The 56,360-nt window shown below is 64.9% G+C and carries 49 protein-coding genes, 1 tRNA gene and 6 pseudogenes (2 of these 56 cut by a window edge); 22 read left to right on the top strand and 34 right to left on the bottom strand.

What is annotated here, in order from left to right; translation table 11 throughout:
- Positions 1–66, top strand: the 3' end of a protein-coding gene (locus tag ACCQ13_RS10625; RefSeq protein WP_104603228.1) for an isoprenoid biosynthesis enzyme family protein. Its footprint begins 624 nt before the window's first position; only the last 66 of its 690 coding nucleotides appear in the window; its start codon lies off the left edge, out of view; it ends in the stop codon at positions 64–66.
- 40 nt (positions 67–106) lie between these two features.
- On the opposite strand, the gene ACCQ13_RS10630 is transcribed toward ACCQ13_RS10625, so the two are convergent.
- A complete protein-coding gene (locus ACCQ13_RS10630; RefSeq protein WP_104603229.1) occupies positions 107–1,777 on the bottom strand; it encodes a glycoside hydrolase family 28 protein in 1,671 nt (556 codons plus the stop codon).
- 297 nt (positions 1,778–2,074) lie between these two features.
- Here ACCQ13_RS10630 and ACCQ13_RS10635 point away from each other — a divergent pair, with 297 nt between their 5' ends.
- Positions 2,075–2,563 (top strand): pyridoxamine 5'-phosphate oxidase family protein, encoded by a 489-nt coding sequence (locus ACCQ13_RS10635; RefSeq protein WP_104603230.1) that lies wholly within the window; start codon positions 2,075–2,077, stop codon positions 2,561–2,563.
- An 86-nt stretch (positions 2,564–2,649) separates the two neighbouring features.
- On the opposite strand, the gene ACCQ13_RS10640 is transcribed toward ACCQ13_RS10635, so the two are convergent.
- The 3 genes from ACCQ13_RS10640 to yidD are packed head-to-tail and all read right to left on the bottom strand — an operon-like array spanning position 2,650 to position 5,128.
- Entirely contained in the window at positions 2,650–3,489 is an 840-nt protein-coding gene (locus tag ACCQ13_RS10640; RefSeq protein ID WP_167526893.1) for a M23 family metallopeptidase, read from the bottom strand.
- Complete coding sequence (locus ACCQ13_RS10645) at positions 3,489–4,838, bottom strand: dihydroorotase (protein ID WP_159407162.1); 1,350 nt, start codon at positions 4,836–4,838, stop codon at positions 3,489–3,491. Before ACCQ13_RS10645 ends, ACCQ13_RS10640 begins: the two co-directional genes overlap by 1 nt.
- On the bottom strand, positions 4,835–5,128 hold the full coding sequence (gene yidD / locus ACCQ13_RS10650) for a membrane protein insertion efficiency factor YidD (RefSeq protein WP_372372027.1): 294 nt from the start codon (positions 5,126–5,128) through the stop codon (positions 4,835–4,837). The genes ACCQ13_RS10645 and yidD overlap by 4 nt, the downstream gene beginning before the upstream one ends.
- An 84-nt stretch (positions 5,129–5,212) precedes the next feature.
- Between yidD and dksA the strand changes: the two genes are divergently transcribed.
- Positions 5,213–6,298, top strand: coding sequence for an RNA polymerase-binding protein DksA (dksA, locus tag ACCQ13_RS10655; protein WP_372372028.1), 1,086 nt, complete (start codon positions 5,213–5,215; stop codon positions 6,296–6,298).
- Between the two features lie 153 nt (positions 6,299–6,451).
- Here the strand turns inward: dksA and ACCQ13_RS10660 are convergent, their stop codons facing one another.
- From ACCQ13_RS10660 to cysS, 3 genes are all read right to left on the bottom strand, one after another.
- The gene (locus ACCQ13_RS10660) at positions 6,452–7,702 is read right to left on the bottom strand and encodes an MFS transporter (protein WP_372372030.1); all 1,251 of its coding nucleotides are present in this window, start codon (positions 7,700–7,702) and stop codon (positions 6,452–6,454) included.
- Positions 7,699–8,136 carry a SufE family protein gene (locus ACCQ13_RS10665; protein WP_372372031.1) on the bottom strand — a complete coding sequence of 146 codons (438 nt, stop codon included), beginning with the start codon at positions 8,134–8,136 and terminating at the stop codon, positions 7,699–7,701. The genes ACCQ13_RS10660 and ACCQ13_RS10665 overlap by 4 nt, the downstream gene beginning before the upstream one ends.
- Before the next feature lie 176 nt (positions 8,137–8,312).
- A complete protein-coding gene (gene cysS / locus ACCQ13_RS10670) occupies positions 8,313–9,728 on the bottom strand; it encodes a cysteine--tRNA ligase (protein WP_167526895.1) in 1,416 nt (471 codons plus the stop codon).
- 156 nt (positions 9,729–9,884) lie between these two features.
- Between cysS and ACCQ13_RS10675 the strand changes: the two genes are divergently transcribed.
- The 13 genes and pseudogenes from ACCQ13_RS10675 to ACCQ13_RS10735 all read left to right on the top strand — a co-directional run bounded on the left by ACCQ13_RS10675 (position 9,885) and on the right by ACCQ13_RS10735 (position 23,640).
- Positions 9,885–10,397: a hypothetical protein gene (locus ACCQ13_RS10675; protein ID WP_104603279.1), complete on the top strand. Its 513-nt coding sequence runs from the start codon at positions 9,885–9,887 to the stop codon at positions 10,395–10,397.
- 310 nt (positions 10,398–10,707) lie between these two features.
- On the top strand, positions 10,708–11,739 hold the full coding sequence (locus ACCQ13_RS10680; protein WP_104603237.1) for an N-acetylornithine carbamoyltransferase: 1,032 nt from the start codon (positions 10,708–10,710) through the stop codon (positions 11,737–11,739).
- 54 nt (positions 11,740–11,793) lie between these two features.
- Positions 11,794–13,029: an argininosuccinate synthase gene (locus ACCQ13_RS10685; RefSeq protein ID WP_372372033.1), complete on the top strand. Its 1,236-nt coding sequence runs from the start codon at positions 11,794–11,796 to the stop codon at positions 13,027–13,029.
- Between the two features lie 219 nt (positions 13,030–13,248).
- Positions 13,249–14,346 carry an acetylornithine deacetylase gene (locus tag ACCQ13_RS10690; RefSeq protein ID WP_159407167.1) on the top strand — a complete coding sequence of 366 codons (1,098 nt, stop codon included), beginning with the start codon at positions 13,249–13,251 and terminating at the stop codon, positions 14,344–14,346.
- 45 nt (positions 14,347–14,391) lie between these two features.
- Positions 14,392–15,735: an acetylglutamate kinase gene (locus ACCQ13_RS10695; RefSeq protein ID WP_159407168.1), complete on the top strand. Its 1,344-nt coding sequence runs from the start codon at positions 14,392–14,394 to the stop codon at positions 15,733–15,735.
- Between the two features lie 14 nt (positions 15,736–15,749).
- Positions 15,750–15,917 (top strand): annotated as a pseudogene (locus tag ACCQ13_RS10700) (GNAT family N-acetyltransferase); the annotation flags it as partial.
- On the top strand, positions 15,914–16,867 hold the full coding sequence (gene argC, locus ACCQ13_RS10705) for an N-acetyl-gamma-glutamyl-phosphate reductase (protein ID WP_159407169.1): 954 nt from the start codon (positions 15,914–15,916) through the stop codon (positions 16,865–16,867). The pseudogene ACCQ13_RS10700 and the gene argC, both read left to right, overlap by 4 nt.
- A 110-nt stretch (positions 16,868–16,977) precedes the next feature.
- Positions 16,978–18,273, top strand: coding sequence for an argininosuccinate lyase (locus ACCQ13_RS10710; RefSeq protein ID WP_159407170.1), 1,296 nt, complete (start codon positions 16,978–16,980; stop codon positions 18,271–18,273).
- The gene (locus ACCQ13_RS10715; RefSeq protein ID WP_104603243.1) at positions 18,273–18,632 is read left to right on the top strand and encodes a cupin domain-containing protein; all 360 of its coding nucleotides are present in this window, start codon (positions 18,273–18,275) and stop codon (positions 18,630–18,632) included. Before ACCQ13_RS10710 ends, ACCQ13_RS10715 begins: the two co-directional genes overlap by 1 nt.
- Positions 18,629–18,889 carry a YciI family protein gene (locus ACCQ13_RS10720; RefSeq protein WP_104603244.1) on the top strand — a complete coding sequence of 87 codons (261 nt, stop codon included), beginning with the start codon at positions 18,629–18,631 and terminating at the stop codon, positions 18,887–18,889. The genes ACCQ13_RS10715 and ACCQ13_RS10720 overlap by 4 nt, the downstream gene beginning before the upstream one ends.
- Positions 18,890–18,899: 10 nt before the next feature.
- Positions 18,900–20,060 (top strand): glutamate 5-kinase, encoded by a 1,161-nt coding sequence (proB, locus tag ACCQ13_RS10725; protein ID WP_104603245.1) that lies wholly within the window; start codon positions 18,900–18,902, stop codon positions 20,058–20,060.
- A gap of 152 nt (positions 20,061–20,212) precedes the next feature.
- Positions 20,213–21,457: a glutamate-5-semialdehyde dehydrogenase gene (locus tag ACCQ13_RS10730; protein ID WP_104603246.1), complete on the top strand. Its 1,245-nt coding sequence runs from the start codon at positions 20,213–20,215 to the stop codon at positions 21,455–21,457.
- Between the two features lie 269 nt (positions 21,458–21,726).
- The gene (locus ACCQ13_RS10735; RefSeq protein ID WP_104603247.1) at positions 21,727–23,640 is read left to right on the top strand and encodes a CocE/NonD family hydrolase; all 1,914 of its coding nucleotides are present in this window, start codon (positions 21,727–21,729) and stop codon (positions 23,638–23,640) included.
- On the opposite strand, the gene ACCQ13_RS10740 is transcribed toward ACCQ13_RS10735, so the two are convergent.
- The 5 genes from ACCQ13_RS10740 to ACCQ13_RS10760 form a co-directional block, all read right to left on the bottom strand.
- The gene (locus ACCQ13_RS10740; protein ID WP_104603248.1) at positions 23,621–24,886 is read right to left on the bottom strand and encodes a CynX/NimT family MFS transporter; all 1,266 of its coding nucleotides are present in this window, start codon (positions 24,884–24,886) and stop codon (positions 23,621–23,623) included. The two genes, ACCQ13_RS10735 and ACCQ13_RS10740, sit on opposite strands and share 20 nt — an antisense overlap.
- Before the next feature lie 85 nt (positions 24,887–24,971).
- Positions 24,972–25,048 (bottom strand) — tRNA-Pro (locus ACCQ13_RS10745).
- 58 nt (positions 25,049–25,106) lie between these two features.
- Complete coding sequence (cydX, locus tag ACCQ13_RS10750) at positions 25,107–25,217, bottom strand: cytochrome bd-I oxidase subunit CydX (RefSeq protein WP_104603249.1); 111 nt, start codon at positions 25,215–25,217, stop codon at positions 25,107–25,109.
- A gap of 76 nt (positions 25,218–25,293) precedes the next feature.
- Positions 25,294–26,445: a cytochrome d ubiquinol oxidase subunit II gene (gene cydB, locus ACCQ13_RS10755; RefSeq protein WP_104603250.1), complete on the bottom strand. Its 1,152-nt coding sequence runs from the start codon at positions 26,443–26,445 to the stop codon at positions 25,294–25,296.
- A 16-nt stretch (positions 26,446–26,461) separates the two neighbouring features.
- On the bottom strand, positions 26,462–28,060 hold the full coding sequence (locus tag ACCQ13_RS10760) for a cytochrome ubiquinol oxidase subunit I (protein WP_159407171.1): 1,599 nt from the start codon (positions 28,058–28,060) through the stop codon (positions 26,462–26,464).
- Between the two features lie 109 nt (positions 28,061–28,169).
- Between ACCQ13_RS10760 and cydD the strand changes: the two genes are divergently transcribed.
- Both cydD and cydC read left to right on the top strand, forming a co-directional pair.
- A complete protein-coding gene (gene cydD, locus ACCQ13_RS10765) occupies positions 28,170–29,942 on the top strand; it encodes a thiol reductant ABC exporter subunit CydD (RefSeq protein WP_104603252.1) in 1,773 nt (590 codons plus the stop codon).
- Complete coding sequence (gene cydC, locus ACCQ13_RS10770) at positions 29,939–31,615, top strand: thiol reductant ABC exporter subunit CydC (protein WP_159407172.1); 1,677 nt, start codon at positions 29,939–29,941, stop codon at positions 31,613–31,615. The genes cydD and cydC overlap by 4 nt, the downstream gene beginning before the upstream one ends.
- A gap of 53 nt (positions 31,616–31,668) precedes the next feature.
- On the opposite strand, the gene ACCQ13_RS10775 is transcribed toward cydC, so the two are convergent.
- The 11 genes from ACCQ13_RS10775 to ccmA form a co-directional block, all read right to left on the bottom strand.
- The gene (locus ACCQ13_RS10775) at positions 31,669–31,968 is read right to left on the bottom strand and encodes a DUF1294 domain-containing protein (RefSeq protein ID WP_159407173.1); all 300 of its coding nucleotides are present in this window, start codon (positions 31,966–31,968) and stop codon (positions 31,669–31,671) included.
- A gap of 89 nt (positions 31,969–32,057) precedes the next feature.
- Positions 32,058–33,260 (bottom strand): homoserine O-acetyltransferase MetX, encoded by a 1,203-nt coding sequence (metX, locus tag ACCQ13_RS10780; protein ID WP_159407174.1) that lies wholly within the window; start codon positions 33,258–33,260, stop codon positions 32,058–32,060.
- 130 nt (positions 33,261–33,390) lie between these two features.
- Entirely contained in the window at positions 33,391–34,404 is a 1,014-nt protein-coding gene (locus tag ACCQ13_RS10785) for a tetratricopeptide repeat protein (protein ID WP_167526896.1), read from the bottom strand.
- Complete coding sequence (locus ACCQ13_RS10790) at positions 34,404–34,838, bottom strand: cytochrome c-type biogenesis protein (protein WP_167526897.1); 435 nt, start codon at positions 34,836–34,838, stop codon at positions 34,404–34,406. The genes ACCQ13_RS10785 and ACCQ13_RS10790 overlap by 1 nt, the downstream gene beginning before the upstream one ends.
- Complete coding sequence (locus tag ACCQ13_RS10795; protein ID WP_104603257.1) at positions 34,835–35,437, bottom strand: DsbE family thiol:disulfide interchange protein; 603 nt, start codon at positions 35,435–35,437, stop codon at positions 34,835–34,837. The genes ACCQ13_RS10790 and ACCQ13_RS10795 overlap by 4 nt, the downstream gene beginning before the upstream one ends.
- Positions 35,430–37,367 (bottom strand): heme lyase CcmF/NrfE family subunit, encoded by a 1,938-nt coding sequence (locus ACCQ13_RS10800; RefSeq protein WP_159407176.1) that lies wholly within the window; start codon positions 37,365–37,367, stop codon positions 35,430–35,432. The genes ACCQ13_RS10795 and ACCQ13_RS10800 overlap by 8 nt, the downstream gene beginning before the upstream one ends.
- Before the next feature lie 147 nt (positions 37,368–37,514).
- On the bottom strand, positions 37,515–37,964 hold the full coding sequence (gene ccmE / locus ACCQ13_RS10805; RefSeq protein WP_104603259.1) for a cytochrome c maturation protein CcmE: 450 nt from the start codon (positions 37,962–37,964) through the stop codon (positions 37,515–37,517).
- Positions 37,961–38,131, bottom strand: coding sequence for a heme exporter protein CcmD (locus ACCQ13_RS10810; RefSeq protein ID WP_104603260.1), 171 nt, complete (start codon positions 38,129–38,131; stop codon positions 37,961–37,963). Before ACCQ13_RS10810 ends, ccmE begins: the two co-directional genes overlap by 4 nt.
- Entirely contained in the window at positions 38,128–38,880 is a 753-nt protein-coding gene (locus ACCQ13_RS10815) for a heme ABC transporter permease (RefSeq protein ID WP_104603261.1), read from the bottom strand. The genes ACCQ13_RS10810 and ACCQ13_RS10815 overlap by 4 nt, the downstream gene beginning before the upstream one ends.
- Before the next feature lie 94 nt (positions 38,881–38,974).
- The gene (gene ccmB / locus ACCQ13_RS10820) at positions 38,975–39,667 is read right to left on the bottom strand and encodes a heme exporter protein CcmB (RefSeq protein ID WP_104603262.1); all 693 of its coding nucleotides are present in this window, start codon (positions 39,665–39,667) and stop codon (positions 38,975–38,977) included.
- Positions 39,664–40,308, bottom strand: coding sequence for a heme ABC exporter ATP-binding protein CcmA (gene ccmA, locus ACCQ13_RS10825; protein WP_104603263.1), 645 nt, complete (start codon positions 40,306–40,308; stop codon positions 39,664–39,666). Before ccmA ends, ccmB begins: the two co-directional genes overlap by 4 nt.
- Positions 40,309–40,555: 247 nt before the next feature.
- Between ccmA and ACCQ13_RS10830 the strand changes: the two genes are divergently transcribed.
- The gene (locus ACCQ13_RS10830; RefSeq protein WP_104603264.1) at positions 40,556–41,704 is read left to right on the top strand and encodes a pyridoxal phosphate-dependent aminotransferase; all 1,149 of its coding nucleotides are present in this window, start codon (positions 40,556–40,558) and stop codon (positions 41,702–41,704) included.
- Between the two features lie 191 nt (positions 41,705–41,895).
- On the top strand, positions 41,896–42,696 hold the full coding sequence (locus ACCQ13_RS10835) for an amidohydrolase (protein ID WP_274397168.1): 801 nt from the start codon (positions 41,896–41,898) through the stop codon (positions 42,694–42,696).
- 256 nt (positions 42,697–42,952) lie between these two features.
- Here the strand turns inward: ACCQ13_RS10835 and ACCQ13_RS10840 are convergent, their stop codons facing one another.
- Complete coding sequence (locus ACCQ13_RS10840) at positions 42,953–43,720, bottom strand: glutaminyl-peptide cyclotransferase (protein ID WP_274397279.1); 768 nt, start codon at positions 43,718–43,720, stop codon at positions 42,953–42,955.
- A gap of 164 nt (positions 43,721–43,884) precedes the next feature.
- Here ACCQ13_RS10840 and ACCQ13_RS10845 point away from each other — a divergent pair, with 164 nt between their 5' ends.
- Complete coding sequence (locus ACCQ13_RS10845) at positions 43,885–44,322, top strand: hypothetical protein (RefSeq protein WP_104603268.1); 438 nt, start codon at positions 43,885–43,887, stop codon at positions 44,320–44,322.
- A 128-nt stretch (positions 44,323–44,450) separates the two neighbouring features.
- Here ACCQ13_RS10845 and ACCQ13_RS10850 read toward each other — a convergent pair.
- From ACCQ13_RS10850 to ACCQ13_RS10870, 5 genes and pseudogenes are all read right to left on the bottom strand, one after another.
- Positions 44,451–44,800 (bottom strand): annotated as a pseudogene (locus ACCQ13_RS10850) (integrase core domain-containing protein); the annotation flags it as partial.
- Positions 44,783–45,007: pseudogene (locus ACCQ13_RS10855) on the bottom strand (transposase); the annotation flags it as partial. The pseudogenes ACCQ13_RS10850 and ACCQ13_RS10855, both read right to left, overlap by 18 nt.
- Positions 45,008–45,070: 63 nt before the next feature.
- Positions 45,071–45,827: pseudogene (locus ACCQ13_RS10860) on the bottom strand (transposase); the annotation flags it as partial.
- 176 nt (positions 45,828–46,003) lie between these two features.
- Positions 46,004–47,248 (bottom strand): HlyD family secretion protein, encoded by a 1,245-nt coding sequence (locus ACCQ13_RS10865; protein ID WP_159407177.1) that lies wholly within the window; start codon positions 47,246–47,248, stop codon positions 46,004–46,006.
- A pseudogene (locus ACCQ13_RS10870) lies at positions 47,245–48,546 on the bottom strand (peptidase domain-containing ABC transporter); the annotation flags it as partial. The gene ACCQ13_RS10865 and the pseudogene ACCQ13_RS10870, both read right to left, overlap by 4 nt.
- Before the next feature lie 54 nt (positions 48,547–48,600).
- Here ACCQ13_RS10870 and ACCQ13_RS10875 point away from each other — a divergent pair.
- Positions 48,601–50,150 (top strand): IS3 family transposase gene (locus tag ACCQ13_RS10875; RefSeq protein WP_372372042.1). Its coding sequence is split into 2 segments (ribosomal slippage): positions 48,601–49,054 and positions 49,054–50,150, totalling 1,551 coding nucleotides; the frame shifts between segments, so codons are not numbered across the junction.
- Between the two features lie 10 nt (positions 50,151–50,160).
- Here ACCQ13_RS10875 and ACCQ13_RS10880 read toward each other — a convergent pair.
- The 5 genes and pseudogenes from ACCQ13_RS10880 to ACCQ13_RS10900 all read right to left on the bottom strand — a co-directional run.
- A pseudogene (locus ACCQ13_RS10880) lies at positions 50,161–51,000 on the bottom strand (cysteine peptidase family C39 domain-containing protein); the annotation flags it as partial.
- A gap of 195 nt (positions 51,001–51,195) precedes the next feature.
- On the bottom strand, positions 51,196–51,369 hold the full coding sequence (locus ACCQ13_RS10885; RefSeq protein ID WP_158251469.1) for a hypothetical protein: 174 nt from the start codon (positions 51,367–51,369) through the stop codon (positions 51,196–51,198).
- A gap of 138 nt (positions 51,370–51,507) precedes the next feature.
- Positions 51,508–53,091, bottom strand: coding sequence for a murein biosynthesis integral membrane protein MurJ (gene murJ, locus ACCQ13_RS10890; protein ID WP_208800355.1), 1,584 nt, complete (start codon positions 53,089–53,091; stop codon positions 51,508–51,510).
- A 341-nt stretch (positions 53,092–53,432) separates the two neighbouring features.
- Positions 53,433–54,551 (bottom strand): ISL3 family transposase, encoded by a 1,119-nt coding sequence (locus tag ACCQ13_RS10895; protein WP_274393890.1) that lies wholly within the window; start codon positions 54,549–54,551, stop codon positions 53,433–53,435.
- A 281-nt stretch (positions 54,552–54,832) separates the two neighbouring features.
- On the bottom strand, positions 54,833–56,360 hold the 3' portion of the coding sequence (locus ACCQ13_RS10900) for a pseudouridine synthase (protein ID WP_104604510.1). The gene runs 113 nt beyond the window's last position; the window shows 1,528 of its 1,641 coding nt (coding positions 114–1,641); the start codon falls outside the window, past its right edge; the stop codon is at positions 54,833–54,835.

Raw genomic sequence — 56,360 nt, forward strand, 5'->3', positions numbered from 1 at the left:
CCGGCCTACGCGCCACCGGTGCAGCAGTTGTGGCACAGCTGGCGGGCCGCCAGCGGCGCCGACTGAGTACGGCCGGTTTGCCGGTGCGCACGGCAGTGCGCGCCGATCAGATCGGCGAATCCGGCAGCACCGAGCGGAAGGCAATGAAGGCGTCATCGCATTGCAGCGGCGTGCCTGGCCCGGGTGTGCCGTGTAGCTGGACATCGTTGGGTAGCGAGGTTGCCAGCTGATTGTAGAAGCTCACCGGCCCGCCGTTGAACGTGAAATGGACCGCCCCCGGATTGCTGGCGGGCCCACCGAAATGCGGTTGTGCGAACGTGACGTTGCCGCCCTCCAGCACCACATTGTCCAATGCGATGGCAATCGGCCGGGTGCCAGTGGCATCGCGGTACCCGTAGAAGCTCAGTTCGCCGCCGCCAAATTGCGTGGAACCGAGCGAATGCACATTGCTCAGCGAGATGCCGGTGAACTGCGGGATCTTGTCGCGCGTGGCCGGGTTGGCGTAGCTGGCATCCAATACCAACGGACGGGCAACGCCGCGCATGCAGACATTCTCGAAGCGAATATCGTCCACCTGGCCGCCGCGCGAGGCATCGGATTTGATGCGCAATCCATTGGCTGAGTAGGGGTCGCTGACGGCATCGTGCGCATTGAAGCCGTCGATGCTCAAACCGCGCACGGCGATATGGCGCATGCCTGAATCGGTTTCGCTGCCAAGCGAAAACCCATGCGTGTAGTAGAACTGGTTGTAGGCGAACAGCATGTTCTCGGACGCAATGCTGCGCTTGCTGCTTGCATGCGCCTTGATCGCCACGCCGTCGTCGCCGGTGCCGATGTACGAGTACGCCAGCAGCACGTTTTTCGACTGCCCCGGGTCGAAACCATCAGTGTTCTTGGCAGTTTCCGGGGTGAAGCAGGTTGCGTGCGGATTGACATCGGGCGTGCTGCCCGCCGGGCAGTGATAGCCCGGCCGCGAATAGACCAGGCTGGGCGCCAGGATCTTGATACCCCATGCGGTCAGCCCCACCACGTTATCGGTGATGACGTGGAAGTTGGGCGAGTTCTCCAGGGTGATGGCGTATAGCGTTACATCGGTGCTGTTGTCGATCTGCACCAGGCGCGGCACATGCTGGCTCAAACCCTTGGTGACGTTGAGATACGCCAGATCCCACCAGCTGGCCTTGCCGGCATTGGGCCCGGCGGTGAGCGTGCTGCCACCACGGCCGTCGATCTTGCCGGCGCCGACGATGGCGCTGTTGGCGGTGTCGGAAAAATGGATCAGCGGGTTGCACGACTTGGCCTTGTCGCTGGTGGCGGTGCCGCAAGTGCCCAGGCCGTTGTCGTAGTCCTGCGGATTACGCGACGCGAATAGGGTGACGCCGCGGTCGATCCACAGTGTGACACCGCTTTTGATGGTGAGCGGTGCGGTCAGTAGCCCCGATTCGCCCGCATCGCCGGGGACCAGATGCACCGCGCTGCCCGCAGGGCAATCGTCGATGGCGGCCTGCAGGCGCGCGGTATCGCGCTTGGAGCGTGCTGCATCCTGATCGAGCGAATCCAGCGACCCATCAACCGGCACCAGGGCCGCCTTGAGCGTGCTGCAGATCTGCGTTGGCAGCGTCGGTTGCTCGATCACGCCCCAGCGGGTGGAGATGCTGTGCGCGCTATCGGCTTCATCCTGTGCAGACGGTTGCGCGGCGCTGGCCGGGACGGTGATGAGGGCAATCAACGCCAACGTCAGTGGGGCGAGGGTAGGCAAGGTGGATCTGGGTTGCATAGGGAGTGCTCCGGGGGGGCAGGACGGCAGTTGCCCGATCTGCGCACGGCATCGACACGCGTGCATGACAGCGTGCCGGTGCATGCGCCAGCATCGATGTCTTGGTGCTGATCGGTCATGTGGTCGTAAGCGTTGCGCTTTCAGCTGCTGCCCGGTCTTGAATGGGCGAACTCAGCACCGTCTCCCCGAAGACAGTGTCTACATCTGCACGGCAAAGCGGCATGCCCTCACATGCCGTGGGCACGCCCCCTTACAGACTCAGCGGCCCGCGTGCAGACGCGTACGTCAGGAATCGAAATGGCAGACCCCAAAGAGCTACAGGACAAATTCTGGAAGGCCTTGAAGTCCGACCGCACCGTGATGCTGGGCCTGGATGGTGTCGAAGACGGCCATGCGCGGCCGATGACCGCGCAGATCGAAGGCGACAGTGGTGGCCCGATCTGGTTCTTCACCTCCACGGACAATGCCTTGATCTCGATGCTGGGGCAGGGCCGGCGCGTGATTGGTGCTTTCAGTAGCAAGGGACACGATCTGTTTGCCAGCATCAGTGGTTCGTTGCGCGAGGACACCGACCGTGCCGTGATCGATCGCCTGTGGAATCCCTACGTGGCCGCGTGGTACGAAGGCGGCAAGGACGATCCGAAGCTGGCGCTGCTGCGCCTGGATCCCGATCACGCGCAGATCTGGCTCAACGGGTCGAGCCTGCTGGCCGGCATCAAGGTGCTGCTCGGTATCGACCCGAAGCAGGATTACCAGGACAAGGTGGCCGACGTACCGTTGCGCTGAGCACGCAATCAGGCGCGGCGCACGGAATCGTGTGTCGCGCCCGGCTGGTCGCGCCGCTGCGCGCCATTGTCCAGCCGACCATGGCGTTACTTCCCGCGTTCGAGTACCAGCAGGGGATCGATGCGGACGTCGAACCAATTCATCCCCCAATGCAGATGCGGCCCGGTCGCACGCCCCGTAGCGCCCACTGCAGCAATCACCTGGCCTTGCTCCACACGGTCGCCGACCTTGACGTCAATCCGCGACAGATGCAGGAAATTGGAACTGATGCCGAAGCCGTGATCCAGCAGTAGGGTGCCGCCAGTCAGGTACAGGTCCGGCGCGGCGAAGGTGACTACGCCGGCAGCCGGTGCCTTGACCGGGGTGCCGGTCGGCACGGCGATGTCCATGCCGGAATGACCGGCGCCTGGCTGGCCGTTGTACACGCGCGCATTGCCGAAGCGGCCGCTGATCCGCCCCTGCACCGGCCAGATGAACGGCTGCGCAAAATCCGGGCGTGCATCGTCGCGGTCGCGGGCTGCGGTCACCTGGGCCTGTTCGCGCTTGATGCGTTCGGCGATCGCCGCTGGCGGGTTGACCGTCCTGGGCGGAACGCCATTGACGCGCTCGGTTGGCCAGTCGCGCGGTGTCACCGCCACGCTGGCCGTGCGCTGGCTGCCATCGGGCAGGGCGACCTGCACCTGCAACGGGCCAGTGGCATCGCGGCCGATACCGAACACCACGCTGCCATAGCCGCTGACCCGCAGGGTGCGGCCGGCGTACTGCACCTTGCTGCCAGCGGGCACCTTGCCGATCACCATGGCGCCCTGCGACGCGCTGGCGGGAAATACCACGCCGGCATCGTCGGCAGCCTGTGCTTGCGCGTTAGCCGTGCCCAGCAGGGCCGGCGCGAGCGCCAGCCATGCGCCAATCACCACTGCGCGCATCAGCGGTCGAAGGTCAGGCGCTGGCCGGCGGCGCTGCCGACCAACTGCTCGCCGTCCCACACCTGTTGCCCGTTGACCCAGGTCGCGGCGATGCGCGAACGGAACGTGGTGCCCTCGAACGGCGACCAGCCGCACTTGGACAACACCTGCTCGCGCTTCACGGTGAACGGGGTGTTGTCGATCATCACCAGATCGGCGAAGTAGCCTTCGCGCAGGAAGCCGCGCTGTTCCACATCGAACAGCTGCGCCGGTGCGTGCGCGAACTTCTGCACGATGCGGGTAATCGGCAGCTTGCCTTCGTGCACCAGCTCCAGTGCCGCCACCAGTGCGTACTGCACCAGCGGCAGGCCGGAGGGCGCCTGTGCATAGGGCTTCTGCTTCTCTTCCCAGGTGTGCGGGGCATGGTCGGTGGCGAGCACGTCGATCACGTCGTCGGCCAGCGCCTGGATCAGCGCCAGGCGGTCCTCGGGATCCTTGATCGCGGGATTGCACTTGATGAGGTTGCCCAGCCGCGCGTAGTCGCTGCGGTCGAAGCGCAGGAAGTGGATGCAGGTCTCGGCGGTGATGCGCTTGCGCAGCTTGCCGTCGGCATCGACCAGCGGGCCGGCCTCGAACAGCCCCAGCTCGTCGGCGGTGGAGATGTGCAGCACGTGCAGGCGGGTGTTGTGCTTGCGCGCCAACGACACCGCCAGCTGCGAGGACTTCAGGCAGGCCTGGCGCGAGCGGATGTCCGGGTGCATGTCCGGCGTCAACGCATCGCCGTATTTTTCCTTGTACTGCGCCATCGTCGCGTCGATGGTGGGGGTATCTTCGCAGTGGGTGATGATCGGGGTGGGCGCGTCGCGGAAGATGGCGTCCAGCGTCTCGGGATTGTCGACCAGCATGTTGCCGGTGGAGGCGCCCATGAACACCTTGATGCCTGGCGCGGTCTTGGGGTCCAGCGACTGGATGTGGGCCAGGTTGTCGTTGCTGGCGCCCATGTAGAAGCCGTAGTTGGCCCAGGCACGTCCGGCGGCCGCGTCGTACTTGGACTGCAGCGCGGCGGCGTCCAGGGTGGGCGGGTTGGTGTTGGGCATGTCCATGAAGCTGGTCAGGCCACCGGCCACGGCGGCGCCCGATTCGGTGGCGATGTCGCCCTTGTGGGTCAGGCCCGGCTCACGGAAGTGCACCTGGTCGTCGATCATGCCCGGCAACACCCAGCGCCCGGCCGCATCCACCACGGTATCGCCCGGAGCGGGGAGGATCTTGCTGTCGATCTTGGCGATGCGGCCGCTCTCGATCAGGAGATCGGCGTCGAACTCCTTGCTTTCATTGACCAGACGGGCGTTGACGATGAGGGTTCGGCTCATGGATGAGGTCCTTTGCAGCGGCAGGAAGAAGATGAAGTAGGGGACGTGCTCGCATCGGGCACCGGATCCAGGCCGCCCGGATGGAACGGGTGGCAGCGGCCCAGCCGGCGCGCGGCCAGCCAGCATCCACGAAGCGGGCCGAAGCGGGCGATGGCGGTCATCGCGTACTCCGAGCAGCTGGGGACGAACCGGCAGCGTGGCCCGAGCAGGGGGCTGATGAACAGCTTGTAGCCGCGCAACAGCGCGATGAGCAGGCGGGAGATCACTTGCCAATGATATGCCAGTTGCATTAATAGGTGGTTGCCGGGGGGCTGCGGCGTACGTTATAAAGGTCCGCTTTCCCGGGCCCCGGGGGAACCAAGGAAGAGCGTTTCGTGGCTGCTAAAAAACCTGCAAAAAAGGCCGTCCAGGCCGCCAAGAAGTCCGCCAACCCCGCTGCGAAGAAGGCAGTGGCGCCTCCTGCTGCAAAACCGGCCGCCAAGAAGGCGACCACGGTCACCAAGCAGCCGGTCGCCAAGAAGGTTCCTGCCAAGAAGACCGCTGCGAAGGCGCCTGCCACCAAGGCGGCTCCCAAGCCGGTGCCAGCTGCCAAGCCGGTGGCCGCCAAGCCCGCAGCGTCCAAGCCGGTCGCTTACAAGCCCGTGAATCCCGTCGCCAAGAAGACTGCTGCCAAGCCGGCGGCGGTCAAGGCAGCTCCGGCTGCCGCCAAGCCGGCCGCCAGGCCGGTGGCGTCCAAGTCCGTACCGAAGCCGGCTCCCAAGCCGGCTCCGGCCAAGTCAGTCCCGGTCAAGGCTGAGAAGCCCGCGCCCGCACCGGCCCCCAAGGCCGCCCCTGCGAAGCCGGCAAAGCCTGCGACCCCGTCACCTAAGAATCCCGTGCCCGTTTCGAAATCCTCCGCAAAAACCCCAACCAAGACCGAAGCCCCCGCCAAGCCCGCCGTGACCCGTCCGGTCGGCAAGGTGGCCGTGGCCGTGACCTCCAAGCCGTCCAGCCCGACGCCAAAGACCAAGTACAAGGTGGTCGACTACAAGACCGACGAGGCGACTGGCCGGCCGATCCTGCCGCAGGGCTACAAGCCGTCTGCGGACGAGGAGTACATGAGCAAGCTGCAGCAGGAGTACTTCCGTCAGCGCCTGCAGCACTGGCGCAACGAAATGGTGGAGGAGTCCAAGCAGACCATCGAGAACCTGCGTGAAGAAGTGCGCGATATCGGCGACGAAGCCGAACGGGCCACCCGCGAAACCGAGAATTCGCTGGAACTGCGCGCCCGCGACCGTGCACGCAAGCTGATCTCCAAGATCGACAGCACCCTCAAGCGACTGGAAGACGGCGACTACGGCTATTGCGTGGACACCGGCGAAGAAATCGGCCTGGACCGCCTGGAAGCGCGCCTGACCGCCGAGCGCACCATCGACGCCCAGGAGCGCTGGGAGCATCTGCAGAAGCAGCAGGGCGACTGATCCTGGCATGCGCTTGCCGGCATCGTCCGGCCAGATGCACCGAACCCCGGAAACTGGACGCCTGTCCAGTTTCCGGGGTTTTTTTCATGTCGGCAGGTTGGTGGGCGTCTTCGGGCGTCACGCTCGCAGCATCACTGGTTTGCCGCGTCGCGATCACTGCAGCTCGCGCAGGTCCAGCTTGCGCAGGCGCGGCGCCTTCCAGGCGGTGGTCGCCACCACGCCCAGGGTGACGCAGCCGCCGATGACCACCGCCGGCACCAGCCCGACCAGGCGCGCCATCACTCCGTCGTAGAAGGCGCCCAGTTCGTTCGACGAGCCGATGAACAGGCCGTTGATCGACGACACCCGCCCGCGCATCGCATCCGGCGTGGCCAGCTGCAGGATGGTCTGCCGCACCACCACCGAGACGCCATCGCACATGCCGTAGACCAGCAGGATCGCCGCCGACAGCCAGAAGTGGCGCGACAGGCCAAAGGCGATGGTGCAGAGCCCGAAGCCGGCGACCGACAGCAACAGTACCAGCCCGGCGTTGCGTTGCAGCGGGTGGCGCGCCAGCCAGATGCCCACCACGATCGACCCCAGCGCCGGTGCGCCGCGCAGGATGCCCAGGCCTTCCGGGCCGTAGTGCAGGATGTCCTGGATAAAGGCCGGCAGCATCGACACCGCGCCGCCCAGCAGCACCGAGAACATGTCCAGCGCCATCGCGCCCAGCATGATCTGGTTGGACAACACGAACTGCGTGCCCTCGGCGATGCTGCGGAAGATCGGCGCACGCGGGCCGTCGTTGACCGGCTCTTCCACGCGCAACAGCGCCAGCGCCATGATCGCCAACAGTGCCACGCTGGCGGCCACGCCGTAGGCCAGGCCCTTGCCGCCCCAGCCGACCAGCACCCCGCCCAGCGCCGGGCCGATCACCATGCCGGCCTGGAAGGTGACGCTGCCGATGCTGGCGCCGCGTGCGTAGGCGTGACGTGGCAACACGCGTGCGAACAAGGCGTTGTAGACCGGCGACAGGAATGCGCGCGCCGCACCGGTCAGCGCAATGGCCGCGTAGATTGGCCACACCCCTTGCGCCGGCAGCCATCCATGCGTGATCGCCAGCAACAGCAAGGCGGTGCTGACCAGGCCCAGTACCGCCGCCAGGCCGAGCCGCCGCCGTGGCAGATGATCGACCAGGTAGCCGGCAAACGGCGCAATACAGAAGAACGGCAGGATTTCCGCCAGTCCGATCAGGCCCAGCGACAGCGGGTTACGGGTGATCTCGTAGATATGCCAGCCGACGGTGACCGCCACGATCTGGTACGAGAGCATGGCGGCGACGCGATACAACAGCACCAGGCCGAACCCCGGGTACGCGAACAGCGTGCGCAGCGAATCGGCAGCAGACGGCGCTGGTGCGCTCACTGTTGCGCGCGTGCGGTGTCGCGGATGAAGGCCAGCATCGCGGCCACGCCGTTGCTGCGGGTCGGCGACAGGTGCTTGGCCAGGCCGATGCCGGCGATGTAGTCCGGCTCGGTGGCCAGGATGTCCTGCGCGCTACGCCCCGAGTACACCCGCAGCGCGAGATAGATCAGGCCAGACACGATCGCCGAATCGCTGACGGCGTGGAAATCCAGCCGCTCGGCGTTGCCCTCGGGCACGATCCACACCATCGACTGGCAACCGTGCAGGCGGTGTTCTTCGGTCTTCCAGTGTTCCGGGAAGGCGGGCAATTTGCGGCCCAGGTCGATCAGGTACTGGTAGCGCTCGGACCAGTCGCCGAAGAACGAGAATTCGTCGGCAATGGTGGCCTGCGCCTCGGTGGCGGTGGGTTCGAGCGGGAAGGGGGTGGTGGTCATCAAAAATCCAGAATCGTTCGCAAAAATTCAGACGCGTTCGGTCAAAGCCCCTCTCCCTTCGGGAGAGGGGTTGGGGTGAGGGTACGGGCGAAGCCTCGTGGATGGTGCACGTCGCTTCGCCCGTACCCTCATCCGCCCCTGCGGGGCACCTTCTCCCGGCGGGAGAAGGGAGAAGGTCAGGCACGCTTCCAGCGGACGCCTTGTGCGGTGTCTTCCAGCACGATGCCTTCGTCGGCGAGCTGCTTGCGGATGGCATCGGCACGGGCGAAATCCTTGGCCTTCTTCGCGGCGCTGCGTTCCTCGACCAGGGCAGTGATGCGGATATCGTCGCCCGCATCGGTGCCGCGCGAGAACCAGGCGGCTGGGTCCTGCTGGAGCAGCCCCAAGGCCAGGCCGGCGCCGAGCAGCTCGGCCTTGGCCTTCCTCACTGCCAGGTCACTCGTACTGTTCTGCTCGCCATCGGGGTTGCCTGGGGGGGCGACCGCATTGAGTGCTTTTCGCGCCTGGTCAGCGAATTTGGCCAACACCCTGAGGGCCAATGGAGTATTGAGGTCTTCGTTCAACGCCTGCTCGATCTCATCAGGGATCACGGCTTGAACGTCAAAGGCTTTCAAGCGATCCAGGAGTTTGTATAAGCCGTTGAGCCTGTTTGTTTCAGTCTCGATCAACGCATCCGACCAATCCAGTGGCTGTCGGTAATGCGCGCTCAGCAGCGCGCAGCGCAGCGCTTCGGGCGGGTGCCTGGCAATCAGGTCGTGCACGGTTTCGATATTGCCCAGCGACTTGCTCATCTTCGCGCCGCTGAAATTGAGCATGCCGTTGTGCAGCCAGAACCGCGCGAAGGTGGCGCCGCCATGGGCGCATTCGCTCTGTGCGATCTCGTTCTCGTGGTGCGGGAATTGCAGGTCCACGCCGCCGGCATGGATGTCGATGGTGGGGCCCAGATGGGCGGCAGCCATCGCCGAGCATTCGATATGCCAGCCGGGGCGGCCACGGCCCCAGGGTGAGTCCCAGCCAGGCAGCGCGTCGCTGGATGGTTTCCACAGCACGAAATCGCCGGGGTCGCGCTTGTACGGCGCCACGTCCACGCGGGCGCCGGCCAGCATCTCGTCCGGGTCGCGCCGCGACAGCTTGCCGTAGCCCTCGAAGCTGGCTACCGCGAACAGCACATGGCCTTCGGCGGCGTAGGCGTGGTCGCTGGCGATCAGTCGCTCGATCATCGCCACGATGTGCGGGATATGCGCGGTGGCCTCCGGTTCGATGTCCGGCGGCACCACACCGAGCGCGGCCATGTCCTGGCGATAGATCGCGGCGAAGCGGTCGGTGATGGTGGAGATCGGTACGCCCTGCGCCTGCGCGGCGGCGTTGATCTTGTCGTCCACGTCGGTGATGTTGCGCGCGTAGCGCAGCGCACCATAGCGCCGCCGTAGCAACGCGGCCAGCACGTCGAACACCACCGGGCCGCGTGCGTTGCCGATATGCGCGTAGTTGTAGACGGTGGGGCCGCACACGTACAGGGTGGGGCTGGATGGGTCGAGCGGTGCGAACGGCTCGACCCGCCGCGTCAGGTTGTTGTGCAGGCGCAGGCTCATCGGCATCTTGAAGAGGGAGAACCGGTCGATTCTAGCCGGTCGCGGCAGGACGGCGAACCGGTCGCCGGTCCGAGTCTTCGGATGGGCTGTGTTCAGCCCGGAGCGACCCAAGCTCCATACACTTACGTACTGCCTGGCGTGGCCACCTCGGTACAGATGCGACTTCTTCCGTTTCCCCTGTTGTGCGTCTTGGCCTGGCAGGCGATGTCCGTACAAGCGGCAGAGCCGGAGGTCAGGAACCGGGTTGTGGTGATCGAGAACGTCAAGCTGGACTATGCCCAGGTGTTGAACGTGGAGCCGGTGTACCAGACCTTGCGCGCCACCCGGATCGAAGAACAATGCGAAGCTGACCAGGCCGTGTCGGTGGCAGCTTCGCTTGGTGACGACGAAAGTCGCATCAACCGCATGGTGGATTCGGTCAGGGAGATGTTCTCGCGCCGCCCAGAGTCGGTTGCGCCAGCCGCAGTGCCGCCGACCAGTACGCGTCGCAACTGCAAGGTGGTGGAGGTGCCGCGCGAGTTCCGCCGGCCGATCGCCTTCGACGTGGACTACGTCTACAAGGGCACCAAGTACCGCTCGCGGCTGCCCGAAGATCCGGGCAACCGGCTGCGCATTCGCGTCTCGGTGACCCCGTACATTCCCGACGCCATCGTCGCGCCGCCACGGTGAGTGGCGTAGCGGTTGCGCCGTGACCGCATGCGTGCGAGGATTCGCGCCCTATGCAAGCAAACGCCTTTCAGCACGACACCAGCGCCGCCCGGATGGCCTCCGGCATGACCTCGCGTGCCCGCCGACCGGAATCCCACATTTTCGCTGGGTAACCGGGGCGTTTTGCTGCCTGTTTTCGAAAACCCAGCCCTCAGGCTGGGTTTTTTCGTTTTGGCGTCACAAAAGTTTCAACCGCAAGAAACGCGCATGTCGCGCACCCCGTCGCTCCCGGCGGACCACGCAGCAGAAGTACGCAGCAAAGGATCGATCGATGTCACTGAAGCACTTCTTGAACACCCAGGACTGGAGTCGCGCCGAACTGGACGCGCTGCTGACCCAGGCCGCGCTGTTCAAACGCAATAAGCTGGGAAGCGAGCTGAAGGGAAAATCGATCGCGCTGGTGTTCTTCAACCCGTCCATGCGCACCCGCACCAGCTTTGAGCTGGGTGCGTTCCAGCTCGGCGGGCATGCGGTGGTGCTGCAGCCGGGCAAGGATGCGTGGCCGATCGAGTTCAATCTGGGCACGGTGATGGATGGCGACACCGAAGAGCACATCGCCGAAGTGGCGCGCGTGCTCGGCCGCTATGTCGATCTGATCGGCGTGCGCGCGTTTCCGAAGTTCGTCGACTGGTCCAAGGACCGCGAGGACCAGGTGCTCAAGAGCTTCGCCAGGTATTCGCCGGTGCCGGTGATCAACATGGAGACCATCACCCACCCGTGCCAGGAACTGGCGCATGTGCTGGCGCTGCAGGAACACTTCGGTACGCCGGATCTGCGTGGAAAGAAGTACGTGTTGACCTGGACCTATCACCCCAAGCCGCTCAACACCGCGGTGGCCAATTCCGCGCTGACGATTGCAACGCGCATGGGCATGGACGTGACCTTGTTGTGCCCGACGCCAGACTACATCCTGGACCAGCGCTACATGGACTGGGCGGCACAGAACGTGGCCGAGAGCGGCGGCTCGCTGCAGGTGAGCCACGATATCGACAGTGCCTACGCCGGTGCCGACGTGGTGTACGCCAAGAGCTGGGGCGCGCTGCCGTTCTTCGGCAACTGGGAGCCGGAAAAGCCGATCCGCGACCAGTACCAGCACTTCATCGTCGACGAGGCCAAGATGGCGCTGACCAACAACGGCGTGTTCTCGCATTGCCTGCCACTGCGTCGCAACGTCAAGGCCACCGACGCGGTGATGGATTCGCCCAACTGCATCGCCATCAACGAGGCGGAGAACCGACTGCATGTGCAGAAGGCGATCATGGCGGCGCTTGCGTCGCAAGCGGGAATAGGGAATCGGGATTAGAGAATCGCAACAGCAACACCCTTGGCCCCCACCTTTACGTACTAAGGAACATTGATGAGCGCTGCTTCCACCAATCCCGAATCCCCACTCTCCACTCCCGGCACCAAGGACATCGTCCTGGCGTTCTCCGGTGGTCTCGATACCAGCTTCTGCATTCCGTATCTGCAGGAGCGTGGTTATGCGGTGCATACCGTGTTCGCCGATACCGGAGGGGTGGATGCCGAAGAGCGTGACTTCATCGAGAAGCGTGCCGCCGAGCTGGGCGCGGCCAGCCATGTCACTGTCGATGGTGGCCCGGCAATCTGGGAAGGCTTCGTCAAGCCGTTCGTGTGGGCGGGCGAGGGCTACCAGGGCCAGTATCCGTTGCTGGTGTCCGACCGTTACCTGATCGTCGATGCCGCGCTCAAGCGCGCCGAAGAGCTGGGCACACGCAGCATTGCCCACGGTTGCACCGGCATGGGTAACGACCAGGTGCGTTTCGACCTGGCGGTGAAGGCGTTGGGCGACTACCAGATCGTGGCGCCGATCCGCGAAATCCAGAAGGAACACACCCAGACCCGTGCCTACGAACAGAAGTATCTGGAAGCGCGCGGTTTTGGCGTGCGTGCCAAGCAGCAGGCCTACACCATCAACGAGAATCTGCTGGGCCTGACCATGTCCGGCGGCGAGATTGATCGCTGGGAAGCGCCGGGTGAGGGCGCGCGTGGCTGGTGCGCGCCGCGCAGCGAATGGCCGGCCGACGCGCTGAGCGTGACCCTGAAGTTCGTCGAAGGCGAAGCGGTGGAATTGGACGGCAAGGTGCTGCCCGGCGAGCAGATCCTGGCCCGCCTCAACAAGCTGTTCGCGCCCTACGGCGTGGGCCGTGGTGTCTACACCGGCGATACCGTGATCGGCTTGAAGGGCCGCATCGTGTTCGAAGCGCCTGGCCTGATCTCGTTGCTCACCGCGCATCGCGCGCTGGAAGATGCAGTGCTGACCAAGCAGCAGAACCGCTTCAAGCCGGACGTGGCGCGCAAGTGGGTGGAGCTGGTGTATGAGGGCTTCTATCACGACCCGCTCAAGACCGACATCGAGGCGTTCCTGAAGTCGTCGCAGTCCAAGGTCAACGGCGAGGTCACGCTGGAAACCCGTGGTGGCCGCGTCGATGCGGTGGCGGTGCGTTCGCCGCTCCTGCTCAACACCAAGGGCGCGACCTACGCGCAGTCGGCCGATTGGGGCGTGGAAGAGGCCGAAGGCTTCATCAAGCTGTTCGGGATGAGCTCGACGGTGTATGCGCAGGTGAATCGCTGAACCCGGCATGCAGGTGCCTTGATGCTGACTGCAAGTTCCTTCTCCCGCGTGCGGGAGAAGGTGGCGCGTAGCGCCGGATGAGGGCGAGGCTGTGGCACTGCCCCCATCCGCCCTTCGGGCACCTTCCCCTGCGGGCGGGGGAAGGGTTGTATGACGTAAAAAACTATTCCCCATCCGGCCACACGCCACCACGCTGCCCGACGCAACCAGACGCAATCAATGACCACACTGCTCGACAACACGCTGACCCACCTGGAGACCCTGGTGTCCTTCGACACCCGCAACCCGCCGCGCGCGATCACCACCGCCGGCATCTTCGATTACCTGCGCGCGCAGTTGCCCGGCTTCCAGGTCGAGGTGATCGACCACGGTGCCGGGGCGGTGAGCCTGTATGCGGTGCGTGGAAATCCAACGTATCTGTTCAACGTGCATCTGGACACCGTGCCGGATTCGCCGCACTGGAGTGCCGACCCACACGTGATGCGGCGCACCGAGGACCGCGTGATCGGCCTGGGTGTCTGCGACATCAAGGGTGCAGCGGCGGCGCTGGTGGCAGCGGCCAATGCCGGCGACGGCGATGCGGCGTTTCTGTTTTCCTCTGACGAAGAAGCCAACGATCCGCGCTGTATTGCGGCGTTCCTGGCGCGTGGATTGCCGTATGAAGCGGTGCTGGTGGCCGAGCCGACCATGAGTGAGGCGGTGCTGGCACATCGCGGCATCAGCTCGGTGTTGATGCGCTTTGCCGGCCGCGCCGGGCATGCCTCGGGCAGGCAGGACCCATCTGCCAGCGCGCTGCACCAGGCAATGCGCTGGGGCGGCAAGGCGCTGGAGCATGTCGATTCATTGGCACATGCACGCTTCGGCGGGCTGACCGGCCTGCGCTTCAATATCGGCCGCGTCGATGGCGGCATCAAGGCCAATATGATCGCGCCGGCGGCCGAGCTGCGCTTCGGTTTTCGACCGCTGCCATCGATGGAGGTGGATGGCCTGCTGGCGACCTTCGCCGGGTTTGCCGACCCTGCAGCGGCGCATTTCGAAGAAACCTTTCGCGGCCCGAGCCTGCCGTCCGGTGATGTTGCGCGCGCCGAAGAGCGCCGCCTGGCCGCGCGCGACGTGGCCGACGCGCTGGACCTGCCGATCGGCAACGCCGTGGACTTCTGGACCGAGGCCTCGCTGTTCTCCGCCGGCGGCTACACCGCGCTGGTCTACGGCCCGGGCGACATCGCCCAGGCGCACACCGCCGATGAGTTTGTGACGCTGGAGCAGTTGCAGCGTTATGCCGACTCGGTCCATCGCATCATCAACGGTTCCCGCTAAACCGACCCTTGCGCCTGGCGCTTCCTTCCTCTTTCGAACACGGCAATGTCCTTCCCAGCACAGCCCCACAAACAGACCCGCCAGACCATCGTGCGCCTGCTTTCGAGCATGGCCAGCGCGAAGGAAATCAGCCAGTACCTCAAGCGGTTTTCGCAGCTCGACGCCAAGCGCTTTGCGGTGGTCAAGGTGGGCGGGGCGGTATTGCGCGACGATCTGGAAGCGCTGACCTCGTCGCTGTCGTTCCTGCAGGAAGTGGGGCTGACCCCGATCGTGCTGCATGGCGCAGGTCCGCAGCTGGATGCCGAACTGTCGGCCGCCGGCATCGAAAAGCAGACCGTCAACGGCTTGCGGGTCACCTCGCCCGAAGCGCTGGCGATCGTGCGCAAGGTGTTCCAGGCCTCCAACCTCAAGCTGGTAGAAGCGCTGCAGCAAAACGGCGCGCGCGCCACTTCCATCACCGGCGGCGTGTTCGAGGCGCAGTACCTGGATCGCGAGACCTATGGCCTGGTGGGTGAGGTCAAGGCGGTCAACCTGGCACCGATCGAAGCCAGCCTGCAGGCCGGTTCGATCCCGGTGATCACCAGCCTGGGCGAAACGCCCAGCGGGCAGATCCTCAACGTCAACGCGGATTTTGCCGCCAACGAATTGGTGCAGGAGCTGCAGCCGTACAAGATCATTTTCCTCACTGGCACCGGCGGCCTGCTGGATGCCGATGGCAAGCTGATCGATTCGATCAACCTGTCCACCGAGTACGACCACCTGATGCAGCAGCCGTGGATCAACGGCGGCATGCGGGTGAAGATCGAACAGATCAAGGACCTGCTCGACCGGCTGCCGCTGGAGTCGTCGGTGTCCATCACCCGGCCGGCGGACCTGGCCAAGGAACTGTTCACCCACAAGGGCTCCGGCACGCTGGTCCGGCGCGGCGAGCGCGTGCTGCGCGCCGCCTCCTGGGACGAACTGGATCTGCCACGGCTCAAGTCGCTGATCGAATCCAGCTTCGGCCGCACCCTGGTGCCGGACTATTTTTCCAACACCACGCTATTGCGTGCCTACGTCAGCGAAAACTATCGCGCTGCGGTCATCCTCACCGACGAAGGCCAGCTCGGCGAAGGCCGGCTGACCTATCTGGACAAGTTTGCCGTGCTCGACGACGCGCAGGGCGAAGGCCTGGGCCGGGCAGTGTGGAACGTGATGCGCGAAGAAACACCGCAACTGTTCTGGCGCTCGCGCCACAACAACCAGGTCAATATCTTCTACTACGCCGAATCCGACGGCTGCATCAAGCAGGAGAAGTGGAAGGTGTTCTGGTACGGGCTGGAGACCTTCGAGCAGATCCAGCACTGCGTGGCGCATTGCGCCACCCGTCAGCCGACCTTGCTGGGCTGAGCGCGATGACCCTCTCGCGGACGGCCTTCGCACGGTTGGGCACACAGCGGGACGGGGTGTTGCGCAATCACATCCGCCACGCCGACGGAACGCCGCGCGATACCGTGGTGTTCTCCATCATCGATACGGAATGGGCCGGGGTCAAACGCCACCTGCCGTTCCGCCTGGAAGCAAACGCATGAGTGTTCAAGCAACTACCACTATCGGCATTGTCGGCGCCCGCGGGCATACCGGTTCGGAACTGATCCGGCTGGTGGCGGCGCACCCGCATCTGCAGCTGGTTTTCGTGTCCTCGCGCGAACTGGCCGGGCAGGCCGTGGCCGACCACAACGACGGCTATCGCGGCGACTTGCGGTTCGAAAGTCTGGACGCCGACGCGGTGGCCGCCAAGGCGGCCGACGTGGTGATCCCGGCACTGCCCAATGGCAAGGCCGAACCGTTCGTGGCCGCGATCAATGCGGCCAAGCCGCAGACGCTGGTGATCGATCTATCCGCCGACTATCGCTTCGATCCGGGCTGGTATTACGGCCTGCCCGAACTCACCCGTGCGGGTTATGCCGGGCAACGGCGCATCAGCAATCCGGGGTGCTACGCCACTGCCATGCAGCTGGTGATCGCGCCGCTGCTGGATCAGCTGGCCGGCCCGCCGCAGTGCTTCGGCGTGTCCGGCTATTCCGGTGCCGGCACCACGCCCTCGGACAAGAACAACCCCGAGCTGCTCGCCGACAACCTGATGCCGTATGCGCTGACCAACCACATGCACGAGCGCGAAGTCTCCGCCCAGCTCGGTGTGCCGGTGGAATTCATGCCGCATGTGGCGCCGCATTTTCGTGGCATCACCATGACCGTCAATGCCTGGCTGCAGCAGCCGCTGACGCGCGAGCAGCTGCAGGCCCGCTATGCGCAGCGCTACGCCGATGCGCCGCTGATCGAGTTGGTGGACGAGGCGCCCTGGGTCAGCCGCATCGCCGGCCGGCACGGCGTGCAGATCGGCGGCATCACCCTGGCGCCTGGCAACAAGCGGGTGGTGGTGGTGGCGACGCTGGACAACCTGCTCAAGGGCGCGGCGACGCAGGCGATGCAGAATCTCAACCTGGCGTTTGGCTGGGACGAATTGACCTCGATTCGTTGATGCGAGTCCCTCGCAAAAGCCCGCACCTCTATGATGCGAGTCCCTCGCAAGAGCCCGCACATCCATGTGCGGGGGTTTAAATCAGACGATTTATCTTGAGACGCTTTCCGATGACCAATCTGTTGTGGCAAAAACCCGGTTTGGCGGTGGACGCCAAGATCCAGGCCTTCCTGGCCGGCGGCGACGTGATCCTGGACCGCGAGTTCTTCCTGTACGACATCGCTGCCAGCACGGCGCATGCGCAAGGCCTGCAGCACATCGGCATTCTTGACGCCGACGAGCTGGCCGGTCTAAAGCGCGAGCTGGCGGTGTTGGCCGATGATTTCCGCAGCGGTGCCTTCGTGTTGGACGAGCAGTACGAGGATTGCCATTCGGCCATCGAAGCGCGCCTGACCGAGCGCCTGGGCGATGCCGGCCGCAAGATCCATACCGGGCGCAGCCGCAACGACCAGATCTTGGTAGCCACACGTATGTGGTTGAAGGACAAGTTGCAGCGCGTGGCCGAACTCAGTCGCGAGATCGCCAAGGTGGCGCTGGACCGCGCCCAGGTCGAGGCGGCGTTGCCGGTGCCTGGTTACACGCATATCCAGCGGGCGGTGGTGTCTTCGGCGGGCATGTGGTGGGCCGGCTGGGCCGAGGCCTTCATCGACAACGCGGTGCGCGCCAACGCCACCTTGCAGCTGGTGGACAGCAATCCGCTCGGTACCGCGGCCGGTTACGGCGTCAATCTGCCGTTGGATCGTGCGCACACCACCGCCGCGCTGGGATTCGCGCGGCTGCAGGTCTCGCCGATCTATGCGCAGCTTTCGCGCGGCAAGTACGAGCTGGCCGCGCTCGAGGCGCTGGGCAGCGCAACGCTGGATCTGCGGCGTATCGCCTGGGACCTGTCGCTGTTCACCAGCGGCGAGTTCGCGTTTGTCGCGTTGCCGGCGCAGTACACCACCGGCAGCTCGATCATGCCCAACAAGCGCAACCCCGATGTCATCGAATTGATGCGCGCCACCCACGCCAGCGTGGCGGCGGCGCGTACCGAGATCGAACAGCTGCTGTCGCTGCCGTCCGGTTACCACCGCGATCTGCAGAGCAGCAAGGGCGCCATCGTGCACGGTTTCGGCCGCGGCCTGGCCGCGCTGGAATTGCTGCCGGCGCTGTTGGCCAACCTGGAATGGCGTCCGGACAAGCTGCAGGCGGCGATCGATTCGGGCATGTATGCCACCGATGTGGCGGTGGAAGCCGCGGTGGCCGGGGTGCCGTTCCGCGATGCCTACAAGGCCGCCGCCGAAGCCTCGGACACTGCAGGGCAGGGGCGCACGCCGGAAGGCAGCCTGGCTGCACGCGTCTCGCCCGGTGCGGCGGCAGACCTGCAGCTGGATGTGTTGCGGGCACGCTGGCAGGCGCTGGTCTGATGAGCGTCGTCAATCGTGCCTCGGCCCCGCATTACCACTGGGGTGGAACCTGCGATGGCTGGCATTTGCTGGATGTGCCGGACTTGAGCGTCATCGAGGAGCGCATGCCGCCCGGTGCCAGCGAAACCTGCCACCGGCACCTGCGCGCGCGGCAGTTCTTCCGCGTCCTCGACGGCGAGGCGGTGCTGGAACTGGACGGCACCGCGCATGTGTTGCGCGCTGGCGATGGTCTGCATGTGCCGCCCGGCGCGGCTCACCAGATGCGCAACGCATCGATGGCCGATGTGCGCTTCCTGGTGGTGTCTTCGCCGCATAGCCATGGCGATCGCTATGCGGCCACTGAGGAATTTCCGCAATGACAACGCTCTATCTGGTCCTGGCCATGCGCCTGCCCAGTTTCAACGATGCCGCCATCCAGCCGCATCGCGACTTCTTGGAGGCGCTGCGGGCACAGGGCAAGCTGCATCTCACCGGCGGGTTCACCGACGGCAGCGGCGGTGCCTATGTGCTGTGCAATGTGGACACCTTGGCGCAGGCGCAGGCCATCGTTGCCAGCGATCCATTGGCGACCCTGCAGGCCTCCGAGCTGAGCGTGCACGAATGGACCATCCGCTGAGGCCGCGCCCATGACGACCTCACCGGCTGCGGATGCCGTGTCCCCGTTTATCGAGCAAGTGCTGCCGCCATGGCGACGCGCGGTCCTCAAGGTTGGCAGCAGCCTGCTCGCCGCCGATGGCGGCGGCCTGTCGCCGCGTTTTGCGCTGGGGCTGGCACAGTTCGTCTCGGCCAATCTGGCAGCCGGGCGCGAACTGGTGATCGTGTCCTCCGGCGCGGTGGCTGCCGGCCGCGCAATCCTGCCGAAGGCCGCCGAGATCGGTGCGCCGATCGCCGCGCGCCAGGCGCTGGCCGCGCTCGGGCAGGCGCAACTGATCGCACTGTGGCAGCGCTTCTTCGAACGCCCGGTGGCGCAGGTGCTACTCACCCACGACGACCTGCGCAACCGCCGCCGCTACCTCAATGCGCGCGCCACCCTGGGCGAACTGCTGCGGTTGGGTGCGCTGCCGGTGATCAACGAGAACGACACCGTGTCGGTGGACGAGCTCAAGCTGGGCGATAACGACAACCTGGCCGCGATCGTCGCTGCGCTGGTCGATGCCGATGCCTTGTTCATCGCGACCGACATCGACGGGCTGTACAGCGCCGACCCGCGCAGCAACCCGATGGCGCGCGCGCTCGACGAGGTGCCCGACCTCACGCCCGAGGTATTGGCGATGGCCGGCGGCAGCGGCAGCAGCGTGGGCACCGGCGGCATGCGCACCAAGCTAGAGGCTGCCGCCAAGGCCGGCGCAGCCGGTATCGAAACCTATCTGTTCAATGGACGCAGTGGCGAGGTGGTGCGTGGGTTGGCGCAGGACCGCCTGCGCGGCACCCGCATCCACGCCGCGCGCACGCGCATTGCCGCACGCAAGTACTGGCTGCGGCATGCCCCGGTGGAAGCCGGCGCGATCCTGATCGATGCGGGCGCGGCCACCGCGCTGAGCGAGAAGGGCGCCTCGCTGTTGCCCGGCGGCGTGGCCGGTGCGCAAGGCGATTTCCGTCGCGGCGACATGGTGGAGATCCGCCTGCGCGACGCCGACGGCGAGCGCTGTCTGGCGCGCGGGGTCAGCCAGTATTCGGCGCTGGATATCCGCCGCATCGCCGGCCGCCATTCGCGCGAGATCGACAACGTGCTTGGGTATAGCTACGGCGAGAACGTGGTGCACCGCGACGACCTGGTGCTTTTGTAGCCGGGAATCGGGAATCGGGAATCGGGAATCGGGAATCGGGAATCGGGAATCGCAACAGCGTTTCCAGCTGACTTTCCCGCTGCCGATTTCGTTGCCGTAAAGTGGTGGCGCCCGCTTTTACCATTCCCGATTCCCCACTCCCGATTCCCCCAATGACCATCAAATCCCTCGCCCTGCAATGTCGTGATGCCGCGCAGGTGCTTTCGCAGCTTTCCGCGCAGGCCAAGCAGGATCTGCTCGAGGCGATGGCTGCCGCGTTGGAAGCCGACACAGCCTCGATCCTTGCCGCCAATGCGCGCGATCTCGATGCTGCGCGCGCCAAGGGCACCGGCACCGCCATGCTCGATCGGCTGGCGCTGGACGACAAGCGCCTGGCTGGCATCGCTGCCGCATTGCGCGAGGTGGCGCAGCTGCCCGATCCGGTCGGCCAGGTCACCCGCGATGACACCCGTCCCAACGGCATCCGGGTGCAGAAGGTGCGCGTGCCGCTGGGCGTGATCGCGATGATCTACGAAGCGCGTCCCAACGTGACCGCCGATGCGGCGGCGCTGTGCATCAAGGCCGGCAACGGCGTGATCCTGCGCGGCGGTTCGGAAGCGATCCATTCCAACACCGCGATCGCGCAGGCCTTGCAGCGTGCCTTGCGCGCGGCAGAAGTGCCGGAGGCAGCCCTGACGCTGGTGCAGGACCTGCGCCGCGAGACCATGCTGGAGTTGTTGCAGCTGACCGACATCGTCGACCTGGCGATCCCGCGCGGCGGCGAGGGCCTGATCCGCTTCGTCGCCGAACACGCGCGGGTGCCGGTCATCAAGCACTACAAAGGCGTCTGCCATCTGTTCGTGGACGCCTCGGCCGACCTGGAGCTGGCGGTGCGCCTGTTGGTCGATGGCAAGGCAAGCCGCCCCTCGGCCTGCAACGCGCTGGAAACCCTGCTGGTGCACGCCGATGTGGCAGACCGCTTTCTGCCGCTGGCTGCCCACGCCCTGCAGGCGCGCAAGGTGCAGTTGCGTGGCGATGCAGCCACGCGTGCGCTGCTGCCGGACATTGCCCCTGCCAGCGAGGCAGACTACGCCGCCGAGTTTCTCGACCTGATCCTGGCGATCCGGGTGGTGCCGGATCTGGACGCCGCGCTGGCGCATATCCACACCTACGGCTCGGACCACACCGAAGTGATCGCCACCGGCGATGCGGCCAATGCCGAACGTTTTGTGCAGGCATTGCGCGCGGCGGTGGTGATGGTCAATGCCTCGTCGCGGTTCTCCGACGGCGGCGAGCTCGGTCTGGGTGCGGAGATCGGCATCTCCACCACGCGCCTGCATGCCTATGGCCCGATGGGGCTGGAGGCTTTGACGGTGGAGCGCTTCGTGGTGCGCGGCGAAGGTCAGGTCCGGCACTGAGCGCTGGCTGGCGCGCAGCAGAAGGCGCTGCACTCCGGCGCTGATCGACAGTACGCGCGCGCAAGGCATCAACGCGCGCCGCAGGCGTGGTCAGGCGGCGCGTCACCCTCCGCTCCCCTGACCTTGGTCGGTCAGGCCAGCCTACCCGCATGCCGCCTCTCCTGGCGCTGGCGCCAATCCACCAACCACGACCTTTGACACTCCCCCGGCAGGCGCGGGCTTGCCTACAGTCGGCAATTGCCCCCCAACCATGCTATCCGGAGTCGTCGATGCGCCGTCTTGCCGCCTGCCTGCTCGCCACCGCCATTGCCGCCGCCACCGGCAGCGCCTTCGCCCAGACTGCGGCGATGACGCCGGACATCACCGGCAAGCCCTTCGTCGCGAGCGATGCCGCCAACGACTACATCAAGCGCGAGGTGATGATCCCGATGCGCGACGGGGTCAAGCTGCACACCGTGATCGTGCTGCCCAAGGGCGCGCACAAGGCGCCGATGGTGCTGACGCGCACGCCATACGACGCCAGCGGGCGGACCGAGCGCATGGCCTCGCCGCACATGAAGGACCTGCTTGCGCAGGGCGATGATGTCTTCGTCGAAGGCGGCTACATCCGGGTGTTCCAGGACGTGCGCGGCAAGTACGGCTCGGAGGGCGACTACGTGATGACCCGGCCGCTGCGCGGCCCGCTCAATTCCAGCGAGGTGGACCATGCCACCGACGCCTGGGACACCATCGACTGGCTGGTCAAGAACGTCGCCGAATCCAACGGCAAGGTTGGCATGATCGGGTCCTCGTACGAGGGCTTTACCGTGGTGATGGCGCTGACCAACCCGCATCCGGCGCTCAAGGTGGCAGTGCCGGAAAGCCCGATGATCGACGGCTGGATGGGCGATGACTGGTTCAACTACGGCGCGTTCCGCCAGGTGAACTTCGACTACTTCACCGGCCAGCTTGCCCAGCGCGGCAAGGGCACCGGCATCGCGCGGCAGGGGCATGACGACTACAGCAACTTCCTGCGTGCCGGCTCGGCCGGCGACTTCGCCAAGGCGGCCGGTCTGGAGCAGTTGCCGTGGTGGCACAAGCTCACCGAACACGCCGCCTACGATGCGTTCTGGCAGGAGCAGGCGCTGGACAAGGTGATGGCGCGCACGCCGCTGAAGGTGCCCACGATGTGGCTGCAGGGGCTGTGGGACCAGGAAGACATGTGGGGCGCGATCCACAGCTACGCGGCGATGGAACCGCGCGATAAAGGCAATACGCTCAACTATCTGGTGATGGGCCCGTGGCGGCACAGCCAGGTGAACTACGACGGCAGCTCGCTGGGCGCGCTGAACTTCAACGGCGATACCGCGCGGCAGTTCCGTTCCGAGGTGTTGCGCCCGTTCTTCGACCAATACCTGGTCGACGGCGCGCCCAAGGCCAGCACGCCACCGGTGTTCATCTACAACACCGGCGAGAACCATTGGGACCGCCTGCAGTCCTGGCCGCGCAGTTGCGCCAAGGGCTGCGCGGCAACCAGCAAGCCGCTGTATCTGCAGGCCGGCGGCAAGCTGTCGTTCCAGGCACCGGCCGCCGGGCAGCCGGGCTTCGAAGAATACGTCTCGGATCCGGCCAAGCCGGTACCGTTCGTGCCGCGCCCGGTGGATTTCGCTGACCGCAGCATGTGGACCACCTGGCTGGTGCACGACCAGCGTTTCGTGGACGGGCGTCCGGATGTGCTGACCTTCGTCACCGAGCCGCTGACCGCGCCGCTGCAGATTGCCGGCGCGCCGCAGGTGCATCTGCAGGCCTCCACCAGCGGCAGCGACAGCGATTGGGTGGTGAAGTTGATCGACGTGTATCCGGATGAGATGGCGTCCAGCCCGAAGATGGGCGGCTATGAACTGCCGGTGTCGCTGGCGATCTTCCGCGGACGGTATCGCGAGAGTTTCAGCGCGCCCAAGCCGCTGGCGCCCAATCAGCCGCTGGCGTTCGAGTTCGGTCTGCCCACCGCCAACCACATCTTCCAGCCCGGCCACCGGGTCATGGTGCAGGTGCAGTCCAGCCTGTTTCCGCTGTACGACCGCAACCCGCAGACCTATGTGCCGAACATCTTCTTCGCCAAGCCGGGCGACTACCAAAAGGCCACCCAGCGCGTCTATGTGACGCCCGACCAGCCCAGCTACATCACTCTGCCGGTGCGCTGACCGCACGGGCGCCGCGTGCCGGCGGCGCCCAGCTGTCTTCCAGCAACTGCGGGCGGCAGGCCACCCAGCCGGCCACCAGCTGGATCAGGATACAGATCACCAGGAAGACGAACGGAAACGCCCAGCCGCCGCTGTGCGCGTGCAGCCAGCCGAACAGGAACGGTCCCAGGCAGCTCACCGTATAGCCCACGCCCTGCGCAAACCCCGACAGCGCCGCCGAGCCGGCAGCGGTGCGGCTACGCTGGTTGACCAACACGAGCGCCAACGGGAATGTGCTGGAGCCCAGCCCGAGCAGGGTCACCCACAGCACCGGCGCCGCCAGCGGTGCCCACCACAGCCCGGCGAACGCGAACAGATGGCAGCTCGCGCACCCCAGCACCATCGGGAAAGGATTGCGCATGCGCACCGCCAGCGCCGGCATGGTCAACCCGCCGACCATGCCCAACGCCGAAAACAGCGCCACCATGGTGCCGCCGAAGGCGGGCGAGCCGCCGGCTTCGCGCAGCAGCGTGGGCAGCCAGGTGAACATCGAATAGGTGACCAGCGAGGTCATGCCGAAGGTCACTGCCATGCCCCAGCCCAGGGCCGTCCGCGCAACGCGGCCTTCGGCTTCGGGGGTCGGGGTGATCGCGGCGGGGCCGGTAGCACGCAGATGCCCCGCACTGGTGTGCACCAAAGCCCAGGCGGCCAATGCCAGCAGGGCCGGCAGCACCCACACCACCATCGAACTGCGCCAGCCCAGCGCGTCGGCCACCGGGACTGCCAGCAAGGCCGGCAGCAAGGTACCCACCTGCAACACAGTGATGTAGAGCGTGCTGACCCGACCCACGCGGTCGCCGAAATAGCGCTTCACCAACGGCGGCAGTACCACGTTACCCATGCCCATGCCGGCCAGCGCCACCAGCGAGCCTGCCAGCAACCCGCCGGTGCCCGGCAGCAGCGGCCGCAGGACCAGCCCAAGCGTGGCCAGGGCCATCGACAGCATCGCCGTCTGTAGCAGGCCGACGCGGCGTAACACCGTAGGCGTGGCGACGCCCGTCAGGGCGAACGCGGCGGTGGGCAACATGCCCAGCGCGCCCATGGTCGGCGCCCCGAAGGCGTACTCATCGGCGATGCGTTCCAGCAGCGGCGTCAGCGAGGTGACCGCCGTGCGCAGGTTGAAGGCCGACAGCAGAATGGCGGCCAGCACCAGCCCGCGACCACGCAGCTGGGCGGACGGGGAGAGCGTGGCAGTAACAACAGACATGCAAGGACCATCCGCACCGTGCACATCCGTGCAGCGGCGCCTGAAAACACAAAACCGGCGCGAGGCCGGTTTTGTGTTTTGAAACTGGTCGGGGAGACAGGATTCGAACCTGCGACCTCTACGTCCCGAACGTAGCGCTCTACCAGACTGAGCTACACCCCGAAGGAGCCGCGTATGTTACATAGGCAGTGCGTAATCGGCAAGCACTTGACGCAACTTTTTACTGCGGCGGTTGACCTTGCTCCTGCTCGCGCGCTTCGAACCACATGCCGTTGAGCACGGCGGCCAGTGCAGCCAGGCCGGTGCCGAGAATCCAGGCGAAATACCACATCGGTGTGCTCCTTGAAGTGGATGAAAGTGAGAAGCCAGGTTGCAGCGACGCCTGCGCATTGCCGCACCAACGCGACTCAGTAAGCGTTGGGATTGGACGACAGTTGGTCGGCAGTGACCTTGCCGCGCAGCACGCGATAGACCCAGGCGGTGTAGGCCAGGATGATCGGCATGAACACGGTGGTGGCCAGCAGCATGATCCACAGCGTGAGCCGGCTGCTGGAGGCATCCCACAGCGTCAGGCTGGCGCTGGGTGCGGTGGAGGAGGGCAGCAGGAACGGAAACAGCGCAAACCCCACGGTGAAGATGATGCCGACAATGCCGCTGCCGGAGGCGATGAAGGCCAGGCCGCCGCGTCGCGCACGCAACAGCAGCGCGCTCATCGCCAGGCCCAGCAGTCCCACTAACGGCGCCAGCAAGGTTGCCGGCATGCTGTGGTAGTTGTGCAGCCAGCCACCGGCGGCGGTGAGCGCCGCGGTCTTGGCCAGCGGATTGGACTGCGCATCGGTCGGCAGGACCGAGGTCACCGCATAGCCGGGCAGGCCGAGCGCCACCCAGGCACCGCCTGCGGCGAACAAGGCCACCGCACACCACGCGGCAATACTGCCCAGGCGCGCGGCACGTTCGGCCACCGGGCCATCGGTCTTGAGCACCAGCATGGCCGCACCATGGGCGAGCAACATTGCCACGCTGAGCAGGCCGGCCAGCAACGCGAACGGCGACAGCAGCCCAAGCAGATTGCCGGTGTAGAACGTACGCATGCTGTCGTCGAAGTGGAACGGTACGCCCAGCAGCACGTTGCCCACCGCCACGCCCAGGATCAGCGCAGGAATGAAGCCGCCGACGAACAAGGCCCAGTCCCAGGTGTCGCGCCAGCGTTGATCGGGAAGCTTGCCGCGGAACTTGAAGCCCACCGGGCGCAGGATCAACGCGAACAGGATCACGAACATCGCCAGGTAGAACCCGGAAAAACTCACTGCATACAATGGCGGGAACGCAGCGAAGATCGCGCCGCCGCCCAGGATCAGCCAGACTTGGCTGCCCTCCCAGACCGGGCCGATGGTGTTGATCACCAGCCGGCGCTGTACATCGTCGCTGGCAACGAACGGCAGCAGCGCGCTCACGCCCAGGTCGAAGCCGCCCATCACCGCATAGCCGGACAGCAGCACGCCCAGCAACAGCCACCAGATCACGCGCAAGGTGGCGTAGTCGAGCAAAACGAAATCCATGAGGTCTCTCCTTCGATTACGGGGCGCTGCCGGCCACGGCGCCGTGGCTGGGCGGAGCATTGCGTGCGGGTGCGTCGTTCGCCGGGGCTGGCGGGAACAACACGTCCGATCCCTTGCGAATGGTCTTCAGCGACAACTTGATCGCGATCACCAGCAGCGTGGTGTACAGCGCGGTGAAGCCCACCAGGGTCAGCACGATCTCGTACAGGTCCAGCCCGGAGGCCGCGTAGAACGTCGGCAGCACGCCTTCCACCGCCCATGGCTGGCGGCCGTATTCGGCAACGAACCAACCGCATTCGATCGCAATCCACGGCAGCGGCAAGGTCCATACCGCCAGCGTGAGGAACCAGCGTTTTTCCTGGAAGTTGTGCTTGCAGGCGAGCCAGAACGCTGCCGCGAAGAAGGCGATCAGATAGATGCCGATGGCCGCCATGATGCGGAAGGTCCAGAACAGCGGCAGCACCCGCGGCACGGTGTCCATCGCCGCCTGCGCGATCTGTTCGGGGGAGGCATTGCCGATATCGTCGCGGTAGCGCTTGAGCAACAGGCCGTGGCCCAGGTCCTGCCAATGCGCATCGAAGACCTTGCGTGCTTCGGCATCGTTCTTGTCGGCACGAATGCGTTGCAGTGCGCCGTAGGCGATCTGGCCGCCGCGGATGCGGTGTTCGGTGCGTTCCACCAGTTCCATGATGCCGGGGATGGGCGTATCCAGCGATCTGGTGGCGATCAGGCCCATCAGGTAGGGAATCTTGATCGCGTAATCGTTGCGATGGGTCTGCTGGTTGGGGATGCCGAAGGCGGTGAAGTCGGCTGGTGCGGCTTCGGTCTCCCACATCGCTTCGATCGCGGCCAGCTTCATTTTTTGGTGTTCGTTGGCCGCATAGCCGCTTTCATCGCCCAGTACCACCACCGACAGCGACGACAGCAGGCCGAACGCTGCGGCCACCGCGAAGGAGCGACGCGCCATCTCCAAATGCTTGCCGCGCAGCAGGTAGAACGCGCTGATCGACATCACGAACACCGCGCCCAGCACGTAGCCGGCACTGACGGTGTGCACGAACTTGGCCTGCGCCACCGGGTTGAACAGCACCGCGACGAAATCCACCACCTCCATGCGCATGGTGTCCGGGTTGAACACCGCGCCGACGGGGTTCTGCATCCAGCCGTTGGCGATCAGGATCCACAGCGCCGAGAAATTGCTGCCCAGCGCCACCAGCCAGGTGACGACCAGGTGCTGCACCTTGCTCAGCCGGTCCCAGCCCAGGAAGAACAGGCCCAGGAAGGTCGCTTCCAGGAAGAACGCCATCAGCCCTTCGATCGCCAGCGGCGCACCGAAGATGTCGCCCACGTAGTGGCTGTAGTACGACCAGTTCATGCCGAACTCGAACTCCATCACGATGCCGGTACCGACACCCATGGCGAAGTTGATGCCGAACAGCACGCCCCAGAACATGGTCATGCGCCGCCAGATCTGCTTGCCGGTCATGACGTAGACGCTTTCCATGATGCCGAGCAGGAACGACAAGCCCATGGTGAGTGGCGGGAAGATGAAGTGGTACATCGCGGTGATTGCGAACTGCAGCCGCGACAGTTCAACAACGGTCGAGTCGATCATGGCGGGCGGGCCTGGTTGGGTGTCGATGAAGGAGTTGCATCAATCATCTGCGCTTGCCGCGCCCTGCGCGTTGATCCAGATCAATGCGGCTGGGAGACAGTGCGGCAAAATGCCCGTCCCGACCGGGGGAGGAGACCATTACAATGGCACTATCGAGCAGTTTTCGGAACGCGATGTGAGCCAACCCGGCGCAGGAGCCAGCGACACGCCCGCCCAGCGCCGACAGCGCGGCCAACGGCTGGACGCGCTCGCCGTCTCGGCCACCCGTCAGCGCCGGCTGGCCGGCGTGGCAATAGCGTTGTCGGGTGTGCTGCTGCTGGCACAGGCGGGGACCATTGCCTGGTTGCTGCAGGCGGTACTGGTGCAGCATCTGGCACTGTCGCAGCTGCGCGAGGCGGGTGCTGGCCTGCTGCTGGCGGTGTTCGGCCGTGCGCTGCTGACGGCCTGGGCGCAGTCGCTGACCGGCGAGGTGGCCGATGTCGCCAAGCGGGAACTGCGCGCCCGCATCGCTCGCCGCCTGGTGCAGCACGGGCCGGTGTGGTTGCGCCGGCAACGCAGCGGCGAGCTGGGCGAGCTGAGCCTGGCGCACACCGATGCGCTGGAAGGCTATTTTGTCGGCTACCAGCTGGCGCGGACCGAAATGCGGCTGGTGCCGCCGCTGATCCTGATCGCGGTGTTCTCCATCGATTGGGTGGTGGGCCTGGTATTGCTGCTGACCGCACCGCTGATTCCGTTCTTCATGATGCTGGTGGGCTGGGGCGCCGAAGCGGCCGGCCGCGAGCAATTGCGCGAGATGGCCCGCATGGGCGGGCACTTCGCTGACCGGCTCAAGGGTCTGGGCCTGCTGCGCGTGTATGGCCGCGGGCAGGCCGAATTGAGCGGCATTGGCGCCGCGGCCGAGGGCGTGCGCGAGCGTTCGCTGAAAGTGCTGCGCATCGCGTTTCTGTCCTCCACCGTGCTGGAGTTCTTTGCCTCGGTGAGCGTGGCGATCGTGGCCTTGTACTTCGGCCTGAGCTATCTGGGCATGCTCGATCTGCACGGCCTGCCCACGCTGGGCGCCGGCATGTTCTGCCTGTTGCTGGCGCCGGAATTCTTCGCGCCACTGCGGCGGCTGGCCGCCCATTACCACGACCGCGCCAATGCGCTGGCCGCCGTGGCCGAGGCTGAGCGCTTGCTGGAAGGCTTTGCAGACGACGCTGCAACCCGCGTGGCGATGCCGCTGCTTGCTGCCGCAGCGCCGGCGCAGATGCCCTTGCTGCAGGCGAGCGAATTGGCGTTGCGTCCTCCCGGCGCGCCGCAGGTGGTGGTCGAGCGGTTTTCGCTGGTGCTGGAACCCGGGCAACGGGTGGCGCTGATCGGCGCCAGCGGCAGCGGCAAGAGCACGCTGCTGGAAGGCCTGGCCGGCTGGCTCACCCCGGAAGCGGGCAGCCTGGTGCTGCGCCCCGGCACGCGGGTGGGCTATGCCACGCAACGGCCATACCTGTTCCACGGCAGCATTGCCGACAATCTGCGCCTGGCCGACCCGCAGGCCAGCGACGCGCGGCTGCATGCCGTGGCCGAGGCTGCGCAGGTGATGCGTTTTGCCGCGCAGCTGCCGGAGGGCCTGGACACGGTGATCGGTGAACGTGGTTTCGGGCTCTCCGGTGGTGAAGCGCGTCGCGTTGCGTTGGCGCGGCTGCTGCTGCGCGAGCCGGCGGTGTTGCTGCTGGACGAACCCACCGCCTTCCTCGACCCGGAGACCGAAGCAGAGTTGCTGCGCTCGCTGGGCGTGTTCGCACGCGGCCGTGCGCTGGTGCTGGCCACGCATAGCGCGGCGGTGATGGCATGGGCCGATACGGTGATCGACCTGCGCGGGGCGAGTGTGGGAGCGCAGCTGTCATGAGCGCTGCACGCCACGACCGTCTGCGCGACGTCTTCGCCCGGCATGCCTGGCGGCTGGGTCTATCGGCACTGTTGGTGCTGGTCACCCTGCTGGCCGGGGTAGGCCTGCTGGCCTTGTCTGGCGGCTTCCTGACTGCTGCCGCCCTGGCCGGCGTGGTCGGCATGGGCGCCGGCTTCAATTTCTTTTCGCCCTCGGCCGGCATCCGCGCCCTGACGTTCGCGCGCATCGTGTCGCGCTATGGCGAAAAACTGATCGGCCACGATGCCACCTTGCGTATCGCCCGCGATCTGCGCGTGTGGTTCTTCCGCCGCGCCCTGCCGCTGGCACCGGGGCGCCTGTCGGCCACGCGGACCGGCGATCTGCTGGCGCGGCTGATGTCCGACATCGGCGAGGTCGATGGCGTGAGCGTGCGCGCGCTGGCGCCGCTGGCGGCATTGCTGGGCATCTGGGTGGCTGGCATGGTGGCTGCCGCCTTGATCCATCCGCCTGCGGCGCTATTGCTGCTGACCTTGGGTGTGGCGATCGGCGGGCTGCTGCCATGGCAAGTGGCACGCGGCGGCGCGCAGCGCGAGCAACTGCGCGCAGGCCAGCGCACGCAGCTGCGGACGCGGGTATTCGAGGGCCTGGAAGGCGCAGCGGATCTGGCTGCGGTCAACGCCCAGGATGCCTGGCTGCAGCAGGTCGATGCGGACTCTGCGGCGCTGGGCGACGGCGATCGCCTGCAGCGCCGGCGGTTGATCGGCGGCAACCTGCTGCATGCGATCTGCGGCGGCATCGGGTTGGCCGGCATGCTGTGGCTGGCACTGCGCGCCGCCGAGCAGGGCGCGATCACTGCCGAGATGGCGGCCGCGCTGGTGTTTCTCACCATGGCGTTGCTGGACGTGTGGGCCGGCGCCGGGCTGGCCCTGCAGGCGCTGCAGAGCGCGTGCGTGGCGGCCGGGCGGTTGCAGGCCATTGTCGATCAGGCACCCTCGGTCAGCGACCCGGCCCAGCCCGCCGAGGTGCCGTGCACGGGCACGCTGCAGTTGCAACAGGTGTGCTTCGCCTGGCCCGGTAGCGTGCGTCCGGTGCTGCGCGGAGTCGACCTGTGCCTGGCAGCCGGCGAGCGCATCGCCATCAGCGGCGACAGCGGCAGCGGCAAGAGTACCTTGTCGGCGCTGCTGCTGCGGCTGTGGGATCCGCAGGCCGGGCAGGTCAGCTACGCGGGCATCGATCTGCAGCGGTGTGCGCAGGCGCACTGGCATCAGCGCATTGCCTGGTTGCCGCAGCATGCGCCGGTGTTTGCCGGCAGCGTGCGCGAGAACCTGTTGATCGGCGACGCCGCCGCCAGCGACGCTTCATTGTGGGCCGTACTCGACCAGGTGCGTCTACGCGACTGGGCCAGCGCGCAGAACGGGCTGGAGACCTGGGTTGGCGAGAATGGCGCCACGCTGTCTGCCGGCCAGGCACGCCGCCTGGCGTTGGCGCGCGCCTTGCTGCGCGATGCACCCATCCTGCTGCTGGACGAACCCACCGACGGGCTCGATGTGGATACCGCCCACGCCTTGCTGCTGGATCTGGCCGCCGCGCTCGGCGAGCGCAGCCTGGTGATGATTACCCACGACAGCGTGCCCGCCGGTGTCGTGCACCGGCATTACCGCATGCGCGGCGGAGTGCTGCAGCCGCCGGATTGAGCGGCATCGTAATGGATGCGCCGCTGCGCGCGCGACGCAGGGGGCGATGCCCCTCACCTTGTCAGATACACCGCCCAGGCCAGTGCCGCAGCGTTGGCGAGCGCGCTGGCCCAGAACGCGATCTGGAACGAGATCTTGGCGGTCTTGTGCCGGAACAGCGATTGCGCCAGCACTGCGCCGGGCCAACCGCCGAGCAGTGCGATGGCATGCAGTGCCGCTTCCGGGGTGCGGCGCTGGCCGCGCATGGCGGCGGTCTTGTCCAGCCGATAGGCGATCAGCGCGGCAATGCAGGTTGCCGCGTACCAGAGTGCGATCGCAGCCGGCAGCCGATCGGCCAGCACCAGGCCAAGCATCCCCACAGCGAACAGGCCGGCCAGGAGCCGCCGCGGCAGCGCACTGCTGGCGGTTTGTGGTGGCCGTGGTCTGGACCTGGACCTGGCAATCAGCAGGCGTCCAGAAAGTCGCGGACCGCCGGGCCGAAGCGGGCGAAATCCACCAGGAAGGCGTCGTGGCCCTGTGGCGAATCCAGGCCGATGAAGCGGGCATCGGCGCCGCCGGCGCGCAGGCCATCGGCGATCTGTTCCTGTTGCTGCACCGGGAACAGGATGTCGGTGTTGGCACCAATCGACAACGCGCGCGCGATGCGGATGCGCGACAGGCCGGCCAGCACCTCGCCATCGCTGGAGCCCTGGCTTGCCGACGCGTTGCCGAGGGGGTGGCTGGTGTTGCGGGCGGCAGCCAATGGCACCTGTGTGCCCACTGCGGGTTCGGCGTAATCGGCCAGGTCGAACCAGTCCATCGAGCGGCTCAGGTACAGATAGCAGTTGGGATCGAAGAAGCGCACGAAGCGGCGTGCGTGGCCTTCCAGATAGCTTTCCACCTGGAATTCCAGCCCGAACGGATCGTCGTCGGCCTGCTCGGAATCCAGCCGCACGCGGCCAAAGCGCCCATCCCATTCCAGCGCCGAACGATAGGTGATGACGCCGAGTTTGCGTGCCATGCGCATGCCCGATTCCGGGTAGTGGGTATCGTCGTAATGGCCCCCGTTCCAGTTGGGGTCCAGCCGGATCGCCTCGCGCTGCAGCGAGCGGATGGCGATAGAGAATGGCAAGGCCTGCGCGCTGCCGGAGATGTTGATATGGCTGCGCGCGATGCCGGGGTGGCGCAGCAGCAGCGCCAGCGCGGTCATGCCGCCCATCGAGTTGCCGATCAGGCAGGCCAGTTGCGCGATGCCCAGCCCACGCACCACATCGGCGGCGGCATCGGCCACGTCTTCGATCGACAGATCCGGAAACCCCAGCCGATAGCGCTCGCCGGTGGCCGGATCGATCGAGGCCGGTCCAGTGGAACCCTTGCAGCTGCCCAGCGAATTGACGCAGACCACGAACCAGCGTGTGGTGTCGATCGGTTTGCCCGGCCCCAGCATTGCTTCCCACCAACCCGGTTCCGGGTTGGCCTGGTTGGCGGCGGCATGCGCGTTGGGCGACAGCCCGGTGACGATCAAGATCGCGTTGCTGCGATCGGCGGCCAACGTGCCCCAGGTCTCGTAGGCGATGTGCGCCTGATGCAGCACGCCGCCGCGCTTCATTGCAAACGGCGAGGGCAGGGCGTGGAGCAACGTGCCGGTGGGGATGAATTCGGTCATGGGGGTGGGAATTGGGAATCGGGAATCGGGAATCGAGAGGAGCGACTGGCTGTGCTCTGGCAATGCCAGTGAGGGCACTTTGAGCAACCTTGAATTCCGTGACGGTCGAGGGACGCAATATCGATTGCGATCAGCGTCCGATCACCAGCTCTACTGGGCCGTTGGCGGGCAGTTGCACGCTGATCGGCGTGCTTTCCACATCGTCGGCCTGGCGCATTGCGTTGCCAGTGCGCGACAGCCGTGCCAGCACCTGCACGCTGTCCAGCGACGACAGCTTGCGGGTGGGCATCGGGCTGTCGCCGTCGTCCAGGGTGATGGTCAGCGGCAGTTCGCTGAGGGCGTGTTTTTCCACCGCCACCGGCATCGGGGTGTCGGTGGCGCGGGCGATCACGAACACGCTGGTGTCGCCGGGCAGCGCGGCGCGTTTGGCAAATTCCGCATCCAGCGCGATGCGCACATTGATGCGCTTGCCGGCTGCCGCATCGGCGCCGCTGTCGGGCGCTGTCGGCAGGGCTGCAAGCCCGGCTTCCCGGCGTGCAGCGTTGATCTGCTCAAGCAGGCCAGGGCGGGTGCTGGCGTCGACCACCTGCAGCAATGGCTTCCAGGTGGCGCTGGCCTTGGCCGGCTGGCCGGCCTGGCGCTGCACCACGCCCAGAAACCAGCGCGCGCGCTGGTGGTCCGGCTGCACGCTGAGCGCATGCTCGAGCAGGCGCATCGCCTGCGGATCCGGGCGGCCGCTGCCGTCGGCGAGCATGCGCGCCTGCGCGGCCGCCACCAGCACGTCCGGTTCATCCGGCCGCAGCGCCACCGCGCGCGCAAAGGCATCGCGGGCGTCGGCGAATTTCTGCTGGCTGGACAGCGAACGTCCCAACAGCACCCAGCCTTCGGCCTGGTCGGGATTGCGCGCCAGGGCGGCGCGCAGCTGCACGATGGCCTCCTCCAGCGTGCGTGGCGTGTCCGGGCGGTTGGCGGCCAGCGCGATCGCGCCCGGCGTGCCCACCAACCAGTACAGCGCTGCACTGGCGGCCAGCAGCAGCGCCGCCACGCTGGCGGCCAGCCCGCGCGTCTGCCGCCACAGCGGCCGCAACGCCACGCCAAAGGCCAGCAGCGCAACGACCACCACCGCCATCACGAAATCGACCATCACCACTCCTGCTCGTCGGGCGGCAGCGCGGGCGCGGCGGCGCTGCGGCGGCGTACCACCATGACCACCGCCGTGCCGCCCAGCAGCAACACCAGCAACGGGCCGAACCACAGCAACCAGGTACGCGATTCCACCTGCGGCCGGTACAGCACGAATTGCCCGTAGCGCGCGACCAGGAACTGCCGGATCTGCGCATCGCTGCGGCCCTGCTGCATCAGCGCCAGCACTTCGCGGCGCAGATCCTGCGCAATCTGCGCGTTGGAATCGGCCAGCGACTGGTTCTGGCATTGCACGCAGCGCAGCTCGGCGGTCAGCGCGTGGAAGCGCGCCTCCTCGGCGGCGGAACGGTAATGCGGCGGCGCGTGATCGCCCACCGGCTGGGCCACGGCCAGCCAGGGGAGCAACAGCAGCGTCAGCAGCCAGGCGCGGCTCATGGCTTGGCGTGCAGGTCCGGGGCGGCGGTGGGCGAGCGTTCGATCCGGCTCAATGCCGGAATCAGCTGGGTGTCGATGATGGACTGGGTGAGCATGCCGCTGTATTTCCAGCGCACCACGCCGCGCCCGTCGACCAGAAAGGTTTCCGGCGCCGCCGCAATGCCGAAGTCGATGGCGGTGCGCCCGTCCACGTCGGCGACCACCAGCAGGTACGGGTTGCCCAATTGCTCGAGCCAGCGCAGGGCATCGGCGCGCTCGTCCTTCCAGTTGTAGCCAATCACGCGCACCCGCTTGGTCAGCGCAAACTTGCTCAGCACCGGGTGTTCTTCGCGGCAGGCCGGGCACCAGCTGCCCCACACATTGATGATGTAGGGCGCGCCGCGCAGCTCACGCGCGTGCACCACGATGCTGGGGTCGTGCAGCAACGGCAGCGCGAACTCCGGCGCCGGCTTGCCGATCAGCGCCGAGGGCAGGGCATCGCGATCGCCCTGTCCGGAGCGCACCACCGCATAGACCAAGAGTGCCGCCAGGGCGAGCAGCAGCACGATGGCGCCCACGAGAACCGCAGTGGGCAGGCGGGGCGAACGTGACTCAGACATCTTGGATCTCCACAGGACGACGAAAACGCCGGTCGGCTGCGGTGACCAGGCCGCCGAGCGCCATCAGCAGCGCTCCCAGCCAGATCCAGCGCACGAACGGTTTGAGGTGGACGCGCACCGCCCAGGCCTGGTTGCCCAGCGGTTCGCCAAGGGCGACATACAGGTCGCCAAACGGGCCAGGGCGGATCGCCGCCTCGGTCAGGGTCTGCCAGCCGCTGGCGTAGCGGCGTTTTTCGGCATGCAGCATGCCAACCGGCACATCGTCCTTGAACACCTGCAGGTTGGCGCGGTCGGACAGGTAATTCGGCCCGCGCAGTTCCTCCAGATTCTCGAAGTGCAGCGCGTACCCCCCGATCTCGATCTGCTGGCCGGGTGCCAACGCGACCTCGCGCTGCAAGCTCAGCGATTCCACCAGCAGCGCGCCGGCCAGGAAGACCGCCACGCCCAGGTGCGCCAGCGCCATGCCCAGCATCTCGGCAGTGAATCGCCGGCCCTTGGCGGCACGCCGCGTCCACAGGAAGCGCAGCGTGCCGAACAGCACCCACGCCGCGCCAGTGACGCCGATGGCTGCCTTCAGCTGCCCCTGCGGTGCCATGCACCAGGCCAGCACGCCGGCGGCCAGCGCCAGGCCGGCCCAGGGCGCCAGCAGGGCCAGCGGGCGCGAGGCCTGTTCGCGCTGCCAGCGCGTGAGCGGGCCAAAGGGCAGCAACGCCACCAGTGGCGCCATCAACACCACGAACAAGGTGCCGAAGTAGGGTGGGCCCACCGACAGCTTGCCCAGCCCCAACGCATCGGCCAGCAGCGGGTACAGCGTGCCCAGCAACACCATCGCGCAGGCGCAGGTCAGCAGCAGGTTGTTGAGCAGCAGCAGCGTCTCGCGTGAGCTGCCGGCAAACGCGCGGCGCGGGTCGTTACCGGGCGCCAGGCGCGGCGCGCGGATCGCGTACAGCAGCAACGCGCCACCCACTACCGCCAGCAGGAACACCAGGATGAACACGCCGCGCGACGGATCGGCGGCGAACGAATGCACGCTGGTCAGCACGCCCGAGCGCACCAGGAAGGTGCCCAGCAATGACAACGCGAAGGCGGCGATCGCCAGCAACAGCGTCCAGCTGGCGAAGCTGCCGCGCTTTTCGGTGACTGCCTGGGAATGCAGCAGGGCAGTGCCGACCAGCCATGGCATGAAGCTGGCGTTTTCCACCGGGTCCCAGAACCACCAGCCGCCCCAGCCCAGCTCGTAGTACGCCCACCAACTGCCCAGCGCAATGCCCACGGTGAGCATGGCCCAGGCCACGTTGGTCCAGGGCCGGGTCCAGCGCAGCCAGCGCGCGTCCATCCGCCCCTCCAGCAGCGCGGCGATGGCGAAGGCAAACGGCACCGCAAAGCCGACATAGCCGCAGTACAACATTGGCGGGTGGATGATCAGGCCCGGGTCCTGCAGCAGGGGATTGAGATCGGCGCCTTCGGGCGGCACCGGGAGCAGGCGCGCGAACGGATTGGAGGTGAACAGCAGGAACGCCAGGAAACCCACGCTGATGAGCGCCATCACCCCGAGCACCCGCGCCACCACCTGCGCCGGCAATTGCCGCGACCACAGCGCCACCGCGCCGGTCCACAGCGCCAGCACCAGCGTCCACAGCAGCAGCGAGCCCTCGTGCGCGCCCCACACCGCCGAATAGCGATAGATCAACGGCAGCAGGCTGTTGGAGTTTTCGGCCACATAGCGCACCGAAAAGTCCTGCACCAGGAAGGCATGCGTCAGCAACGCGAAGGCCGTGGCGATCAGGCCCAGCTGCACCAGCGCCGCCGGCCGCGCCACCGCCATCCAGCTGGCATGCCCGCGTTGTGCGCCGGCCAGCGGCAAGGCGGCCTGCACCAGCGCGACCAGCAAGACCAGGACCAGCAGGAAGGTGCCGAGCTCAGGAAGCATGGGAGAGCCAGGACAGGGGACCGGGGACCGGGGAGCCCGGAAATACACGATTCCTGGCGCGGCTGGGATGCGTGCAAGGGTCAACCGCTGCGAGGCGCTTTTCCCGGGTGCCCGGTCCCCGGTCCCCGGTCCCGACAGGCCTCCCCCTCATTGCTTCTCCTCCACCCGATGCTTGCGATGCGCACTGCCCATCTTGTCGGCGACTTCCTTGGGCATATAGGTTTCGTCGTGCTTGGCCAGCACATCTTCGGCCACGAACACGCCCTGCTGCATACGCCCGGTGGCCACCACTGCCTGACCTTCGCGGAACAGATCCGGCAGGATACGGTCGTAGCGCACCGGCAGCTGCGCATCGCCATCGGTGACGCGGAACTGCGCTTCCAGCGAGCCGGAAGCGCGCTGGAACGAGCCTTTTTCCACCATGCCGCCCAGTCGGAAACGCGCGTGTTCGCCAGCATCGCCGCGCAGCACTTCCGACGGCGTGTACAGATAGGCCACGTTGCGCTGCAGGGCCATCGCCACCAGCGTGGTGGCCAGCCCACCGGCCAACACCAACGCGAGTACCAGCCACAGGCGGCGGCGCCGTTGCGGGTTCATCGGTCCAGCTCCGCGTCGCTGGGCAGGGTGCGCTTGCGCTCACGCAGGCGGCGTGCCTGCGTGGTCTTCAATGCGCGGCGTACCTGCCAGTGGCCGGCGATCAGGTCCCACAGCAGCACCAGCACGAACACGGCGTAGGCGGCGATGACATAGGGCAGGTAGCTCATGCGGCCGCATCCTGCGGCTCGCGCACGATCCAGGCCTTGCCGGCTTCGCGGCGCAGGTTGTCGGCGCGTGCGCGGGTGAGCAGGGAACCGGCGAACCAGAACTTGGTGCCGATCACCATCAGCCACAGCGGTAGCAACATGCTGGCATCGATGGTCGATGGACCGAACAGGCGGATGCTCTGGCCCTGGTGCAGCGAATTCCACCACACCACCGAATAGCGGATCACCGGCAACAGCACCACGCCCACGATCGCCAGCAAACCGGCCGCGCGCGCCGCCTGGCGGCGGTCGTCGATGGCGTGGTACAGGCCGATCACGCCCAGGTACAGGAACAGCAGGATCAGTTCGGTGGTCAGGCGCGGGTCCCAGTCCCACCAGGTTCCCCACATCGGCTTGCCCCAGATGCTGCCGGTGAGCAGGGTGATGACGGTGAACGCCGCACCGATCGGTGCGCACGCCATCGCCAGGATCTCGCACACCTTGATGCGCCAGATCAGCGCAATGGCCGCGTACAGCGCCATCAACCCGAACACGAACAGGCTCATCCACGCGCTGGGAACATGGATGTACAGAATACGGAAGCTGTCGCCCTGCTGGTAATCGGCCGGCACGGCGAACAGGGCCTGCCAGATCCCCGCGCCCAGCAACAGCGCGGCCAGCACGTAGCACCAGGGTGCCCAGCGCGCGGTGAAACGGTCGAAGATCGGGGGGGAGGCGAGTTGGTGAAACCAGCGGACGACGAAGTTCATGCGATGGCGATGGCTCTTGGCATGGAGGCAGCTTCCGGTACGACACCACCGTACACCCTACGGGGTCCTATCGATGGCGCATCTGCAACGGCGATCAGCTGAGCGAGATCCGGATCGCCGCCGCCGCCGCCAGCGGTGCCAGCACGATGCCGATCACCAACCCTGCGCCCAGCAGCAACAACGCACCCACCGCATCCTGCCCTTGTCCGCTGGCCGCCACGCTGCCGGCACCGAACACCAGCACCGGCACGTACAGCGGCAACGCCAGCAACGCCACCAGAATACCAGAGCGTTTCATGGTGACCGTCAGTGCCGCGACCACCGCACCAAGCAGACTCAGAAGCGGTGTCCCCAACGCCAACGATGCCAGTAGCACCGGCAACTGGTCATGTGGCAGGTGCAGCAATTCGCCCAGCAACGGCGTCACCGCGATCAACGGCAGCGCGCTGGTGGCCCAATGCAACAGCACGCGCACCGCGATCAACCAGGCCAGCGGCACCGGCGCCAGCAACCATTGCTCCATCGAACCATCTTCCACGTCGCTGCGGAACAAGGCATCCAGCGACAGCAGGCCGGCCAGCAACACCGACAGCCACAGCACCGCCGGCGCGGCCTGTGCCAGCAGGTCCGGGCGTCCACCCAGGCCCAGCGCGAACAACACCACGATCAGCAGTGCGAACAGCGCCGGCTGCAGCGCGTCGCTGCGACGGCGCCACAGCAGTTGCAGATCGCGGCGCACCAGCGCGCGGGCCGCTTGCAGCAACGACGGTTGCGATGACGGCGTCATGCCGCGGTCTCCAGGGTGAGCATGCGCGTGCGTACCGGCGGCGCTGCATAGGCGCCGTGGGTGGTGACCAGCGCCGCGCCACCGCTGCGCAGGTGCGCGGAGATCATTCGGTTGACCAGGGTGATGCCGTCCAGGTCCAGGTTGGCGTAGGGCTCGTCCAGCAGCCACAGCGGAGCGGGCGAGAGCCACAGTCGCGCCAGTCCCAGCCGCTTGCGTTGGCCGGCGGAAAGCTGCCGCACCAGCGCATCCTCGTAGCCGGCCAGGCCGACGATGGCCAGCGCGCTGCCGGGCATCTGCTTGGCCCGGCGGCCATGCAGGCCGCACAGGAAATGCAGGTTCTCCAGCGTGCTGAGGTCGGCCTTCAGGCCCGGCAGGTGGCCCAGGTAGGCCATGAAGCGGCTGCGGTCGCCACGCCGGGCGGTCTTGCCGTCGATCTGGATCTGCCCGCGCTCCACCTGCAGCAGCCCGGCCAGTACCCGTAGCAGCGTGGTCTTGCCGGCGCCGTTATCGCCCTGCACCAGCAGGGCTTCGCCGGCATCCACGTGGAAATCCAGCGGGCCGAACACCGGCTCTTCGTTGCGGCTGAAGGCCAGCGCGTGGGCCGCCAGCAGCGGGGGCGCAGTGTGCAGCGGTTCGATCATCGGCGCAGCGGGCTCCCGTCGCAGGACGGCATGGGGTGGGCGAGCGGGTGTCGGGCCATCGCGTCCGCACGACCGGCACGCCGCGCGACAGGACAGGGCGCGCATTGTAGCGACGATGGCCGCTGCCGGGGGGGCGGATGCGCCGCGCAATGTGTCAGGGAACGCTGTTTTGCCCGCTGCCGGGCGCACCGGCCGGGCCGCTTTGCGTACACTCGCGGTCCCCCCGATTGCCGACCGGACAGGTGCGATGCCCCTCACGACCAAGCTGCCCAAGGTGGGCACCACCATCTTCACCGTCATGTCGCAGCTGGCGGCCGAGCACGGCGCGGTCAACCTGGGCCAGGGCTTTCCCGATTTCGCGGTGCCACAGCGGCTGGTCGACGAACTGACCAGGGCCATGGCGGCCGGCCACAACCAGTATCCGCCCATGACCGGCGTGGCCGCGCTGCGCCAAGCCATCGCCGGCAAGGCACAGCGTTGCTACGGCGCGCAGGTGGATGCCGATACCGAAATCACCGTGACCAGCGGCGCCACCGAGGCGATCTTCAACGCCATCCACGCAGTGGTGCGTGCGGGCGAAGAGGTGATCGTGCTGGACCCGGCCTACGACTGCTACGAGCCGGCGATCGATCTGGCCGGCGCGCGCGCCGTGCACGTGGCGCTGCACCCGCAGACCTTCGCGGTGGACTGGGACGCGCTGCGCGCGGCGGTCACGCCCAAGACGCGCCTGCTGATGATTAACTCTCCGCACAACCCGTCCGGCGCGATGCTCTCGGCCGACGACCTGCAGACCCTGGCCGAACTGCTGCGTGGCACCGACATCTTCCTGCTCTCGGACGAGGTCTACGAACACATCGTGTTCGACGGCCGCCGCCATGAGTCGGTATTGCGCTGGCCGGAACTGCGCGAGCGCGCGTTCGTGATTTCCAGCTTCGGCAAGACCTACCACTGCACCGGCTGGAAGATCGGCTATGCGATCGCGCCGCCGGCGCTCACCGCCGAATTTCGCAAGGTGCACCAGTACAACACCTTCACCAGCTTCGGCCCGGCCCAGCACGCCTTCGCCGCGATGATCCGCGACGAGCCCGAGCACGACGAGCAGCTGGGCGCGTTCTACCAGGCCAAGCGCGACCGCTTCCGCGAGCAGCTGGCGACCACGCGCCTGACGCCGCTGCCGGTGCCCGGCGGCTATTTCCAGCTGGTGGATTACTCGGCGATCAGCGATCTGCCCGACACCGACTTCGTGAAGTGGCTGACGACCGAGAAGGGCGTGGCCGCGATCCCGCTATCGCCGTTCTACGAGAATGCCCCGGCCGGGCAACGCCTGGCACGGCTGTGCTTCGCCAAGAACGATGCCACGCTGGATGCGGCGATCGCGCGTTTGCGCAGGCTCTGACGAGCTGGGAATCGGGAATCGGGAATCGGGAATCGTAAGAGCGGTTGGCCGCTTTTTGATCTGAATCTACACTTGGCTCGATGACATAACGCCCTCATTAGACCGCCGTTCGATTCCCGATTCCCGATTCTCCATTCCCGATTCTCCATTCCCGAGTCTCCATTCCCGAGTCTCCATTCCCGAGTCTCACCATGAACGACCTTCGCATCTCCCTGATCCAAGGCGACACCCGCTGGCACGATCCGGCTGGTAATCGCGACTATTACGCTGCATTGCTGCAGCCGCTGGCCGGGCAGACCGATCTGGTGATCCTGCCGGAGACCTTTACCAGCGGGTTTTCCAACGATGCCATCGACAAGGCCGAAGGCATGGACGGGCCGACCGTGGACTGGGTGCGCGCGCAGGCGGCGCGGCTGGCGGCGGCGGTGACCGGTAGCGTACAGTTGCGCACCGAGCACGGTGTGTTCAATCGCCTGTTGTGGGCCACGCCCGACGGCGCGTTGCAGTTCTACGACAAGCGCCACCTGTTCCGTTTCGGCAACGAGCATCTGCGTTATGCGGCCGGACGCGACCGCCTCTGCGTCGACTGGAAGGGTTGGCGGATCAATCCGCAGGTTTGCTATGACCTGCGTTTTCCGGTGTTTTGCCGCAACCGCTTCGATGTGGAGCGCCCGGGCCAGATGGATTTCGACCTGCAGCTGTTCGTGGCCAACTGGCCGTCGGCACGCGCCTACGCCTGGAAGACGCTGTTGCGCGCACGTGCGATCGAGAACCTGTGCTTCGTCGCCGCCGTCAACCGCATCGGCGTGGACGGCAATCAGCTGCACTACGCCGGCGACAGCGCGGTGATCGATTTCCTCGGCCAGCCGCAGGTGGAAATCCGCGAGCGCGAACAGGTGGTCACCACCACCATCAGCGCCGCCGCCCTGGTCGACCACCGCGCCCGCTTCCCCGCGATGCTGGATGCTGATGCCTTCATCTTCCCGGAGTAATCGGGAATCGGGAATCGGGAATCGGTAAAGCGCTGGGCTGGTGTGTTGGGCATTGTCTGATCTTGATGTCTGGTTTGCGCGGCTTTGGGTTCTGAGCATGGGCAGGAGCGTTCCCGCCTGCGTTAGCCCGTTAGCCAAAAGCCCCTGGCATCTGTAAAACACGGTTGCACAATCTCAATTCGCCGGCACCGTCATCAGCGCCGACGATGTCGCTCTTACGATTCCCAATTCCCAATTCCCGATTCCCGATTCCCGGCTACTCACCCACCTTGATCTCATAGATCTTCGGCCACCGCTTGCCGGTGACGAACAGGCGGTCGTGTTCGGCATCGTAGGCAATGCCGTTGAGCACGTCGTTGGTGGGGTCGGTCAGGGTGTCCGCATCCGGCACCAGCGCCTTGAGGTCGATCCAGGCGATGACCTTGCCGCTGGCCGGGTCGATCCGCGCGATGCGGGTGGTCAGCCAGACATTGGCCAGCAGCTGGCCCTTGACCCATTCCAGCTCGTTGAGGTTGTCCAGCGGCCGGCCGCGTGCGGTGACATGGATGCTGCCGATCTGCTTGAGGGTTTGCGGATCGAGCTTGCGAATGGTGGCGCTGCCGTCGCTCATGTACAGCGTGTGCGCGTCGCTGGTCAGTGCCCAGCCTTCGCCGGGATAGCTGAACTGGCCGCGTCGCGTCAGTGTAGCCAGGTCGTAGATGAAGCCGCGCTGGTTGCGCCAGGTCAGCTGGATCAGCTGGTCCTGCCAGGCCACGATGCCTTCGCCGAAGTAGGGCGGCGGCGTCTCCACCTGCTGCAGTACCCGGCCGCTGTCCAGCTCGACCTTACGCACCCGCGACCTGCCCAGCTCGCCGGTGCTTTCGTAGAGATAGCCATCGTGATGGAACAGGCCTTCGGTGAAGGCTGTGGTGTCGTGCGGATACGCCCGCACCACGGTATAGCCCTGGACGGGAATCGCCTCGGCGCCATGCGCTAGCGGCGACAGCAGGACGGCGGCAAACAGCAGGAGGGCAGGGCGTGACATGCCGCCATGATCCCATGCCCCTGGGTGGTTTGTAGCGGCAGCGGTCGTGGCGGGGGCGAGCTAATGCTGCGCTGAACGGTGTTCGCATCGGTAGGCCGGCGTTGTCGCGGCTGCCACATCGGCGCTGCTAGTCTCGCTCCACGTCCACCATCGGCACCGCCTACATGATTAAGTCCCTGTCTCTTCTCGCGCTGCTTGGCGCCGCAACGCTGACGCCGCAGGCGCAGGCGGCCGGCAACATCGATTGCAAGCTGTCGTTCAACCTGTCCGGCTGGTCGGTGTTCTACAAGACCGCCAGCGGTACCGGCATCATCCGGTGCGACAATGGCGCGGTGATCCCGGTCAAGATTTCCAGCAAGGGCGGCGGCCTGACGGTCGGCAAGTCCAAGATCACGGGCGGCCGCGGCAGCTTCTCCGGCGCCTACAAACTCGACGATCTGTTCGGCACCTATGCCGCTGCCGAGGCGCATGCGGGCGTGGTGAAGTCCAGCACCGCACAGGTGGTCACCAAGGGCGATATTTCGCTGGCGCTTGCCGGCACCGGCGAAGGTGTGGACCTGGGCGTCAGCGTCGGCAATTTCGTGATCGAACGCCGTAAGTAAGCAGTGACTTCGAAGACGCGCGTACCGCGTATCGGTGCGTAGCGTCGGGCATCTGCGTTGCGGTGTCGTACTGCACACTTGTCGATGCAGGGTAATCCCCCCGTTTTCAGCAGCCGCCAAAAGTGGAACTAAGCAGCCAACGCAAGCTGACCAGACGTTCGTCTGTTGAGAGCCTGCATCGGCGTGATGCCTCCGAGCGCCATATTCGGGCGCTTGTTGTTGTAAGTCCATAGCCAGCGGGTGGCAATGTCCTGTACCTGCTAAATATCGTTAAAGAGGTTGCTGGCAAGCCAGGCGTAGCGCACGGTGCGGTTGTAGCGTTCGATTTAGGCGTTCTGCTGTGGGTTGCCTGGCTGGATGTATAGCAACGCGATGCCCTGCCTCCCGGCGCATGCCTGCAGCGCACCACTGATGTACTCCGGACCGTTGTCACAGCGTATGGCGCGGGTTTTCCGCGCCATTGGATCACCTGCTCGGCGAGCAGCTTCTTCAGGCGCGTGTTCTCGGCCTCCAAGTCCTTGAGCCGCTTGGCATCAGGCACGCTCATCCCACCGAACTTGCTGCGCCACAAGTAGTACGAGGCCTCGCTGAAGCCGTGGCGCCGGCACAGATCCTTGATCGCCACGCCGCTTTCTGCCTCACGCAGAAAGCCGATAACCTGCTCGTCAGTAAAACGCTTCTTCACGTCCAATCTCCTTCGGGGTAGGCAATTGGACTCTAGACTGGCGTGCTACTCAAAATCGGGGGGACGTCGCGCGCGAGCGGCAGGCAGGGAGATATCAACTTCCATCGCCAACCATTCTCGGTTGAAGTCATCCAGCGCATTGAGCAGCCGGAAGCTGCGTCCGTCTGCAAGCTGATCGTGCATGAAATCCATCGACCAAGTGTCGTTGACTACGTCAGGCACCGCCAGAGGCGCCGGCGTTTCACGGATGATGCGCTTACGCGGCTTGATGCGCAGATTCAACTCCAACTCGCGGTAGATGCGGTAAACACGCTTGTGGTTTCATTTGAACCTTTGACGTTGCGAAGGTGCATGAAGCACAGGCTGAAGCCCCAGTCCCGGTAAGCACTGGTCGGCCTCACCAGCCAGTCAGCGATGATTGCGTTCTCGTCGCTGGCCTTTGCCTGGTAGCGGTAGCAGGTCTGGATCACGCCGAACGTCATGCAGGCGTGCGCCATACTGGTGATGCCTTCTTTGACCGCTTGCCGGGCCATCTCGCGGCGCTGAGATGGCCTTACCATTTTTTTGCGAGGGCTTCCTTCAGCAGCTCAGCGCTGAGCTGCGCGTCGGCGTACATCTTCTTCAGACGCCGATTCTCATCCTGTAGTTCCTTGAGCTGGGACACCATCGAGGCGTCCATGCCACCGAACTTGCTGCGCCACTTGTAGAACGTTGCCGAGCTGATGCCGTGCTGCCGGCAGAGGTCAGGAACGGGTGTCCCGGCCTCGGCCTGCTTGAGTACGGCGATGATCTGGCTGTCGGTGAATCGTGATTTCTTCATGGGATCTCCTCGGGGTAGGTTACGAGAAAATTCCACTTATAGCTGCTGCTAACCTGCGGGGGGATTACCGTCGGGAATGGCCTGTTTGCAAGGCTCAATGCAGCTTCAAGGGTCTCAAGGCACCCACACGAATCCGCGATGAGCCATAAAAAGCATTTCATCCTGGAATTTGAGCTTTAGCCACCGACTTTGCCTGCCACTGAGTAAAGGGGTTCTAGAATCCACTCGTATATCCGTCGGCGCTCCCCCATGATGTCTGCTTCCAAGCGCATACCTGGCCGTAACGCTTCCCGTATGCCATATGCGAGGACAGTTTGCTGATCCAACGAAACAAGGACTCGATAGACGGGTTCGCTTGCCTGTCCCTGGGCGTTGCTAGCCGCAACCGCGCTCCGAGAAACACGAAGCACTCTACCCTCGTGACGGCCAAACTTCTGATAGGGATAGGCTTGGTAGCGCAAGAGTACGTGATCGCCGGGCTTGATGAACCCAATCGCTGCGCTCGGAACCACCAACTGGGCGCGCAGCATTGATCCATCAGGCAACAAGCTAAGAATAGGTTGGCCAGCTTGCACAGCTTGGCCTGCTTCTACCAGCCGGCTGGCAACCAAGCCGCCGACTGGGGCACGCAGTAGCAACTCACCTTTGGCCTCAATCTGAACGGTTTCCTGACTGAGCGTCGCAAAGTCGCGCTCAGTCTCGGCGCGAGCGGCACGCCGCTGTTCAGGAAGCTCGGCCAGCGACTGGTCCAGCTGAGCAAGGGTTCGGCGCAACGATGTCGCTTGCCGCTGTAGTGCCTGCTGAGCATTGAGTAGGTCCAGCATCGATTGTTCTTGCTGATTGATCTGTACCACACTCACGTACCGTTGATCTGCGACCTGACGATAGCGCTTTAGCGTCTCCTGACCTATACGCACCTGTTCGCCACGAGTGTGTATCTCACTTGCGATCTGCGTAAGCTCCCGACGCAATGCGTCTCGCTGTCGTTGCGTGCCGCGCTCCTGAGCCTGCAGCTGTTGCTCTTTAGCATCCTGAAGCCTCTCCAAGCTCACCAGCCGGGTCACTTGACCATCACGCAGAACCTTCAGCGCATCATCGCCGGCTGCAGTGATCCGTGGCACGTTAATGAGGAGCAAGGCGGCCTGTCGCTGCACATGGTCGCCTTCTTCTGCATGCAGGGTCGCGATGACACCGGCCGCGGGTGCCACCACGGTCGAAAGGCCAAGGTCGGGAACGAGTTCACCCTCAACCTTAGACCGACGCGTGTACTCACCGAACACAACAAATCCTATTACCACACTAGCGGAAACGACGGCCAAGGTTGCCAGCACCCATAGCCTGACGGGCTGGGCTAGTGAGATGCCTCCAAGCCAACTTACTCGCTTTGCTTCGAGGACCTCTCGACGAAACAGCCCGCTCATGCCGTCACCGCACTGGCCAACTGCTGCTCTGTCCCATGAGGCTCAGAAGGCCTTAGGTCGTGCACGATCGCACCTTCATTCATAACTAGAACTCGATCAGCGCTCCCAATCGTCTCAGGCCGGTGTGCAATGATTACCCTAGTCAGTTTCAACTGACGCACGGCATTGTTTACCAAACGTTCGCGCTCCACGTCGAGGTTACTAGTAGCTTCGTCCAGGAGCAGTAACAGTGGCTTCCGATACAGCGCCCGCGCCAGAATTACCCGCTGCTTCTGACCACCCGACAGTGTGGTACCCATGTCACCGATCAGGCTGTTGTACCCCATTGGCATCGCGGCAATGTCGGCATGCACTGCCGCGAGTTTGGCCGCATCTTGCACTCGCCCTTCGTCCACACTTTCATCGCCAAAGGCGATGTTCTCGCAAATGCTTCCAGCAAACAGCTGATCTTCCTGCATGACGGCACCAATGATGCGGCGATATTTCTCCATTCCTATCTTAGTTAAAGGAATTCCACCTATGCATATTATTCCCTCGGTAGGAGTAAGTAGCCCAAGCAATAGCTTTAGCAAGGTGGTCTTTCCGCAGCCGGATGCTCCAACAATAGCTACCGACTCTCCAGGCTCAATCGTGAAGCTGCAGTCCCGAATGATCCACGGTTCTCCTGAAGCATATCGAAACCCTAAACCCTTTACCTCAATGCGCAAATCGATAGGCAAGTCCTCGTTAACTGCTTCTCCCCTGGTAGCTTCGGGATCGGCTAGAACTATGTCAGAGAGGCGTTCGCCATGCAGCCGCAGCATTCGAAACTCCATCCACTTGTCGATCAATCCGCTGATTCGCTGAGAGAACTGATCCTTGTAAGCGAGATAGGCGATGAGCATGCCCACTGAGAAAACGTTCTGCATCGCCAGTATCGCACCGATCCAGATAACTGCGATGCGTTCCATGCCAAAGATAAGTTGGCTGGTGCTGCTAAAGATCAAGCCGATTCGCGCCAGAAAAACTTCACGATTGACGGTTTCGTTGATAAGGTTGTAGTAGCCCGAGCGACGTTGAGTTTCCTTACCTGCAATTTTTATCGACTGCACGCCGCGAATAGTTTCCAGTAGATGACTCTGCTGACGGGCCGATGCGATCAGTTGCTGCTCTGTGCCGTCTCGCAGCGTACGAAATGCCATCGAGCGTGCTACGAGATAGAGCGCGACTGCGAACAACGTTGCTAACGCAAGCTTCCAGCTGTAGAGCAGCATCATCCCAAGTGTGACGATAGCCATCAGGCCATCAATCAATGCCTCCCCCCCATGTCACGATAGTTGTCCGCTCCCCTGAATCCTCAGATGGAGAGCCCGATGGCCCGCTACAGCCCCGAACTCAAAGACCAGATCGTCCGGCGGATGATGCCCCCCAACAATCAGAGCGTTGCTGACCTGAGCCGTCACACTGGCATCAGCGCCCCCACGTTGTACGCGTGGAAGAAACAGATCCGCAGCCAAGGATATATCGTGCCCGACACCGCTACTTCGCCGGACAAATGGGATGTGAAAGCCAAACTGAGAGCCGTCGCCCAGACGATGCCGATGAACGAGGCCGAGTGCTCGGCGTGGTGCCGTGAGAACGGCATCTACCCCGAGCAGATCGCTGCCTGGCGGCAGGCCTTTGAGACCATGCAGTCGAGCGCCTCGGCAGCGGAGCGGGCGGTTTCCACGGTGATGCGCAAGCGCGTCAAGCAGCTTGAGAAGGAGCTTTTGCGCAAGGATCGCGCCCTGGCGGAGGCGGCAGCGCTGCTGACGCTGTCAAAAAAAGCCCAGGCTCTCTGGGGCACCGACGAGGACGTCTGATCCCCGCGTCGTTGAAACAGAGAGCCGTCACGTTGATCGCCGAGGCAGTGGCCGCCGGTGCCCGCGAGATCAAGGCATGCCAGGTGCTGGGCATCAGCTGCCGCACGCTGCGCCGTTGGCGCGGTGCCAGCACGTTGGTGGATGCTCGAAAAGGCGCGGCCAAGCACTGCCCGCATGCGCTGAGCTGCGTCGATAAGGAACGCATCATGGCCGTCGCCAACCAGCCCGATTACCAGAGCCTGCCCCCCTCGCAGATCGTGCCCCGGCTGGCAGATCAGGGGATTTACATCGCATCGGAATCAAGCATGTACCGCGTGCTGCGTGCGCGTGGGCAAGTCAATCGCCGTGGTCGCGCCGCCGCCCCGCGAACTGTGGCTAAACCGATGGCGGTGCGTGCCGATGCCCCTCGCCAGGTCTGGTCATGGGATATCACTTATCTGCCTTCGACGGTGAAAGGCCAGTTCTTCAAGCTGTATATGATCCTGGACGTCTACAGTCGCAAGATTGTCGGCTGGGAGGTCCACCACGAGGAGCTGGCCATCCACGCATCGATGCTGATCGGGAAAGCCTGCATGCGAGAGCAGGTGGCGCGCGACACGCTGGTACTGCACGCTGACAATGGCGGCCCGATGAAAGCGGCAACGATGCTGGCCACCTTGCAGAGCCTTCATGTGACCCCGTCCTTCAGCCGTCCACGGGTGAGTGACGACAACCCTTACTCAGAGGCGCTGTTCCGCACGCTGAAGTACGCGCCGTCGTATCCGAGCAGGCCGTTTACCGACATCACCTGCGCGCGCAGTTGGGTGGCGGGCTTCGTGGACTGGTACAACAACGAGCACCGCCACAGTGGCATCCGATTCGTGACGCCGCACGAGCGCCATGAGCGACGCGACCAGGCCATCCTGGCCGCACGCGCGGACGTGTACCAAGAGGCCGCCATGCGTCATCCAAGCCGCTGGCGCGGACGCGCCACGCGCAACTGGACGCCTGTCGGCGCGGTGTGGCTGAACCCGGATAACGACGATAGAAAAGCACCCGATGACATGAAGTTGGCAGCATGAAATAGCGGACAACTATGTTGACAATCACCGCCTCAACGAAACTTGTAGTCAGGGTCCGTTGAATTGCTTGCACGCTATTCATGCGAGAGGTGATGTCGCCTAGATGTCGCTTCTCGTAGAAGCCCAGAGGCAATCGGATCAAATGACTAAAGACGTTTCCTGTCCATTGCAGGCCGAGACGATTGGACAGATGGATTACCGCCCACCCTCGCACAACACCGATGCTAACTTGAAGCAGCAGCGCCAATCCGAAACCGAGGCCGAGGACCGTCAATAGATCTCGGTCAGCCGCGATCAACGCCTGGTCGACGACCCACTGCATGAAAAATGGCGCAAGCAGAACGAACACTTGTAGTGCCAACGAAAGCGCTAGGACGAGCATGAATGCGCGCCACAAGCCGCTGACTCTTCCTGTCAACTGCGAGATCGCGATCGCTGGAGGGCGTTCCATGGGTCGCATCTCTGCTCCCGGGCTAAGCTCCAAGGCAACTCCGGTGAAGTGCTGCGAGAACTCTGTCAAGGGAAGCGATCGCTTTCCGAACGCAGGATCAAAGACTGTGACGTCGCGCTTGCGGACACGTGTGAGTACGACAAAGTGATTCAGATCCCAGTGCAGGATGCAGGGGAGCTGCAATTCGGTGAGATGCTCTAGATCCAATCGCAATGGGCGGCACATAAGGCCCATCTGAGCTGCGATGTCCATCACTTGAGAGAGCGTCGCACCTTTTAGCGAAGGAGAATGACGTCGGCGAAGCTCTCGTAAACCTATGCGATTCCCGTAATGTGAAGCAATCATTGCCAAGCAGGCAAGTCCGCATTCAGCGGCTTCAGACTGAACTACCGTATCCATGCAACTCGCTTCAGAGTCCGGTTGAAGTGGGTGTGTGGTTTCGTGCAGAGAGCGACTCTGAGCTCAGGAGTGATCCAGGGAGGGATCCGTCCTCGCAGCAACGGAAACACGTCCATATAACTAAATTGGCAGAGCTCTGAGAGGCGCATCTACACCACAAAATGGCTCCCTTCTTATCGAAGGGAGCCCACTACTTTAGCGAAGATTCTGAGTGGTATGTCCGGCAAGGTTGTAGTAAAACGCGATCTCCAACGCGCCTTGCCAGTTGAGGGCCTCGTAGCTGGTTTCGCCGTTATCAATCACAGTGATGACGTTCTCGCTGAAGCCGCCGCCAACTTGCTGAATCTCGTTCATGTTCATGATGCGCATACTTCAATCTCCATTTGTTATACATAGCATTAAGATGATCGCCCCTTCTTCATGAAGGGGCGACGCAGGCTCTCCAGAACAACCAGAGAGATTCGGTAACGATCAGATCGCCAGAAATATGTCTCTAAACAGTTGAATCTACAGCTTTGAGAGATCGGAGGGACGGAAGCCGAATGCAAGCATTGAAAGTACGTATACGCTCGAACCGAGGGCGACCAATGCTGTCAGCCAACCAATCCTGACTACCTCCGCTGACAAGGTAAAATCTGGTGCGAAATACAGGCCGCAATAGATGGCACACCCCATTAAAATGCACGAAGCGCAAAGGCGGAGTAAGAAACTGATCCACCCTGTCGAGCGAATGTAGCCTTTCTGCTTTGTAAGTGCCGACCATAGAAGTAAGACATTAACATAGCTGGCCAGCGCACTCGCCAGTCCGAGCGCCACATGTAGGCCAGGTGTGCTCGCCAGCGTTTCCATTAGACCGCGGTCACGCCAATCTTGGGCTTTATAAGATAGGAGTGCGCCAAGCAGCACCACATTGAAGACGGCGTTGGCGACAAGTGACGCAATGCCAGCCCTGACTGGGGTACTTGTGTCCTGTCGAGAAAAGAATGCAGGTACCAAGACCTTAACGAGAGCGAACGCCGGGAGGCCGACGCTGAGCGCGAGCACTGACATCCCCGCCATATTGGTATCGAATGCCGTGAACTTCCCACGCTGGAACATCGTCGCCACCAAAGGCTCCGCCAGGGTTGCGAGTCCGACCATAGCGGGAGCTGAAATCATCAGAGTGACACGCATGCCCCAGTCCAACGTATCGTTAAATGCCCCCCCGTCATTTGAGACATGGTGACGCGACAGCGTGGGTAAAATCACTGTGCCGAGTGCGATCCCGAACAGTCCTAGAGGAAGCTCAAGGAATCTGTCAGCCTGTGTAAGCCAAGTCTGGGATCCAGCAACTAAGGCGGCCGCCAGGAATGTATCAAACAGGAGATTCACTTGAGCTACCGAAGAGCCAAAAAGCGTTGGTACCATCAAGCGAAGTACTTTTCGCACCTCCGAGTCCCGCCAGTTCCATCTTGGCCAAACAAACAAACCGAGACGCGCTAACGAAGGTATCTGGAATATCAATTGAAGTATTCCGGCGATCAGTACTGCCCAGCCCATGGCCACAATGGGAGGGTTAGCGACTTTTGAGCCCCATACCGCACCAATTATCATGCAGATATTGAGAATAACCGGAGTTAATGCTGGTATTGCAAACTTCTGAAAGCTGTTGAGAATACTTCCAGCCAGGGCTGTCAAGGAGACGAAGAAAATGAATGGGAATGTTATTCTAAGCAGTTCACTTGTGAGCTGAGCCTTTTCCCCATCCGTATCGCCGAAGCTGAAGACTGAAGCCACTGAAGGTGCCAGCAAGACGCCTGCAGCAGTGACTACAAGCAAGGCAGCCCCGAGTATCCCCAGCATATTGGCTACGAAAGCAGGAAGCTCTTGAGGACGACGCGACTTGACTTCCACCAATACGGGAACAAATGCGCTAGCAAACGATCCTTCAGCGAATAGTCGTCTGAGAAAATTTGGGATTCGGAACGCTACCCAGAACGCATCGCTCGCGGCAGTTGCGCCAAAGGAGGCATTGATAGTTAAATCACGAATTAGGCCCAGCACGCGCGACACAAGCGTCATTGAGCTAAAAGAAATCAGACTGCGAAACAATCCCGAGCGCCCAGCATCCCGCTTCATCCTAAATGCCCGATGGTCAAATCTAAAAAGGCTAAGGCCAACTTCGGACCCTTAGTTACCCTATATGCGTCTACCTAAACCCCCAACCGCTCATCTCGCGCGCTTTTTTCCCGGCTGCAGCCAGTCTTAGCGAGCTAGTACTTTATACCGGATACTGGCGAAGCCTGTCAAACGAGCCATTGTAGCAGCAGGGGGCTATGCTGATGTTGCTGGGAGCCCGGCATCAGCAGGCGCCCGATGACCGCTCGACTTTGGAGCTACTCGCCTCTACCTTACAGTGCGAATCGTCGCAAGGAAAATTGGGTCTTCGCGGATCACTGTGGGTGGAATCGAGCGTTTTCGGGTAGTGGCGGCAGGAGGCTGGCGATGATCTTGAGCTTGAGGAAATCCTCGTCGTGATAGCCGTAAGCGCTGCGCTGGATGACCCGGATCTTGTTGTTGAGCCCTTCCACCAGGCCCAGACTGACATTGTGGTCCGGATGGCAGTACGCCGCGATGCCGTTCCAGTGCCGCTCGATCACCCGCACGAACTTCTGGTAGGGCGCCAGCCGCTGCCAGCGTAAACTCTGCTCCCAGCGCTCGAAGAAATCCCGTGCACTACGTTCGGTACGGTAGCTCCACAGTTGCCTGAAGGACTCTTTCAGCAGGTACGCCGTGTTCAAACGTTTGTTGGCCGCCAGCAACTTGGTGAGCGCACGGCGGCCATCCAGCGTCAGGTTTTCGCGGTTGCTCAGCAAGGTGTAACGCTGGCCCTTGATGTAGCTGCGATCCTGGCCTTGAAGGCGCTTGTACTCGTCGCGCCGCACCTGATCGAGCGCGTCGGACAGGTGGCGCATGATGTGGAATTTGTCGAACACGATGCTGGCGTTGGGCGCGTTCTTGCCCACCGAGTTGCGAAACGGCCGCCACATGTCCATCACCGCCACGTCGATGCCGGCGCTACGTTTTGGGCCCAATTTGGCGAAGAACTGGTCGATGTCCGCCTCGGTGCGCCCACTGCCGCCGAACCAGATCGGTCGGCCGCGCTCCAGATCGCTGACCACAACGCGGTAGTCATGGCCCTTGTGGATCGCGATCTCGTCGATGCCGATGGCGCGCGGCGCCGGCGTCCCCGCCCGGCGCACCTGCTCGGCCATGTACAGCTTGGACAGCTCCTTGACCGTACCGTCGTCTAGCCGCTCCAACTCCGCCACGGCCTTGTGCATCATGCTCCGGCACAGATTGCCCACATGCAGGGCGAGTCGCTTAGTGTAGCACGGGTTCTTGTCCAGCCAGTCCAGCCGCTCTACGTGCACGCCGCCGCATCCCGGACAATCGACACGCCAGCGCTCGAACTCCACGAACAGCATCCAGCCGGCCGCCCGCAAGTCGCGGGCGCGGCACAGGCGCTTGTCGTAGCGGCTGCGACACCGATGGCCACAGTGGGAGCACACGGCCGTTTTTTTCGGCGCCGCACGGTTACGATCCGTGCCTTCGGAGCGCCGAACACGCCCTTGAGCATGGACCCGGCAGCGAAGCCAGGGAAGCAAAACAACGCGCTCAGCCGACGGCCCGTCTTCATGCACAACACCGCGTTAAGAAGTTCAGTACAGGATGCACCACTTCAGGCGCCCCCGGAAAGGGCCTGTTTCCAAGGCTCAACGCAGCTTCAAGGGCCTCAAGGCACCCACGCGAATACGCGATGAGCCTTTTTCTTACATGTGTAGGCTTAACCCTAACGACCGCGATTGCCACCACCGGGCGGGCGACGGTTGCCACCGCCCGGCGGGCGACCGCCCGGGCCACGTGGGGCACCGCCGGGACCACCCGGACCACGCGCGCCGCCACCCGGACCGCCGGGGCCGCGATTGGCCGATGCAGGGCCACGATTACCGCCCGGACCCGGACGGCCGCCACTGGGGCGACCGGCAGGACGCGCTGCGCCGTACGGGCTGAATCCCGGGTTGGCGTGGTCGGATGGGAAGACCGGCGCATTGCCCGGGTGACCGTAGGGGTGCTTGCGCTGTCCCTGGCCTTGGCCCTGCGACTGGCCCTGACCACCGGCGCCGCCGCGGCCCTGACCCTGGCCGCCGGCACCTGGACGGGCACCGCCCGGGCCCTTCTTGGCGTACGGGCGCGCCTGGCCGGTGCTGTTGCCACCGGGGCCGGCATTGCGGTGACCGCTGGGGCCGGTGCTGACGCCATCGGGCACATACCAGCTGCGGAACGCGGCCGGGTTGCCATCCGGCAACGCGCGGTCGCCCTTGGCCGGGCCGCGCTGCTTGAACGGGCGCTGCTGCGACTGCTTGGCAGCGGCTTCGCCACTGACGGTCAGGCCGCCCTTGAAGCCGCCGGGCTTGCCGCGGCCACTACGGCCGCCGCGGTCTTCGCGCAGGTTGTCGAAGCGACGCAGCTCGCGGCCTTCATCGGCGCCGGAGGTCTGCCCATTGACGTAGGCATTGCTGCGGCCATCGCGCGAGACGTGCACGGTGGACTTGGCGGCGCGGCGCTGGCCGATCACCGGCTGCAGGGTCAGCGCCGAGGGCGCGCCTTCTTCCAGCTTGAGTTCGGCGCGCAGGGCGTCGACCTTGTCCTGCGCCACTTCCACCGACTGCCCGCGCAACAGTTCGCGCGGCAGCGAGATCTTGCCGTAGCGGCTGCGCTTCAGGCGGCTGACCTGGCAGCCCTGCGATTCCCACAGGCGGCGCACTTCGCGGTTGCGGCCTTCCTTGACCACCACGCGGAACCAATCGTGCGAATCGGTGCCGCCGATGCGTTCGATCTCGTCGAACTTGGCGCCGCCGTCTTCCAGCAGCACACCGCGCGACAGGCGCTCGATGATGGCGTCGGAGACTTTTTCTTCGCCTTCCGGGGCGCGCACGCGCACCACGTACTCGCGTTCGACCTCGTAGGAGGGGTGCATCATCGCGTTGGCCAGCTCGCCGTCGGTGGTCAGCAGCAGCAGGCCGGTGGTGTTGATGTCCAGCCGGCCGATGGCGATCCAGCGCGAGCCCTTCAATGCCGGCAGCGACTCGAACACGGTCGGGCGGCCTTCGGGATCTTCGCGGGTGGTCACTTCGCCTTCGGGCTTGTTGTAGATCAGCACGCGCGAAGGTTCGGTCAGCGCGCTGGCGACGAAGCTGCGGCCGTCCAGCTCGATCTTGTCGCCGCTGCGCACCGACATGCCGGTCTGCGCGACGGCGCCATTGACCTTGATCAGGCCATCGGCGATGCGCTGTTCCAGCGCGCGGCGCGAACCCAGG

Origin of the sequence: Xanthomonas sp. NCPPB 1638, from assembly GCF_041475635.2 — a bacterium.
GTDB lineage: Bacteria > Pseudomonadota > Gammaproteobacteria > Xanthomonadales > Xanthomonadaceae > Xanthomonas > Xanthomonas cucurbitae.

Coding starts and splice junctions, on each gene's coding strand:
- ACCQ13_RS10630 (WP_104603229.1), bottom strand. CDS start 1,777: ATGCAACCCAGATCCACCTTGCCTACCCTCGCCCCACTGACGTTGGCG.
- ACCQ13_RS10635 (WP_104603230.1), top strand. CDS start 2,075: ATGGCAGACCCCAAAGAGCTACAGGACAAATTCTGGAAGGCCTTGAAG.
- ACCQ13_RS10640 (WP_167526893.1), bottom strand. CDS start 3,489: ATGCGCGCAGTGGTGATTGGCGCATGGCTGGCGCTCGCGCCGGCCCTG.
- ACCQ13_RS10645 (WP_159407162.1), bottom strand. CDS start 4,838: ATGAGCCGAACCCTCATCGTCAACGCCCGTCTGGTCAATGAAAGCAAG.
- yidD (WP_372372027.1), bottom strand. CDS start 5,128: ATGCAACTGGCATATCATTGGCAAGTGATCTCCCGCCTGCTCATCGCG.
- ACCQ13_RS10665 (WP_372372031.1), bottom strand. CDS start 8,136: ATGACCACCACCCCCTTCCCGCTCGAACCCACCGCCACCGAGGCGCAG.
- cysS (WP_167526895.1), bottom strand. CDS start 9,728: ATGAGCCTGCGCCTGCACAACAACCTGACGCGGCGGGTCGAGCCGTTC.
- ACCQ13_RS10675 (WP_104603279.1), top strand. CDS start 9,885: ATGCGACTTCTTCCGTTTCCCCTGTTGTGCGTCTTGGCCTGGCAGGCG.
- ACCQ13_RS10680 (WP_104603237.1), top strand. CDS start 10,708: ATGTCACTGAAGCACTTCTTGAACACCCAGGACTGGAGTCGCGCCGAA.
- ACCQ13_RS10685 (WP_372372033.1), top strand. CDS start 11,794: ATGAGCGCTGCTTCCACCAATCCCGAATCCCCACTCTCCACTCCCGGC.
- ACCQ13_RS10690 (WP_159407167.1), top strand. CDS start 13,249: ATGACCACACTGCTCGACAACACGCTGACCCACCTGGAGACCCTGGTG.
- ACCQ13_RS10695 (WP_159407168.1), top strand. CDS start 14,392: ATGTCCTTCCCAGCACAGCCCCACAAACAGACCCGCCAGACCATCGTG.
- argC (WP_159407169.1), top strand. CDS start 15,914: ATGAGTGTTCAAGCAACTACCACTATCGGCATTGTCGGCGCCCGCGGG.
- ACCQ13_RS10710 (WP_159407170.1), top strand. CDS start 16,978: ATGACCAATCTGTTGTGGCAAAAACCCGGTTTGGCGGTGGACGCCAAG.
- ACCQ13_RS10715 (WP_104603243.1), top strand. CDS start 18,273: ATGAGCGTCGTCAATCGTGCCTCGGCCCCGCATTACCACTGGGGTGGA.
- ACCQ13_RS10720 (WP_104603244.1), top strand. CDS start 18,629: ATGACAACGCTCTATCTGGTCCTGGCCATGCGCCTGCCCAGTTTCAAC.
- proB (WP_104603245.1), top strand. CDS start 18,900: ATGACGACCTCACCGGCTGCGGATGCCGTGTCCCCGTTTATCGAGCAA.
- ACCQ13_RS10730 (WP_104603246.1), top strand. CDS start 20,213: ATGACCATCAAATCCCTCGCCCTGCAATGTCGTGATGCCGCGCAGGTG.
- ACCQ13_RS10735 (WP_104603247.1), top strand. CDS start 21,727: ATGCGCCGTCTTGCCGCCTGCCTGCTCGCCACCGCCATTGCCGCCGCC.
- ACCQ13_RS10740 (WP_104603248.1), bottom strand. CDS start 24,886: ATGTCTGTTGTTACTGCCACGCTCTCCCCGTCCGCCCAGCTGCGTGGT.
- cydX (WP_104603249.1), bottom strand. CDS start 25,217: ATGTGGTATTTCGCCTGGATTCTCGGCACCGGCCTGGCTGCACTGGCC.
- cydB (WP_104603250.1), bottom strand. CDS start 26,445: ATGGATTTCGTTTTGCTCGACTACGCCACCTTGCGCGTGATCTGGTGG.
- ACCQ13_RS10760 (WP_159407171.1), bottom strand. CDS start 28,060: ATGATCGACTCGACCGTTGTTGAACTGTCGCGGCTGCAGTTCGCAATC.
- cydD (WP_104603252.1), top strand. CDS start 28,170: ATGCCCGTCCCGACCGGGGGAGGAGACCATTACAATGGCACTATCGAG.
- cydC (WP_159407172.1), top strand. CDS start 29,939: ATGAGCGCTGCACGCCACGACCGTCTGCGCGACGTCTTCGCCCGGCAT.
- ACCQ13_RS10775 (WP_159407173.1), bottom strand. CDS start 31,968: ATGCTTGGCCTGGTGCTGGCCGATCGGCTGCCGGCTGCGATCGCACTC.
- metX (WP_159407174.1), bottom strand. CDS start 33,260: ATGACCGAATTCATCCCCACCGGCACGTTGCTCCACGCCCTGCCCTCG.
- ACCQ13_RS10785 (WP_167526896.1), bottom strand. CDS start 34,404: ATGGTCGATTTCGTGATGGCGGTGGTGGTCGTTGCGCTGCTGGCCTTT.
- ACCQ13_RS10790 (WP_167526897.1), bottom strand. CDS start 34,838: ATGAGCCGCGCCTGGCTGCTGACGCTGCTGTTGCTCCCCTGGCTGGCC.
- ACCQ13_RS10795 (WP_104603257.1), bottom strand. CDS start 35,437: ATGTCTGAGTCACGTTCGCCCCGCCTGCCCACTGCGGTTCTCGTGGGC.
- ACCQ13_RS10800 (WP_159407176.1), bottom strand. CDS start 37,367: ATGCTTCCTGAGCTCGGCACCTTCCTGCTGGTCCTGGTCTTGCTGGTC.
- ccmE (WP_104603259.1), bottom strand. CDS start 37,964: ATGAACCCGCAACGGCGCCGCCGCCTGTGGCTGGTACTCGCGTTGGTG.
- ACCQ13_RS10810 (WP_104603260.1), bottom strand. CDS start 38,131: ATGAGCTACCTGCCCTATGTCATCGCCGCCTACGCCGTGTTCGTGCTG.
- ACCQ13_RS10815 (WP_104603261.1), bottom strand. CDS start 38,880: ATGAACTTCGTCGTCCGCTGGTTTCACCAACTCGCCTCCCCCCCGATC.
- ccmB (WP_104603262.1), bottom strand. CDS start 39,667: ATGACGCCGTCATCGCAACCGTCGTTGCTGCAAGCGGCCCGCGCGCTG.
- ccmA (WP_104603263.1), bottom strand. CDS start 40,308: ATGATCGAACCGCTGCACACTGCGCCCCCGCTGCTGGCGGCCCACGCG.
- ACCQ13_RS10830 (WP_104603264.1), top strand. CDS start 40,556: ATGCCCCTCACGACCAAGCTGCCCAAGGTGGGCACCACCATCTTCACC.
- ACCQ13_RS10835 (WP_274397168.1), top strand. CDS start 41,896: ATGAACGACCTTCGCATCTCCCTGATCCAAGGCGACACCCGCTGGCAC.
- ACCQ13_RS10840 (WP_274397279.1), bottom strand. CDS start 43,720: ATGTCACGCCCTGCCCTCCTGCTGTTTGCCGCCGTCCTGCTGTCGCCG.
- ACCQ13_RS10845 (WP_104603268.1), top strand. CDS start 43,885: ATGATTAAGTCCCTGTCTCTTCTCGCGCTGCTTGGCGCCGCAACGCTG.
- ACCQ13_RS10865 (WP_159407177.1), bottom strand. CDS start 47,248: ATGAGCGGGCTGTTTCGTCGAGAGGTCCTCGAAGCAAAGCGAGTAAGT.
- ACCQ13_RS10885 (WP_158251469.1), bottom strand. CDS start 51,369: ATGCGCATCATGAACATGAACGAGATTCAGCAAGTTGGCGGCGGCTTC.